The following is a 57671-nucleotide window of genomic DNA, read 5'->3' as shown; positions in this document are numbered from 1 at the left end:
AAACCCAGTGCATGAAATGGTCGATATGATCAGCAATCAACGCCAATTTGAATTACAAGTTAAATTGATGAAAACAGCCGAAGAGCTCGATGAGCGTCAAGATCAGCTGTTACGCATTGTTTAAGATGACTGAGAGGGTAGAGTTATGAATCCTGCATTATGGATCAGTAAAACCGGGCTTGACGCCCAGCAAACCGATATTTCGGTGATCTCAAATAATCTCGCGAATGCCAGCACGGTAGGCTACAAAAAAAGCCGCGCCGTATTTGAAGATTTACTATATCAAAACATTAACCAGCCAGGTGGCCGCTCGTCGCAAGACACTGAAATGCCGTCAGGCTTAATGCTTGGTGCCGGTGCCAAAGTGGTTGCTAACCAAAAGAACTTTTCACAAGGTAATATGCTTACCACTGAAAATTCATTGGACTGGATGATCTCAGGCCCAGGTTTTTTTGAAGTGCAATTACCAGATGGCAATATTGCCTATTCACGTAATGGTCAATTCACGACTGACGAAGATGGTCGCATTGTAACTTCCGGCGCGGGTTTTCCATTACAACCAGAAATGAACGTACCAGACGATGCACAATCAATTACTGTTTCACAAGACGGTGAAGTATCAGTGCGTATTTCAGGTCAAGCAGAGAACGTGGTCATCGGTCAGCTCACCATTAGTGATTTTATTAATCCATCGGGCCTTGAGCCTATGGGGCAAAACTTATACACAGAAACCGCTGTGAGTGGCGCACCTGTGCAAGGTAATCCTGGTATCGATGGTTTAGGCACTGTGGTTCAAGGTTCCCTTGAAACCTCTAACGTGAATGTAACGGAAGAGCTTGTTAACTTGATTGAAACGCAACGAATTTATGAAATGAATTCAAAAGTGATTTCAGCGGTTGATGAAATGCTTAGTTACATCAATCAGCAACTTTAATGGGTAGGAGGCAGCATGCGTAATATTATCTTAGTCACATCAGCAGCATTGATGCTGGGTGGTTGTATGACAACGCAAAATCATCATGTGGTTCAGGATGACCCTTACTATGCGCCTATGTATCCGGAACCAAGTACTGAACAAGTGGTACCAACAGGTTCGTTGTTTGATAGTTATTCGGCAAATGACTTGTACTCAGATAAAAAGGCATTACGCGCCGGCGATATCATCACTGTTAAATTGCAAGAGTCTACCCAAGCAACTAAAGCGGCAAAAACTGAAACCGACAAAGAAACAGATGCTAGTTTAGACCCTGTTATTGGGCTTGGCGGAAACCCGGTTAACATTGGTGGCGACAGCATTCAGTTTGGTATTGGCTCAGGGGCATCGTTTAAAGGCGATTCAAAGTCTAACCAATCAAATAGCTTATTTGGTGATATTTCTGTCAATGTGATGCGTGTTTTACCGAATGGGAACTTGGTTATTCGTGGTGAAAAATGGCTCACTTTGAATACTGGTGAAGAATTTATTCGCCTAGAAGGTTTAGTTCGTCCTGAAGATGTGCAAGCAGATAACACGGTAACTTCCAATCGTATTGCTAATGCGCGAATTCAATACTCAGGTAAAGGGCAAATTCAAGAAACGCAAAGTGCAGGTTGGCTGTCTCGTTTCTTTAGTAGTTCGCTTTTCCCATTTTAGAGGAATAAAGTCATGAATGGGTTTAAATACATCATCGCTCTTTGCTTAATTAGCCTGCAGTTTTCTGCACAGGCTGAGCGAGTCAAAGATGTATCTATGGTTGAGGGCGTACGCTCTAACCAATTAGTGGGTTATGGATTGGTTGTTGGTTTGCCTGGCACAGGCGAACAAAGCCGATTTACTCAACAAAGCTTTAAAGCCATGTTAAATGGTTTTGGTATCACCTTACCAGATAGCTTAAAACCTAAGATTAAAAATGTTGCCGCTGTGGCTGTGCATGCAGAGTTACCGGCATTCAGAAAGCCCGGTCAAACCATTGATATTACGGTTTCGTCTATTGGTAGTGCGGGTAGTTTACGTGGTGGTACCTTATTACAAACCTTTTTAAAAGGGGTTGATGGCAATACCTATGCGATTGCACAAGGTAGCTTAGTTGTAGGTGGTTTAGGTGCGGAAGGGGCTGATGGTAGCCGTGTAATTATTAATACACCCACAGTGGGTCGTATTCCAAACGGTGCTATTGTAGAGCGTGCTATTAAGAGCCCGTTTATGCAAGGTGACTATATTACCTTTAATTTAAATCGCCCAGATTTCACAACAGCAAAGCGCCTAGAGCAAACCATCAATGATTTGGTGGGGCCTGACAGTGCTCAGGCAATTGATGCAGCGTCAGTACGAGTGTTAGCACCGCGAGATGCATCTCAACGTGTTGCGTATTTATCTACCCTTGAAAACTTAGAGTTTAAGCCTGCAGACACAGCAGCAAAAATTATTGTTAACTCCCGCACAGGTACAATTGTGATTGGCAAAAACGTGAAGCTACAGCCTGCGGCAATAACTCATGGTGGTTTAACGGTTACGATTGCTGAGCAGCAAAATGTGTCACAGCCAAACGCTTTAAGTGATGGTGAAACTACCGTTACCAATCAAAGTATTATTGATGTGAACGAAGATGATTCACGTGCTTTTGTATTTAATCCAGGTGTTAATCTTGATGATCTCGTACGCGCAATCAATGAGGTGGGGGCCGCACCGGGTGATTTAATGGCAATCCTTGAAGCTTTAAAAGAAGCGGGGGCGATAAACGGGCAACTGGTTATCATTTAAATTAAAACGCGCTGTCGAGCGCGTTTTTTGTTTTAGTCATTCTTAAATCGTTCAGCATATAAACATCAGTCAAAATCTTGGCCCTGAAGTTATTCCATTCCTGTATCAGTTATTAGCCATTCATTTATAAAGTTTTTTATTGGCGCAATTTTTGCATTTTAATTTTCATTATTAACTATTGTGTCAAAAAGCTGATGGATACTAATCATCTCGACAAGCAAAACTTTTTTGATTTAGGCAACTTAGACTCGTTACGTCAAAGTGCTCTAAAAAGTGATGCCTCTAGCGATGCGTCAAAAGAGGCGCTGAAAAAAGCGGCGGCACAATTTGAATCTATCTTCACTCAAATGCTGCTGAAAAGCATGCGTAAAGCAAATGAAGCGTTTGAAGATAAAGATAGCCCATTTAATTCAAGCGGCGTTAAGTTTTTTGAAGAGATGCATGACCAACAGTTATCGGTTGAGCTTTCATCAAACGGCTCGCTAGGCCTAGCTGACTTAATCGTTCAACAACTCTCGCCAGATGGTAAACAGTTTACTCCAGGTTCTGTGCTTAGAACAACGGCTGAGTTCGATAGTGATAAGCGCGCAACCGGTGCAACGAGCGACAGTCACAAGATTAAAGCTGAGCCAAACGCTGTTGCAGATACCGCTGCGAACGAGCAAACAGAAAACCGCTTTGAAGATGCTGAGTCTTTCATTAGCTCTGTTTGGGAACATGCTAAAAATGCGGCTGAAAAAATTGGTTTAAATCCAGCTGTGATGGTTGCTCAAGCAGCACTTGAAACGGGCTGGGGTAAACACATCATCAGTAAAGCTGATGGCACAAGTAGTAACAACTTATTCAATATTAAATCGGATAGGAGCTGGCAAGGTGATAAAGCAAGCAAAGTCACGCTTGAGTTTGAACAAGGTGTGCCAGTTAAAAAGCAAGCTAGTTTCCGTTCTTATCAATCGATTAAAGACAGTGTTAATGATTTTGTGGATTTCTTAAATGAAAATCCACGTTATCAAGAAGCACTCAATAATACCGCAGAGCCTGCAGCCTTTTTAGATTCGTTACAAAAAGCAGGCTATGCAACTGATCCAAATTATGCCGATAAAATTAAGCAGGTATTGAAGCGCGTTGAGCTTCAAAGCGTCGCTGCTTCATTGGTACGTTAAGGAGTAGACCCTCATGTCATTTAGCTTATATGACATAGCAAATGCCGGTGTAAGAGCTAACTCTGAGCTTTTACAAACCACCAGTAAAAACATCGCCAACGTTAATACCGAGGGCTATGTGCGTGAGCGTACTGAGTTCACAACCATGATCGATAATCAAGTGGGTCGTGGTGAAACGTATCGCTTACTGAATGAATTTGCACAAAAGCAATTAAATAGAGATACCTCTAATAAGGCATTCTTTGATCAGTTTGTAACTGAAGCAAGCCGTGTCGATAGCTTGTTTTCTGAAGAGTCTAACAGCTTATCAACCAGTATCAACTCGTTTTTTAACAACGTACAAGAAAGCTTAAATCAACCGTCGTCAACAGTAGCTCGTTCACTGGTCATGACGGATGCACAAAACTTAATTGATCAAATGGACAGATTGTCGAGCATTGTGGTTGACCAAAAAGCCGTGGTAAATGAGCAGCTAGAAATCTTCTCTGATGAAGCAAATAACTTAATTCAAAGCATCAGCGAACTAAATACCAAGATTGCATCTGTTCATGGCACTGAACGTGAGTCATCGTCGAGTGGTTTGTATAACGAACGTGATAAAGCAATTCGTGACTTATCTGAGCTGATTGATATTGAAACACTCGATGGCAACAACGGCGAAAAACAAGTTTATTTAGGCTCCGGTCAAGCACTTGTCATGCAAAGCGGCACATTTAACCTGTTTTCATTCAGTGGCGACCCTGATCCGAACTTTAAAGAATTAAAACTTGATGTAAACGGTGGCAAAGCCGTGCCGCTTGAAGTTGATGTGAGTAAATTGAAAGGCAAAATTGGTGGCTTACTGGCATTTCGTGACGATATTTTAGTGCCTGCGCAAAACCAACTTGGTCAAATGGGTTTAGCGTTAGCTGATGCCTTTAACCAACAAAATAGCTTAGGTATGGACGCTAATGGTGAAATTGGCGGCGATATTTTTGCTATTCCAACGGTTGATGCGTTCGGTTATCAAGCTAATACGGGCACATCAACGATGACGGCAACGGTTGAGCCGGGACTCGGCAGTGAATTGCCTGCTAGTGACTTTGTTGTAACTTATACGAGTGCTTCAACAGTTGAAATCCAGCCTATTGATAATAAAGGTGAGCCGCTAGGTAGTCCTGCTACAGCAAATATCGTGGGGGGGATCATTGATTCTTCAACAATTACACCTGCAGGAAGTGACTCATTTGGTTTACAGCTTAATGTATCGGGTGCTGCGAATACGGGTGACCAATTTATGGTGAAGCTAAATTCACAAGCTGCTACGACCCTCGAGCTTGCAACTGAACGCCCTGAAGATTTAGCGTTAGCATCACCTATTCGAACTGCTACTGATATTAATAACACCAGTGATGCAAGTATTTCTGCTGGTACAGTTTCAGATATTGATAACTCAACGGGTATTACCGTGGGGCCACCTCCTAGCTTGGCGAATGGCGATATCACACTCGTGAAAACGGCGAATGCTAACGAATATCAAATTACGGACGGGAACGGTACATCGACCTTTACTATTACACCACCTGCTGAGAATATTCTTGCCCAAGCTGGCGCGCCTTACGATACCTACGGCTTTGACTTTAACATTGAAGGATCACCTGCAACAGGTGACACCTTCACAGTAGAGTTTAACACTGGTGGTTTTGATGATAACCGTAATGGTTTGCTATTGGCCGATTTACAAAATGGTGAGCTAGTGCGTCAAAATGTTGAAGCAAGTAGTACTGCTGATAATCATAAAACGTTTAATCAAGCCTATTCAGGCATTGTCACTGATATTGGTGTTGTGACCAGTCAAGCTCAAACCAATGGTGCGGCTTTTACAGCACTAGCTGATCAGTCTGAAGCTTGGTATGAATCACTATCAGGTGTAAACCTTGATGAAGAAGCTGCAAACTTACTGCGCTTTCAGCAATCCTATGCAGCATCGGCACAGGTACTTTCAACAGCACGTACTATTTTTGACACCTTATTAAGTGCGGCGAGGTAATTATGCGTATTTCAAATAACATGATGTATAAGAATAACCTTAATTCTATTCTTAACTCACAGCAAAACGTAAACAAAGCACAAGAGCAGGTTAATACCCAAAAGCGTGTATTAACTGCTGCTGACGATCCTTCCGCAACGGCTCGCGCACTACTTTATACAGATCGCATTCAGGGTAATGAGCAGTTCACAAAAAACATTACTATGCTGAATAGCCGTCTAACAACAGAAGAAAGTGTGCTGCAAAATATTAAAGGTGCGCTTGAGTCTGCTTATACTTTATCTATTCAAGCTGGTAATGGTGCGTATAGTGATATCGACCGTGAAGGTATTGCTGAAGAAGTTAAAGCATTGCAAAGTACGGTACTTGATTTGATGAATGCAAAGACCGAAGACGGTAAATTTATCTTTTCAGGTTACCAAGATAATACTCCGTCTTACACCTTTAATAATACTTCTGGTCGCTATGAATATGGTGGCGATCAGGGGCAACACAAAATCAAAGTAGCTGAAGGTGTAGAAATTAAATCAAGTGACAATGGTTTTGATACGTTCGAAAAAGTAAATGCTCGACTAAATGTGGCCTCAAACGATGGCACTGTGTCAGGCGGTATCACAAGCTCAAAAATTTATGTTACTGAGCAAGCTGATTTCGATAAGTTTCATCAGGCAAATTACAACGCTGATCCTGCCGCAGCCGCAAATGCTAATACACTAAGCTTTATTACTACCACAGGCACACCTAATACATTTGTTGTGCAGCAAGCGGGTGTAACGATTGATAGTGGCAGCTTTGAAGACGGCAAAATTGAATATCAAGGTATGGAAATTTCTGTTTCGCCTGTTGCAAACGGCCAAGTTGATGTTGACCTTGAAGCACCACAAAAAGAGAATGCGTTAAATACTTTGGATGACCTGATAGCAGGACTAACCAATCCTGATTTAACCCAGGAAGAGTTTGATCAAGTTTTAGCAGATGCCATTGTACAACTCGATAATGCTAAAAATCAGGTTTCACTTGTACAGGCAGGTTTGGGTGGTCGCTTAAATACAGCCAAGAAAATTGAACAATCAAACGGTGACTTAGATACTAGCAATAAAGCTGCAAAAGCTGAGCTTGTTGAGCTTGATATGGCTGAAGCGATTACTGAACTCACCAAACAAGAAACATCACTGCAAGCTGCACAGGCAACATTTGGCCGTTTGGCTAACCTTTCTTTATTTGATTACTTATAATTTTTATAGGTTAAGCTCATTTTATGAGCTTAACCTATAAAACCTTCCTTAAGATTCACACTTTAAAAGTGCTTTTAGTGCTTTCTTTTTAGTATTTATATCTTTAGTAAAACATCGTGATAGCGGCTTTCAAGGTAACCAGCAGCCATGTTTAGCTAAAGTTTTAAAATATTTTTCCTTTAAATACAGCGCGTTAAATAAAAAATGAAAAATTGTTTAAAAATTCACTAAAGGATTTTTTTACCGGACCGATAACTTAATTAACCAAGCAACGTAGCAAATAACCGCTACGGCTTAATTAGAGTAAGTTTGAGAGTAAATGATAAGTTTACTTCGGGAGAAATATCATGGCACTTTATGTAAATACAAATGTTAGTTCATTAAACGCTCAAAGACAATTAATGAATTCTGGTAACTCACTTGACACTTCATTCAAGCGTTTATCATCAGGTTTTCGTATCAACAGCGCAGCTGACGATGCGGCTGGTCTACAAATTTCAGACCGTTTAACATCACAAATTAACGGCCTTAACCAAGGTAACCGTAACGCAAATGATGGTATCTCTTTAGCACAAACAGCTGAGGGTGCTCTTGATGAAGTAACATCAATGTTCCAGCGTATTCGTACGCTTGCACAACAAGCTGCAAATGGTTCAAACACTGATGAAGACCGTTTAGCACTACAAGAAGAGATCCGTTCTTTAGCATCAGAAGTAAATCGTGTGGCTGAAGATACTACTTTTGGTGGTCAAAACCTGCTTGATGGTTCTTATTCTGCAAGTTTTCAAGTCGGTGCTGATGCAGTTCAAACAATTAGCTTCAGCATGAAAAATGTTGGTGGTACAGCAAATTCACTAACTGCTAACGGTGGTTTTACAATGTCAGGTATTGCCGGTGTAGCTTCTGGAGTTACAGGAAAAGGTATGTCCACTCTTGCTGCAGGAATTAGTGATGTAGGTACAGGTTTGACTGCTGCAACTGTTGGCTTCTCAGCTTTTGGTGCAACAACAATCAGCGTGTCTTCTCAGGTTAATGCACAACAAATCTTGGCTGGTATGGATGCAATGATTGCGGTAGTTGATAAAAAGCGTGCAGAGCTAGGTGCGGTTCAAAATCGTTTCCAATCAACGATTCGTAACCAAGCTAATATCTCTGAAAACTTAAGTGCAGCTCAGTCTCGTATTAAAGATACCGACTTTGCGACAGAGACAGCTAACTTAACTAAGATGCAAATCTTACAACAAGCTAGCCAAACAATCTTGAGCCAAGCGAATCAACGTCCTCAAGCAGCATTAAGCTTACTAGGTTAATAGTTTGAGTTAAAGTGAAGTCAAAACTTTGACTTAAAAGAAAAGCGCCTTTGTCTAATGGGGTATTAACAAAGGCGCTAGATTAGGATTATAAAGCGGAGGCGCTCAAAATCCTGACAGTAGTGTTCTAACATTTGTAAGAACATAAAATATAAAGCACAAATTATGCCATAATTTGTGTCAATTGAACCCACTCTTAAACTTATCTCTTAAAAAGGCTCCAGATGGAGCCTTTTTCATTATTTTTTCGAATAGTTGGCCTACTAATTGCTCTTATCTTTTCAAGTTAACTAATTAATCCGCAAAGTGGCAGTTTTTTGCCCCAGGCGACTCAGGTTTGCCGCTGTAACAAGTCACTTTGTCAAATTCACTTTTAAAGTGACTTAACTTTGACAGAAAAGAAGAGAGTTTATTATGGCTTTATATGTAAATACTAATGTTAGTGCATTAAACGCACAAAGACAGTTGGATAGAACAGGTACAGATCTTGATACCTCTTTTAAACGTCTTTCATCAGGTCTTCGCATTAACAGTGCGGCTGATGATGCTGCTGGTTTGCAAATCTCTGACCGCTTACAGTCACAAATTCTAGGTTTGAATCAAGGTAACCGTAACGCGAACGATGGTATTTCACTTGCGCAAACTGCTGAAGGGGCATTAGAGGAAATTACTTCAAGCTTTCAGCGAATTAGAACTCTTGCACAACAAGCAGCAAACGGTTCAAATACGGATGAAGATAGGCTTGCTCTTCAAGAAGAAATTCGTCAGTTATCTGCTGAAGTAAATCGTATTGCTGCAGACACTACTTTCGGTGGTCAAAACCTTCTTGATGGTAGTTACTCAGCTAGTTTTCAAGTTGGTGCTGATGCCGTTCAGACTATCGGTTTTAGTATGAAAAATGTTGGAAGTACTGCTAATTCACTAACTGGAAATAGTGGTTTTACTATGTCGGGTATAGCTGGTATTGCCTCAGGCGTTAGCGGAAAAGGAATGTCTACATTAGTTGCAGGTATTAGTGATATAGGCACGGGATTAACTGCAGCTACAGCAGGTTTTAGTAATATTACTGCAAGTGGAATAAGTGTATCTTCTCAAGTAAATGCTCAGCAAGTGCTCGCAGCTATGGATTCTATGATTGCTGTGGTAGATAAAAAACGTGCTGAATTGGGTGCTGTACAAAACCGCTTTCAATCGACTATTCGAAACCAAGCGAATATTTCTGAGAATTTAAGTGCTGCAAAATCACGAATTAAAGATGCTGATTTCGCGGCTGAAACGGCGAATTTGACAAAAAATCAAATTCTTCAACAAGCAAGCCAAACAATTTTAGGCCAAGCAAATCAAAGACCTCAAGCTGCTTTGAGTTTGTTACAAGGTTAAAATTTAAAAAAGAGTTAAAAAATTTACAAATAAAGCTAAAGCTTTCGCTTTATCAGACGATAACTGATTTAGAGAACTATCAATCTAGGACTCTATGTCGGTTAAATAGCAGGGTAGGGGTATCCCGCTGTTTAGCTATTAAAAGATAAAGCGGAGGCTAACATGGCTATCTATGTAAATACTAATGTGAGTTCTTTGAACGCACAGCGTCAGTTGATGAAATCTGGCAACTCCCTAGACACTTCATTCCAACGACTATCATCAGGCTTACGTATTAATAGTGCGAAAGACGATGCAGCGGGTATGCAGATCACTAACCGTTTAACAGGACAAGTTAACGGCCTTAATCAAGGTAACCGAAATGCGAACGATGGTATTTCTCTTGCACAAACTGCTGAGGGGGCACTAGACGAAGTAACATCAATGTTCCAACGTATTCGTACGCTTGCACAACAAGCATCGAATGGTTCGAATACTGATGAAGATCGTCTTGCTCTTCAAGAAGAAATTCGTTCATTAGCTTCAGAAGTTAATCGAGTGGCTGAAGATACTACCTTCGGTGGTCAAAACCTTCTCGATGGAACTTATAATGCCAGCTTCCAAGTCGGTGCTGATGCAGTTCAAACAATTAGCTTTAGCATGAAAAATGTTGGTGGTACAGCAAATTCACTAACTGCTAATGGTGGTTTTACTATGTCGGGCATAGCCCAAGTCGCTTCAGGTGTGACAGGAAAAGGTATGTCGACACTAGCAGCAGGTATTAGTGATGTTGGTACAGGTTTAACAGCAGCAACAGTTGGCTTCTCTGCATTCGGCGCAACAACTATTAGCGTATCTTCACAAGTTAATGCGCAGCAAGTATTAGCAGGTATGGATGCAATGATCGCTGTTGTTGATAAAAAACGCGCTGAATTAGGTGCGGTTCAAAATCGTTTCCAATCAACAATCCGAAATCAATCAAATATAGCTGAAAACTTAACTGCTGCACGTTCACGTATCCAAGATACTGATTTTGCAACAGAAACTGCTAACTTGACTAAGATGCAAATCTTACAACAAGCAAGTAGTTCTATCTTAAGTCAAGCAAATCAGCGCCCACAAGTAGCTCTTTCGTTACTAGGTTAGTCTAAGTTTTAAGTCGCTGTACAGAGGAAATTTTCAGTGCAGTGACTTATAATTTAATAGATAACATCTGGAGATAGAAATGATAGATATTAATTCCGCAGCTAGAGCTTCAGACAATGTTAATACTACAAACAGTGTTTCTGTAAAATCAGTATTAGATGAAGAGAAGCTTAATAAAGGCACAGAAATTGCAGGTAGAGAACCTGTAAATATTGATGAAGTTTCAAGTAAAAAGCGTCAAGAAAAGCAGGATATGATTGCCGAAGTAAAAGAAAATCTTGAGAAGCTTAATAAATATATACCGGTAACTGCAACGAACTTAATTTTTGAGTTTGATGAGCTAGGTGAACCACCGATCATTAAAGTTCTCGATAAAGAAAGTGAAGAGGTGATCCGTGAGATACCCACAGAAGAGTTTAGAGAAGTGGCTAAAGCTTTGGATGAATTTGCCGATAAACTAACTAATAAAGGCATGCTATTTAATCATTCAGCATAACAATGTAATATTTTCAGGAGGTTACAATGCCGTTAATTACTTCAGCTGGAATCGGCTCTGGCTTAGATCTTGAGAGCATTATCTCAGCAACCGTAAGTGCTGAAAACACTCCTAAAATGAACGCATTTGTTGCAAAAGAAGAGTCTTTACAGGTAGAGCTTTCAGCCATAGGTGAAATTAAATCTGCTCTTTCTAAATTGCAAGATACCATCGAGAAGTTAGCTGATCCAGATAACTTTAACAAAAGAATTGCAACTATCAAACAGCCTACTAGTGATGATGGAGATCTGATATCAGTAACACCAACTTCAGATATCTCTCCTGGGGACTTCAATATTGAAGTGGTTGAGCTTGCTCAGGGTAGTAGAGCTACTTCTAATGATGGCCTCTTTGCATCCACTGATGATGTGGTTACCGCATCAGGTGGTACTTTATCTTTTGCTGCTGGTGATAAGAGCTTTGACTTAACACTCGATGCAGGTGCAACTCTTGCTGAATTGCGTGATGCTATAAATGATTCAGATGATAATTTTGGCGTAACTGCCAATATTATTAACACAGGTACAGAGTCTAAGCTTGTCCTAACTTCATCTGTTACAGGTACTGGTAATGACTTAGTAATTACGAACGATACTGCTGAACTTGATAATGTTTCGACACTTGCTAACGATGGTGTTACTGCTGGTGGTATTGCTATTGGGTCAGGTGATGAAGCTAAAGACGCTTCGATAAAAGTTGATGGTATTACTATTACCAATGATACCAACACGTTTAAAGATGCTGTTCAAGACATGACCATTACAGCTAAAAGAGAAAGTGTCGATGGTGAAACTGCAAAGTTATCAGTTCAGGTTGATCGTGAAAGTGTCACCAAGCTTGTAGATGAATTTATAGCGAATTATAACAATGTAATAGGGCAGTTAGGCTTTCAATCAAGGGTGGGTAAGCCACTCAATGGTGATGCAACGATTCGCTCTTTACAGTCCCAGTTGGTCAATAATTTATCTGTCAACTTAACAGATGCGGGCCCATTTGAAAGTATCTTTGATATTGGTTTAGGTGTAAATAAAGACGGTTATTTAGAAAAATCGTCCTTAGTTCGTAGTTTGAACGAAGCTATGGATGAAAATTATGATGATATTGGCAAGGCTTTTGCAGGTGAAAACGGGTTAGCTACACAATTTGAAACTTTGTTAGAAAACTATGTTGACTCTAACGGTATAATTAAACAAAGAGAAACAAACTTAAACGCTCAGTTAGATGATCTAGAGGATGATGTCGCTAATCATGAATACAGAATGACTGAGCTAGAAGCTAGGCTCCGTAAACAGTATTCTGGTCTAGATGTACTATTGGCTCAGATGCAATCAACTCAAACTTATTTGAGCGCTCAGTTATCTAGTTTACCAGGGTTCACTAAATCAAAGTCTTAATGTAGCAACTAACATCTCCAGCAATTATTTTTAGGTGAATTATGTATAATGCGAAAGTAAAAAATTACCAGAAAGAAGCACTAAAAACGCGAGTCGCGGGTGCTGATCGTTATGAAATAATCCAAATGTTAATGGCTGGGGCATTAGAAAAAATGGTATTAGCTAAAGTTGCAATTGAGAAAAAGCATCTTGAAGCTAAAAGTGAGCATTTATCCAAGGCATCTGCGATTCTTGAAGCATTAAGAGGGTGCTTAGATTTTGAAGTTGGCGGTGAGGTTACAGAAAACCTTTATGCATTATACTCATATATGCTAGACCGCCTTCTTGATGCGAGCATTAAGAATGATCCAACCGTTATAGATGAAGTTTCGAGCTTATTAAAAGAAATCAAATCTGCATGGGATTCAATCCCAAATGATATTCGTCAGCAAACACTGAGTGAAAACGGTGTTGATGCTAATGTTGGCTGAGCGCTTAGATCAACTAGATACTTGCATCTGTTCTTTGTTAAAAAATATTGAAAATATGAATATTGACGATGCCGTTGCAAATACTAAACAGATCGAAAAATTACTGGAACAGTGTTTTGCTTCGTCTTATATGTCAAATACAGATGTTAGTCGTCTTGAATCAATTTTAAATGATTTTAATAACTTGGTGACAAAAGTCGCAGCTTTGAAGGTCGAAACAGCAAAATCTTTGGGCACACATCTCAAAACGCAAAAAAAATTAGACATTTATAAAAGTATTAAATGAGAGCCATATGACTAAAGAATCGAGCTTAGAACAGCAAATCGAGTCGCTCGCAGAAAAACTTGATAGTTCTTTGCAGCAACAGATAAATGAAGAGAAGTTTGCTGAGCAGGCTAACATTCGGTTTACTAATAATTTAACTGCTTTTGAAAAGTACTATCCTGAAATTGCTCAAGCGATTAAAAATTATAAAACTCGGGATGATTTTTGTTTACATGTAACCCAAGAACTTAAAGCAAATTTCGTTAAAAAAGGTGAGAAAGTACCTTTATATAGTGATAACCCTTACTCCCAATGCGTTGAACAAGTTGAAAGAAACCTAAATAAACCTGCTATTAGTGCGGTTAAATATGATTTCAGAAAAAAGAAGAAAGACAATCGCATTCATGTCAAATACATGAATAAAATTAGTGAATTACTAGCTAATATAAGAGAACAAAAACCTGATACATTGAAACAACTGCCAGATCGCTTCCCTAGCGCAATGATTTTTGGTATTGGTTTAGGATACCATCTTGAATATATGCTTGATAAGGTTGAGTTTGATTATATCCACATCGTGGAACCTGACTTTGAACTATTTTTTGCAAGTCTTTTTTGTATAGAGTGGGATGTAATTATTCAAAGAATAGATGATTCATTAGGTTGTTTATTTATACATCTAGGAATTAGCTATGAAAACTTCTTTGATTCACTTTACAAAGTTGTACAAGATATTGGAGCTTTTTCAATATCTAAAACCTTTTGCTATCAACACTACCCAAATAAAGAATTAAATTCATTAATTTCAAATTTCTTTAAGCAGTTTTATCAATTTCAGAATGGCTTTGGGTTTTACAATGATGCGGTTACTAGCATAGCTCACACAATTAAACATATGAATAGTAACTTGCCATTTTGGATAAGTGATAATGTTGTAGCTGATGATGTAGCTGAAATACCTGTTTTTGTCGTGGGTAATGGACCATCATTAGATAGTGCGGAAGAATTACTAAGACAAAATAAAGATAATGCAATTATTTTGGCTGCAGGAACCGCCTTAGGTTCACTGCTTAAAATGGGTATAAAGCCAGACTTTCATGTTTTAATCGAGCGTCCTAAACGTAATTATGAAATTTTGCTTGAGACTCAAAAGAAAGAAGATTATTCGGATTTAAATTTATTAACAACTAATGTTATTTACTCACATACTCCTGAGCTTTATAAATGGACAGGCCTTGCAATAAAGGGGAACGAAGCAGGTTCAGACTATTATGCTTTGGCTAGAATAGGGAATGGGTTGTTGCGTAGAGAAATAATTCCCTATTCAAACCCTTTAGTTGCAAATACAGCTTTGTCTTATGCTAGTTCATTTGGGTTCAAAAATATCTATTTAATTGGTGTGGATAATGCGATAACAGGTTCTGGGGAGCATCATTCTAAGTACTCTATTTACAATGATTCATCTTTAAAACGACAGTTTAAGCCTCTCAGCGGTTACGATCATGAAGTCGAAGGGAATCTTGGGAATATAGTTTATGCAAATAATTTCTATATGGTTTCTAAAAATCAAATGGAATTATTAATTAAACATAAACCAAACTCTAATTACTATAATGTTGGCCATGGTGCAAAACTAAAAGGAGCTTATCCACTAACAGAAGAAGAAGTCTTAATTCCTAGCCTTTCTACAGATAAAAATGAGGTTGTTGAATATATAAAAAATACTCAGTTTATCAGTGAGTCAGTAAAGGATGATGATTATCAAATGCTTGACTTAAAAGCTTTCTCTACTATTGCAAAACACATAAAAGATATATCTCAATCAAGCTTTTCGAGTCGTCAAGATTGTTTAGATATTCTTCGACGCCAATCGAGGTATGTGTATTCTTTGAGAGGGGGGCGTTATAGTTACTACTTTCAATTATTCAAAGGCTCTTTGTTATATTATCATTGCCCATTGATAACTCTTTTGTATAGCTATGAGGATGATAACTTGACACTTAATTGGTTTAAAGAGGGTCTAGACATGTGGAATGAGTATTTAGACGAAATGGAAGCTGATTTCCCTGAGAGTTATGATAAGCCATGTGACTGGGGACTGGAGTGAAGAAAGAAGCGTTTTATTCAAAGCGCTTCTATTAATTTATTTTCTGATGCAATCTTTATTAAGTTTATAACTTCATCAGTGCTGATTCCAAGAATGTCAGCCAGGTCTATAACATCATTTTTTCCGTCACAGTAAGCTAAAATATTAAGAAGATTCCTAGCAATATTTGATGAACCTTTTTTGCTAAGAGTTGGATATAAGTTATATTTGCTTAATTTAGGTTCACATAACTTAGTTGTAATATACTTGTGATTTTTTTCAAATAATTGAACACACTTCTTAGCAAAGTCTAGCCCACCTTTTAAACCAGAGGGGGTCATAAAAGTTAAGTCATCTAATGAAGTATGGTACTCAGGATAAACTCCATATTTTGTCCTCATTATAGAAGTAATTGGTAAATCGATATTGGGTGCACAATATTGGCGTTCATCACTTCCTCTTTTTAAAAAAGAGTATATCTTTGCGTCATTTTTATAGTTTTCACTTAATACCTTTTGAACGACTTTGTCACTTAAGTTATCGCCATAACGTGATTGTACAGTTGAATAGTCGCCGTCATCCCCTATGCATGTTAAAACTAAGCCTGCAGTAATATTATTTTTTAAATGTTCTAAATTACGGCTTAAATAGGTGATTGTGCCAATAGTCTCCGTTGTAAAAACAAAGCGATAACTATAAAAGTTATTCTCACTTTTTGCTAACCAGTTGATCAAAGCCAAAGAGACAAGGGGGCCTGAAAGTTCATTATTTGCGAGTGAGGGGTGACAAACATAACTAGATATTAAAATTTCTTTTTTACTTTTACCCGGGATAAGAAGTTCTGCATAGGTTAAGGAACCATCGAAATGATTACTGTTAATGAATACGTGGTAATCATCTTCAGTTAGAGACTTTCTTTGTTTGTCTGTTATGCAAAACCCCCATCGAGGCTCATAATAAGATGTAACATAAGGAATTGCTTCAGGCTGTTCAGGCAATGAATGCAGATGTTTTTGTAGCTCATTAAGCGGGATTATTTTATCGACTTGGGTTGAGTAGCCAAGTACATGTAAATTTGAGTCTTTAAAATTTACTACGGTATTCCCTTTAGAATCTTTTATCCATGCTTCTTCTATACTCCACTCTTTAGGAACAGTCCAATCAAATACTGGGGTACCGGAACGTACCTCATGCCTAACTAATGAGTACCCCTCAATATAATTATCAATAATATCTAAAGTCTTTCTAACACCATTACCGGTAATGCTTCTGCAAATAGGAAATAACTCCTGTGCGATTTGATGTAGTGCTTCTCCGTCTAATTCTTTAAAGTTTGACATAGTAGACTCCAATCTAAAGGGGTTCCTGCATTAATATTTTGTTTTGCTGTACACTTTAATACTTTGTTTTTGTTTTTTGGGGGTAAGCCATGGCCAGGGCGAATACTTCTTATCATGTCACTAGTGATAAGTTGTCCTTTTGGGATATCTTTAACAGCATATAGTGAACGGAAGTTTTTGCGTGGTGACGAGTTACTGTAGTCAACCTTACCAATAGTGGCGAAACCGTTTCGTAATTTATCAGTGAATTCTTTCATTAGGGAAATAGGTAAAGAAAACTCAGAGTCAATTGCTCCGTCTTTTTGACTTACGGTAATATGCTTTTCGATCATCGAAGCGCCGTTGGCAATAGCAATAAGAGAACATATTTCATCCGTACTATGGTCAGAAAGCCCAATAGGGATTTCAAAGCTTTGTTGCATATCAGCGATTGTTGATAAGTTAAATTTGTCATAAGGGGCAGGGTAGTTACTTATACAATGCATTAAACCGATATTTCTATTCCCTACTTTTTTACATGTGTCTAATACCTCTTCTATCCCAACTTTATCTATGATACCGGTTGAAATAATCACAGGTTTTAGCGTTTTAGCAGCCGCCTCAATTAAATCTAGGTCCATTGCTTCAAAAGAAGCAATTTTGTATGCAGGGCAGCCTAATTCTTCTAAAATACAAAGTCCCTGATAAGAAAATACGGAAGAAAATAGAGTGATACCTATCTCTTTCGCATAATCAAATAAATTGGGGAGCCACTCCTTAGGGGTTGCACCTTGTTCATAAAGTTCAAACAAGCTACGATCTTTCCACAAACCACTTTTTACAATGAAGTCACCTTCACTGATATCCAATGTCATATCATTAGCAGTAAAGTATTGAATTTTTACAGCATCAAAACCATTTTCTTTCGCTGCTAATATTAACTTCTTAGCACGATCAATCTCATTGTCATGATTACCTGATATCTCTGCAATTAAATAAGGTTTTGAGTAGTTTTGAATGTTGAAATTATCTATTACAATTGATTTATTAAACATAGTGTTAGTTTGCCTGGTCTTCTATGAATTTTCTGAGGTTAATAGTGTGTTTTATTGCAAAGTTACCCGAAACATCAGCTTTTTCGGGTATATCACTTACAACAGTTGAACCAATTCTAACCTTTGCTTTATCTCCAATTTTAACCCAGTTTGATATCGTACAATTGGCGCCAATCCACACATCACTTCCTATCGTTGATCTACCAGCAATATTTGAGTTACCGCTAATTTCTGTGGATTGTCCGATAACAACATCATGAGCAATGTTTACGCCAATTCCTATGTGGCAATAATCACCGATAAGTGTTTTTCCCGAGTAAAACAATCCTTTAGAAATGTTTGAATTTGCATGTATGTAGCATCCTTTACCAATAATGACTGAACCATAATGAGTAATATGCTTTTTTATGCCATTTATTGACTTCGCAAGCATTCCTTCGGTACTAATAGTGCAGTTTTGGGCTATGTATGCACCATCATTTAACACCGTGTTTTTTCCAATATATGCTCCTGAACAAATGGTTGTATTATGACCAATGTGAACAGGAGGGCAAATAACAGCATTTTCACTAATTGAAGCTGTTGGGCTCACATAGTGGGTTATTAAATCTTTTGTTGAGAAGTAAGTATTATGAATGTAATGAAATAGATCATCGAATCTATTAGTTGTTATCACCGGTTTATCAGTCTGAATGATTACTTCAGGAGCTATTATGCAAATTACATTGCTATTGTTTATAGCTTGTTGGAAGTATTTTTTATTTGCTGCGAGTACAATGCACTTTTCTCCTGTTCCCCAACAAAAATCTGTACATTTTGCTTGAATGTCACTATCAATATTCTGTGTTTTAATATCATCAAATACAGATAAAAGTTCGTTTAAAGGGATTTTGGTCATGTAAGCAATACCTCTGCTATTCTTTTTGCTGCTAACCCATCTATAAGTGGCTTTCGTGGTTTTTTAAGAGAAATGTTATTCAGAAGTTCCTTAAAGGGTTGCCCACTTATTTTGTTTGTTAGACAACCTAAACTATGTGCTAAGCCCGATTGTTGCCAAGAGTTAGCTATTTTTATTTGATTCTCAGCGAAGTAACCACAACTGAATGGTATACCAATATATGCCATTTCATAGCTTAAGGTGCCTGCAGAAACAATAGCATAATGACAGCGTTTTATTATTTCTGAATAATCACTTAAGTCGACATGAGTTGTAATGTTAGCGTTGTTTAGTTTTTCTACTAAAGGAACTGAGCTAGATAAGGATGATGCTACAAGGTGGATCTCACCTTTGTATACCCTACTAACCTGGTTGATTATGCTGGCGGCAACACCATTATCATTACCACCGCCCATGCAAACAAATACACCCTCACCCTCTAAAGGTTTAGTAACCAAATTAGGGTTTATGATGGCAAATTTAGCGCCGCAAAGCAGCTTGATTTCTCTATTTAGTACCGCCTTTTTGTACCAGCCTTTATTCGCACAAGGGTTTATATTTATTACAAACTTACCTAAATAACTTCCTTCGCACTTAAAATCATATTGACCAAACATAATCCCATAGGAAGTTAGAGTTTCCTGGAAGATCACATCACATTGATAATGATCAATTAAAAGTTTGGGAATATTCTTTTCAATACATATTTGCGCAATTTCACCAGCATCTGAAAAGCTACTATTTATTTTTATGACCTCATCAAAGTGTAGATCTATAAATGAGTTATTGAAATTTTTTCCGACAATTGCAATGGTTTTTTGTTTTCTTTTTTTTAGTTCTTTAGCTATTTCATTGCATCGGTTAAGGTGTCCATAACCAACACTTGAGTTAGCATCAAAATTAAATCCAATAGCCATTAATTCTGTTTCATTGCTTTATAATACAATTCAGCTCTAACCCAATCATCTTGAGTATCTATATCATGAACTAAATAGTGAGGTAATATATGTATTAGTGCGTCAGATGAATCTATAACTTTTTTAATTTCCTTATCGTTGATTGTTTTATACCAATAAAACTGTCCAGCGTCATGGTAAGCTTTCTGTAAATCTTGCGATCTGTTGCTGACGTGTTGAGGAAATAAAAGCTCAAGTCCGTTTTCTGTCTGGGTAAATCCCCTATATGGGCTGTAATGGAATTCAGTAGCACTGAAACAAGCATTTTTCTTGTTTGACTGATTGAGCATATCAAATGAATTTATCAACTGTTCTGGATTTATAAATGGAGTAGTTGGGTAAATACAGCAAATGTAATCAATGTTTTGTGTTTGCTCAAAAAAGTTTAAGGCATCTTGAACTACTTCTCTGGTAGGAGCGAAATCATCAGCTAGTGCAGGGTCACGCATGAAGGGAACCTCAGCGCCAAATTGCTTTGCTATTTCAGCTATTTCAAAACAGTCAGTAGATACAACCACCTTGTCAAATAAACCACTGCTAATAGCTGTTGTTATTGCGTACCCGATAATAGGTTTACCGCAGAACAGCTTAATATTTTTTTGGGGTATTCTCTTACTCCCACCACGGGCAGGAATGATCGCTATTTTCATTTATTGTCCAGTCTTTATTCGTGTAAGCCACACTCACGCTTTAATCCAAAAAAGCGTGTTTGTTCTATGCTTTCTACTTCATATATTGATTTAGTAGTGTGAGTATCACCGATTGAAATATATCCCTTATGCCACAGGGGGTTGTACTCTAGAGAGTTATCTTTTATGTAGCTATCAATATCTTCGGAGGTCCAATCTAGAATAGGAGACACTTTGTATCGATTATTTGATAATTCAACAAACATTTTTTGTTCACGTGTGGGTGACTGTTCCTTCCTTATTCCGGAGAACCATGTTGCCGCATGTAAATCATTTAATGCGCGTTGCATAGGCTCAACTTTCCGGTTTTGATTGTAAAGTTCCAAGCCCTCTAAACCATTTTCCCAAACTTTTCCAAATTTTTTTTCGTACTTTTCTTTATCGAGCAATGGCTTAAATGTTTTCAAATTTAAGTTAAGTGTAGATGTTAGGTGTTTTGAAAATTCAATTGTCTCATCAAATAGGTAACCCGTATCAATAAAAACAACTAAAATATCAGGCTTATGGAATGTCATTAAATGGAGCATAACAGCAGCTTGGGCACCGAAACTAGTACTAACGATATGTTGTTTAGGTAAGTTTTTTAGAGCCCAGCTTATACGTTGGCTAGCAGTCCAGCTAACCATGCGTTTATTGATTAAGTCGATATCTATATTTGTGTCCAACATCATAACTCCATCACTTCAGAATTAAATTACTTTTAATTATATCGGCCGAAGTTTAGAAAAATTTATTTGAGATGAATTGAGCACAAAGTATCAGAGCGCAACCCTAGTCTAAGTGTCTCTAGAGAGATAACATCTTCATATGCAATATTTCCCATATTTACATCTCGGCCATATTGCTTAATCATGAAAACTTGGTGGGCTTTTTTGGGGGCTTCAAAGATTAATTTGTCGATTTCAACACCTGATTCCATTACCTCCTCGACTAATCCCATTCTTATTTCGCCATCACCTCGATATAAGCCAGCTGTTCCACTTTCTCTTCCTTCTAAAATAATACTTTTTGCTCCAGCATTAATTTCACTTTTTATTTGCTCTACCCACTTTGATGGAGAAACAACCACCTTATCATCTTTACTGCCCACTTCAGAAAGCACAGTAAAGTCTTTGGCAAATCGGCTAATTAGTTCGTTTTTTTCTTTTTGTGGGATTGAAATTGTACCGTCAGATATTTCAATTAAAGATAATTTATGTTGTTTAAGAAAATCGATGTATTCATCCACTTTATTAGTCAAGTAACAATATTCGAACAAGGTACCACCAAGGCAAGGTTCTATACCATGAGATTTAATTAAATCTAATTTTGCTTCTAAATTGGGAGTAATTAATGATGTTCCCCAGCCAAGTTTGATAACATCTATGAATTCACCGCAGGCTTCTAATTGCATTTTGAGTTGCTCTAAACCCAATCCCTTATCAAGCACATTAGTTTTACCTGTTTGGCGCGGTTTAGTTGGTCTTTGGTCGATGAGTTTCATATCTAATCCTTTTTTAAAATATATGATAGCTTAAGCATTATCTATGCCTGAATTACTGTATCTGTTTGTTTTATTTTACTTCATAATAGATTAGGTTTTAGCAAAAATACTTATTTTTTAACTGATTTGATATCTAGGAGCTTAGTTGAGTAAATTAACATCACTTAATGCTGAAGTTTTAGTTATCGGTGCAGGCATCGCTGGTTGTTGTGCTGCGTTAGAGGCAGCTTATGCAGGTAAGAAAGTAATTTTAATATCAAAGATTCCGCCTCTACACTCTCATTCAGTCAGTGCCAGAGGAGGGATCAATGTTGCCATAAATGAACCCGATGCTTTTGCTCATATAAATGACTGTCTTAATGCGGGTAGAGGAGTTGCTAGTAAAGACTGTATTGAGTATATGTGCGAGTCTGCTCCTGAAAATCTTCATTGGTTAGAAAAATTAGGTGTGCAGTTTAGTAAAGATGAGTCAGGGCACTACAAAAACAAAGCCTTCGGGGGTTCTAATATTCCCAGAGCTTGCTTTAGTAAAGATAGGACCGGGCTTGCGATTATGGTCGCTTTAATCAAGCAAATAAAAAAGAATGAACTAATCACCTTACTAGATCAGATGATGGCTGTAGAGTTAATCCAAGAAACTTGTCAAGTTATTGGCGCTCAAGTTTTACACTTGCGGAATACTCAGCTATTCAAAGTTTTTGCTAATTCAGTGGTATTGTCTACTGGGGGAGGTTTGAATAGCTATAAATATAATACAAATGCTGTTTCTACAACTGGTGATGGCCTGTCCCTCGCATTCAATGCTGGTGCTGCATTAAGGCATATGGAATTTGTTCAGTTTCACCCTTTGGGTTTACGAAATAGTGGTATACAAATACCTGAACCTGTCCTAGGTGCTGGTGGTAAAATAGTCTCAATTTCAAATGACAATGTTATGTCACGTTACTATCCAGAGAAAAAGGAGTTGGCTGGTAGAGATAAAGTGTCTATAGCAATTGCAAAAGAATTAAGTAATCACCCAGGCTCTGAACTCTATCTTGACTTAACAAACATTCCAGAGGAAAAAAAGTTTGCTTTGAAAGAAGCCTCTTTGATAGCGGCTACTTACCTAAATGCCGATGTAACTAAGGATAAAATTTCTATAATACCTTCAGCTCATTATTTAATGGGGGGGGTTAGTTGTAATATTAATGGTCAAGTTCTTAACTGCATGGGCGATATAATAAATGGTTTATTTGTTGCGGGTGAAGCTGCTTGTAATGGTGTGCATGGTGCAAACCGAATCGGTGGGAATTCGTTGCTTGAAGTGGTTGTCTTTGGTCGTCTAGCTGGACAAAATGCTGCAAAGCTCCAAAAAAAGGCTAATTACCAAAATGCCTCTTTCAAGGAGTTTACTTTTCCGTTTGGAGATAGCAAAGAGAAAATGGGAGAAATTCTGAGCACTTTGAAAGCGACAATGTCTCAAAACGCCGGAGTAATAAGAAATGAAAATGGGTTGAAAGAGCAATTGAAAATATTAGCCGACTTGAATCGAAGGTATTTAGATATAAAAATTAGCGACCGCACTCACTTTTATAATCAGCAAATAAAACAATATGTTGAACTTAAAAATATGCTTTTAATCTCAGAGGCTATATGTCGAGCGGCTCTTTGTAGGCCTGAATCAAGAGGAGCCCATTATCGTGATGACTTCCCATCAGAAGGCAATTTTTTTGAAATGGCTACACTAACCTATAAACACGAGTTAGGTGGAATGGCATGTGAGTTAATTAGGAATTCATAATTAATGAACACAATAACATTAAACATTTATCGTTTTAACAAAGAAACAGTGAGTCCATCAATCTTACAACCTTTCACTCTTAGCTATAGCAATGAAGAGACTCTTCTCGATTTGCTTATGAGAGTCCTGTATGAATTTGATAGCACTCTGGCTTTCGATAAAAACTGCCGAATAGGGTTGTGTGGTAGTTGTCGTTTAAAAGTTAATGGCAAAGTGATGTTAGCTTGCAGTGAAAATGTAGCAAAGTTAGTTTCCGAATTTGGCAATGAGCTTGAAATAACCCCTTACAATTGCACGAAAGTTGTTCGTGACCTGATCGTAGAACCGCAGTTTGAAAACTGTTCAGAAATAGAGGTGAAATAATGAGTAATAGTTTTTTAGGTGCGGGTTCTCGCTTTAAAGAAGGTCCAGATCAACGCTTATATAACAGTGCATTTCAATATGAACTTGAATGTAGCCCATATATTATGAGCAACTTAAGTATAGCGGATATGAGTCATGTCATGACTTTAATTCAAGGGGGAGTAATTTCTTCATCAAAAGGAAGAAAGTTGCTATCAGGTCTTCTTGAAGTCCACCTACAAGGAACTGAAAACATTCCTTTAGATCCTGCTGTTGGAGATAGTTACAATAACAGAGATAAATATTTGCAACAGCAAATTGGCCCTGATAGTGGTTATGTTCACATCGGACGTGCTCGAAGGGAAGCTAGTACAATAGCTTGGCAAATGGTTTGCCGCGAAAAATTATTTTGCCTTCATGAAAAGTTAATTCAGTTATGTGAGGTATTTAATCACGTTGTTTCACAACATTTAAATACTTTTATGGCAGACTTTACCTATTTACAACATGCACAGCCCACTACTTTAGCCCATTATTTACAAGGGTTTCAAAGACCGCTATTAAGAGACATTGGTCGCATAGAAACAGCTATAAAAATGGTGAATTTATCTCCTGCATGTTCAGGGAGTGTTAATGGCTCTCAAATTGAGATGAATCGAGAGTTTATTGCCGAGTTGCTGGAATTTGATGGCATATTAACTCACACTCGGGATGCGATGTGGGCACCAGATATGTGTATTGATGTGATGACGAGTCTTTGTTCGATAATGACAAGCTTAAATCGAATCAGTGAAGAGTTTATTATTTGGAATAGCGCAGAATTCTCTTACCTTGAGTTAGCTGATGGCTTTACCCGCACAAGTGTCATAATGCCACAAAAGAAAAATCCATATGGGTTAGCATTCATTCGTGGTCAAGCTAGAACCTTTAATGGCATGATGACAAATATTTTATCAACAAATCAGACTATTAGTGGGCAGCCTGATAACCGACTCTATGCTTATGGAGAACTACCAAAGGCTTTAGATTATGCTATTCAGTGTGTCGACCTTTTTGCCGGGATTTTATCTACATCTAAATTTAACAAGGATAAGCTTGCAGAAGCTGCGGCTGACAAATTTATTGTTGCAACAGACTTATGCGATATGCTGGTCAAATTTTCGGACTTAGATAATCGTAGTGCTCATAAAATCATCGGTAGGGCAGTAAGGAATGCTTGTGATGAAGAGCAAGATGGTTTTACTCTTGATAGTATAAAGTTAGCAGCACAGCAGTTGAATATTGATTTGCCAAACATTCCGGATCAGGTATTTAATTCTAACATTGACATACCTTCTCTTATTTCTTTAAGGAAAGGACTTGGTAGTGCAAACCCCGAGCAAGTCCAATTAATGGTTCAGGACAGTCAAAACAGTATAGCTAAGGCGCATTCGTTTCAAGGAAATTATAGAATGTCATCTTTCAATGAGCGCTTTGTGAAAAAAGTGAATCTCTTTTTGAATGAGCTAAAGGACAAATAATGTTAACAAGTATTTATACAGAAGTAGCAAACAAAAAAGGTACGAAAATAGCGGTTTCATTTGGCGATAAAGAATACAGCTATGATGAGTTTCATATAGAAATAGACAAATTCGCTACTTTTTTAAAATCAAAAAATATAAAGCCTAGTCAAAGAGTCGCAGTATCAAATTTTTCACCTGTTGAGCTCCTTTTTTCTTATTATGCTGGTGCAAAATGTGGGGTTAGCATAGTACCTATTCCCTTTATTGATCCACAGAGACTTCAGGGGGCATTGGAAACTAGTGATGCTGCATTGTTTATTGAATCTTACCCTCAATTAGAGCCAAAGAATATTGATGTTTCATTTGATCAAGAAGCTATGGTTATTTTTACTTCTGGAACGACTTCCAGCAAATTGAAAGGGGTAAGATTATCTCAGTGTGGCATCAACGATATTTGTGCATTCATGAATAGTAAGATGGAGGTTGATGAGGGAATTGCAGAATTAGTTTTTGCTTCAATAGATCATGCATTTGGTTTTGGGCGATGCCATAGTGTCCTGATGGCCGGCGGAAGAATTGTATTACCAACTCAGCTTAGTAATCCTTTATCAATTTCATCATTGTTTAGTAAGTATGATTGTAATGCATTATCAACGGCACCTTCTTTGTTAGCAGCTTTACTACAAGTAGGCAAAAGTGAGTTGGCGGCAGTTGCAGACAACCTAAAATGGCTACAAACTGGCGCAATGAGATTTGATCACTTTTTCCGAATTGAATTATGTAATTCACTGCCTAAAACAAGAATATTTCTCCATTATGGGTTAAGTGAAGCTATGCGAGTAACATTCTTTGAGCTAAACCGTAATTTAGATAAGGTCAAGACCGAAGGACCTGCTTCAGAATGCTCTGAGTTAAAAATTATTGATGATCAAGGCTGTGCTTTACCCCCTTTCGAAAGTGGACGAATAGCAATTAGAGGAAGTAATTTATGCTTAGGGTATCTCGATGATGAGCTATGGAATAGTCAGCTTCAAGATGGTTGGTTTATAACTTCTGATGTTGGGTACTTAGATGAGCAAGGTTATCTAGTGTTTTCAGGAAGAAGTGATGATGTAATAAATTATAATGGTGTTTTAGTGCACCCTGATGAAATAGAATCTAAACTGGTGACGTTATTTAAGAGCAATGCTTTTACAGTACTTGGTATGGAAGATCCCAGTAAAGTTAAAGATAGTATTATTGTTTTATGTGTAGAAGGAGAAACTAAAGTAACTCTCAAGGATGTAGCAAAACATTTGAAAGATACTGATTCAAATTTTAGACCGAATAAGCTATTTACATTAAGTGAGCTACCACGAACACGTTCTGGTAAAGTAAGTAGAGCATTAATTAAAAAGCATTTATGTGAGCAATATGAAAAATAAACAAATCATAAAAGAGTTAATTTTAATTCAAAACCCAAGTGTGGATCTTAGTAACGAAGCGGATTTTTCATCAAGCTTTGCTGAACTTGGACTGGATTCTATAGATGTTATGACTATAGTCTTAAAAATTAAGAGAGAGCTAGGTATAGACATCAACGATGAACAGTTGTCTAAGTTAGGTACTGTTTCTGAGTTAATAGAGTTTTTAGATAATAAATAAATGCATTAAGCTTGGTAGGGGCGACTATTCGGTGGCTCCGCAAGCCAACTGTAAATATCATCTCTCATCAGCTCAGTCGTTGCTTTATAAAACTCTCTCATATTGAAGCCCCAGACGCTGCCATGGCACATTTTAGAGTGATTCAATTTAAATTGTTTTTCGAAATTTTCAAATATTTTGACATTTTTATCTCTTTTTATATCGCAGTTTAGATACGTTACTAGATGATAAAAAGCTTTCATTTCTGTGTGCTGCCCAGTTTCAATTGGATGTATGAACTCTTTTGTATACCTGTAAGGTACGTTCATGTCAGACTCACATTGGTGAACAAGGCTGACAATTTGTTTTGGGTGAATACCTACGGAAATAAAAATACTGTTAAGCTCCAGCATCCTAGAAAATGGAGTGTGCATACCATAACTATGGGGGGCTGTGTTTTCACAAATGTAAGATGCTTCTTTTCCTATTGCGGTGCGAGACGAGAAAGGGTGAAGCTGTCTAATGCTTCCTGTTTGATTTCTGATAAATTCGCTAAAAGCACCGGTTTCAGAAGGTGTATTTTTTAGTGAAAATGGAATGTTAGTATTACAAAGTGAAAAGCTATGAGTTGGCACTACAATTGTACCTTCTGGGCCTATCAAATCCATAATCACCTTAAGATGTAAATTTAACAGCTCGAACTTACTCAAAGAAAGAGAAATACCAACTTTTGTGATATCTCCAGTAACATAAACAACTTTTCCTTCTGTGATACCAACAGAAGAGTATGCCTGTTTTAAACTTTCGTAAGATATGTCTGCTAACATGAAAGCTCTAATTCCTTGTTTAATTCACTAGGTTAAAGAATGCCGTAATTACAGCTTTTTGCTCATCTGCTGTCATAGTTGGGTGCAGAGGAATAGTAACAGCCTGTTTGTAGTAGCTTTCTGCATTAGGGAAATCACCGTCAGAAAAGCCTAAAGCTTGATAATAAGGCTGTAAATGGATAGGTATATAATGCAAGTGAGCAATAATTCCTTGCTCGCGCATGCCTGTAATGACTGACTTGTGTTTTTCTATATCACACTGTGTTAAACGAACAATATATAAATGGTAGCTAGAGTAACACTCATTCGATTGTGTTAAATGAGCTACCGTTGAGTTTGCAAATGCATAGTTATATGTTGTTGCAATGTCGTTTCGCACTGATACAAAGTTGTCTAGCTGCTTTAACTGACTCAGTCCTAAAGCGGCTTGCATATCAGTCATTCTATAATTAAAACCAAGCTCTAACTGTTGATAATACCAAGGACCGTGACTTGACTCGGTCATTTCTTCAGGAATATTAGTAATACCATGACTTCGCAAGCGGCTCATTTTTTTGTTGAGCCCAGCGCAGTTGGTAACCGCCATACCCCCTTCAGCAGATGTAATTATCTTGACTGGATGAAAGCTAAACACAGTAATATCTGAATAAACACAGCTGCCAACAGGCTTATCTTTGTACTTGGCGCCAATAGCATGCGAGGCATCTTCAATAACCTTAAAACCATACTCTTTGGCAAGTGCATTGATTGCTGCCATATCGCATGACTGACCAGCTAGATGAACAGGGATCACGACTTTAGGGAGTTGCTGGCTTTGTTTGGCTAATGTCAGTTTTTCTTTAAGCGCTGCAACAGACATATTGCCAGTTTCAAGGTCGATATCAACAAAGTCGACCTCTGCGCCACAATACAGCGCGCAGTTACTCGATGCGACAAAGGAGATTGGCGACGTCCATACAATGTCGCCTTTACCTACGTCTAAGGCAAGGCAAGCAATATGTAACGCTGAAGTCGCACTGTTAGTAGCACAGGCATAGTGAGCACCACAATATTCTGCAATGGCACTTTCAAATGCTGGAACAGCAGGTCCTTGCGTTAGCCAGTCAGACTTTAAGACATCAATTACGGCGTTGATGTCATCTTGAGAAATACTTTGTTTGCCGTAAGGAATTACCTTATTCGCCATAATGAAATATTACAGTAACGCTTTGACATTGAAGTTTTTAATTTCTTCAATGCTCATATAATCAGGGTTATCTAGTGAGTTATACTCGAAACCTTGGGCAACTTGCTCGCCTTTTTCACCCAGTGCATTTTCAGTAAAATCATTGCTACGACTACTGAATTTAATACCCGGAGCGATAACAAAGTGATCGCTATATTCGTACGTTTCAAAGCATAAGTCGGCAGGACACATAACTTCGTGTAACTTTTCACCTGGGCGAATACCGATTATTTTAATTGGTAAGTCAGGTGCCATGGCTTTGGCAAGATCAGTAATACGAATTGAAGGGATCTTTGGAACGAAAATTTCACCACCTAACATACGCTCAAAGTTAGTTAATACAAAATCAACACCTTGTTGCAGGCTAATCCAGAAGCGAGTCATTTCTTCATGAGTAATTGGTATATGGTCGCGGCCTTGGTCGATAAACTTTTGGAAAATAGGCACAACAGAGCCACGCGAACACACTACATTACCGTATCTTACTACAGCAAAGGTTGTTTTATGGCCGCCAGCAATATTGTTAGCAGCAACAAATAACTTGTCTGATGCAAGTTTAGTCGCACCATATAAATTGATTGGGTTCGCGGCTTTATCAGTTGACAGTGCAATGACTTTTTCTACGTTATTATCAAGGGCGGCATCAATAACGTTTTCAGCCCCATTTATATTAGTTTTGATACACTCCATTGGGTTGTATTCAGCTGCGGGTACTTGTTTTAATGCTGCAGCGTGAATCACATAGTTTACGCCACGCATAGCACGACGAAGCCTTTCTTTATCGCGTACATCACCAATGAAGTATCGCATACAGGGTTGGTCAAACTCTTGCTGCATTTCAAACTGCTTTAGTTCGTCCCGTGAGAAGATAATGATCTTCTTAGGTTTATAGCGTTCTAGTAGCGTTTTGACGTATTTTTTGCCGAATGAACCAGTACCACCGGTAATTAAAATCGTTTTATTGTCGAACATAGCGTTACCTAAGTTATTTATCATTGGCGTAGTTATTTATAAAAGTGAAATACGCAAAGTGAGAATTTTGACACAATTCTCAGTAATTTAACTATTAAATAATACTCTAGCAAGTCAGATGCCAAGTTAATTTATCTAAACCATGGTACAAAGTGCAAATTTTGGCAAATTAAGCTATAATTTAAGCAATCGGTTTGTCGGAGGCCGCCATGAAAATTCAATCACCCAATACCGGGTTTTTAAACCAAACTCAGCAAACGGGTAATAAGCTTGCTGAGCAATTAGCGTCAGGTAAAAAAGTAAACTCAGCAGCAGATGATGCCGCTGCATTGCAAATTATTGATAGACTAACATCGCAACAAGATGGCTACAGTCAAGCAATTAACAATGCGTACGATGGCATTTCTTACTCGCAAGTAACAGAGTCAAATCTATCTGGTGTAAATGATGCCGTTTCTCGCATTCGAGAGCTGTCTATTCAAGCGGGTAATGGTGCGCTCACAGATAGTGATAGGGCTGCACTCCAAGAAGAAGTGTCGCAATTACAAACGCAAATATCAGAAACATTTGAAAATGCCACATTCGGTGGTAAACCTTTATTTGATGGTGAGCAAGTGTCGTTTCAGGTTGGCCCAGATGCCAATACTACACAATCAGTGACGCCATCTGATGGCAGTATTGCAACAGTTATTGCGGGAATCGATATTTCAACCCAAGCAGGTGCGCAAGCTGCGATTGATATTAGCGACCAAGTAGCTGAAGAAATTAACACGCAAAGAGCTGAGCTAGGCGCTTTTCAAAACACCTTGGCGAGTACGATAAAAGGTTTAGGCAACCAGCGAGAGAGCATTGCTGCGAGCCAAAGCCGAATAGAAGATACTGACTATGCAAAAGCTGTGTCTGATCAAGTAGCTAATGATATTTTATCGCAAGCATCGGTTGCCTTACGTGGTCAGGCTAATCGTTCAGCCGAATCTATATTAGGCTTACTTTAATTCTTTAGTATTAAATTTTAGTGCTAAGTGACTATTTTTTGGCGTTGATGTCAATAAATTGCCGCTTAGCGCTTGCATCCCTCTTAAACTCGCTTACAATTTAGAAATTAACTAACCTCGTGGTAACTGTGGTTCGCCAATAATGATCTTAATTTTAGACAATAATAATAATCGTGCGATAGGTTTACATGCAGCACTTACCTTCATTGGTGAAACTGCACAATTAGTTGGTGAGACTTCATTACAGTCTTTTTGTGAAAAACATCAACAGCAAGAATGCATGGTCATTCTTGGTGCTTTACAGCAGCTAAATCACGAGGCTGTGATCAAACAGTTTCCTGCCATTCCGTTTTTATTAATTGGTGAAACACTCAAACCGCTGCTAAGCATTGCTAATGTAGTTGGTTTAATTTGTGAACCATTTAACCATGACGTAACTACTCAGCTATTGCATGATTGTCAGCAATATCAGCGCATGCTACCAGGTGACCATAAACAAGCTAAATCTAACAAATCATTTGATGGTTTAGTCGGTGAAACCGAAGCTGTAAAAGATGTGCGCTTTTTAATTGAGCAAGTAGCAAAAACCGATGCCAATGTGCTGATCTTAGGTGAGTCAGGCACAGGTAAAGAAGTTGTTGCACGTAACGTTCATTTACTCTCTAAACGCAATACCGGGCCATTTGTGCCGGTAAACTGTGGTGCTATTCCTGGTGAACTACTTGAAAGTGAGCTATTTGGCCATGAAAAGGGCGCGTTTACGGGCGCTATTTCTGCGCGAAAGGGGCGTTTTGAATTAGCGCAAGGCGGCACGTTGTTTCTAGATGAAATTGGTGATATGCCTTTGCAAATGCAGGTTAAACTACTGCGTGTGTTGCAAGAACGTAGCTATGAGCGAGTAGGGGGTACAAAGCCTATTCAAGCTGATGTACGCATTATTGCTGCGACTCACCGCAATCTTGAAGAGATGATTGAAAAGGGCGACTTCCGTGAAGACCTTTTTTATCGTTTAAACGTGTTTCCAATTGAAAACCCTTCGCTAAGTGAGCGTGCCGACGACATTCCTCTACTTCTAAAAGAGCTAATGCGTCGTGTGAACGAGCAAAGTGGCACAACGGCCAAATTCACTGAGCGTGCGATTCAAAGCTTAAAAGAGCATGCGTGGCCGGGGAATATTCGTGAGCTTGCTAACTTAGTTGAGCGCATGGTGATCATGTTCCCAGACAAAGTGGTTGATGTACCAGACCTACCAGCTAAATATCGTTATATTGAAGTTGAGGCTTATGAGCCTGAGTACCCTGAAGAGTTGATGGAGCGAGATGCTTTCAACGATATTTTCAGTACCGGCTTTAGTGATTATGATGAGGAAGAGCTTGATACCCCAGCAACAACGGCTGACTCAGGTTTATTACCAGATGAAGGAATTGAGCTCAAAGAATACCTAGCTGAGCTAGAAATCAGCTTAATCAGCCAAGCATTAGAGCGCTACGATTATGTTGTTGCACGTGCAGCAGAAATTTTAGGTGTTAGGCGCACCACACTGGTCGAAAAAATGAAAAAATATAACCTAACGCGCGACTAATAGTTAAGAGCAGGTTTTAGGCAAAAATTAACTAAGTACTATGGTTATTACGCCTATAGAATGGGCTGTGTCTTTATTTATAGGCGCTAAACTTACGGGCGCGCTCACCGTCTTTCATTCGGGGTCTGCTGTGGTAATAAATCACTAAAAGCTTTTTGCACAAAGAGAAAATAATGAGGAACAAATGAGAAACCAAGCCCTTTCTTTTAATATTTAAAGCGCAATATTCCTTTAACCTATTTGTGAATCAGGCTCTTAATACTTTTACCACCAAGGTAATCGAGGTGCTGCGCGCTACACCTAGTAGCCTAGAGCCTAAAATTTAACATCTTTATTTTTACCTCATAAGCGCAGCGTCTCTTAGCCTCTTTGTGAATAAGTTACTTAATTAGCTTTTTACCGCCGGAGGCTGCTTGCAGCACCGAGAAGATAGAAGCCAAGCTTAGCCCATATCACCTAATAACTATCAATAATCTCTTGTTTTCTAAAACAATCATTACTGTGGTCGTTAACCATGCCACAGGCTTGCATATGCGCATACACAGTGGTTGGCCCTAAAAACTTAAAGCCGCGCTTTTTTAAATCTTTGGCGAATGCTGTAGAGGCTTCAGTAATAGCCGGGTAATCCTCTAATTTATCAAGATTGTTTACCAATGGTTTGCCACCAACAAACTGCCATTGGTAATTTGAGAAACTGCCAAACTCTTTTTGAATCTCAATAAAACGTTGCGCGTTATTGATAGTGGCGGCGATTTTAGCGCGATTACGAATAATACCTTCAAACTGCATTAATCGTTCGACGTCGTCTTCGGTCATTTTGGCAACCTCTTCGACAACAAAGTTTTTGAAGGCACTGCGATAGCCATCACGCTTTTTAAGTATGGTATACCAACTCAGTCCCGCTTGTGCTGACTCTAAGGTTATAAATTCAAATAAGCGGTGATCATCATATAGTGGCACCCCCCATTCTTGGTCATGATAGGCCACATAATCTTCTTTGCTGGTATCGAGCCATGGGCAACGACAATGGTGTTCTTTTTGCATTATTCCCTCGCGATTGTCATTTTTTTGTCAGTGTTGTTTTGTCTTTAATTTATTGAAATAAAACAAAAATAAATTTGGTACGGATTGTGCATTTGACTAGGTAGACACGATTTTTTGAGTATCGATTATGGCCTTAGCAAATGTCCTAAAACCACAATTTATCACAGCCAAACAATATAACCCATGCTTACAACAAGAAGAGTATGTGGGTGAGTTGAGTGAGCTGCGCCAACAAGCCAGTTGGTTAGGTCATTTGGTTGATACCATGCCTGCGGGTGTGGTGGTTTTGGATGGCCGAGGTATGATCGCAAAAGCCAATCAAATTGCCATTGATATGCTAGGTGAACCCCTTGAAGGTGAAAAGTGGTTTAGCGTAATTCAACGCTCATTTCGACCACAGCAAGACGATGGACATGAAGTATCACTTAAGGATGGCCGTTTAATAAAGCTTGATATTACTGCGCTTGCTCCAGAGCCAGGGCAGTTAATTTTAATGACAGATTTAACTGAAACCAGGCGCTTACAAAAGCGAGTAGCACATATGCAGCGCTTAAGTGCGCTTGGCAAAATGGTCGCTTCGCTTGCTCATCAAGTCAGAACACCGTTATCAGCGGCCATGCTGTATGCCGCAAATTTAGGCTCAAAGCGATTGCCAGAAAGCTCGCGTGGCAACTTTCATACGAAGCTAATGTCGCGTTTAAAAGATTTAGAAACCCAAGTGAACGATATGCTGTTATTTGCCAAAAGTGGTGAGCAACAAGTGGTCGAAAGCGTTTCAATGCAACAGTTACTTAATGAAGTAAAAGCCGGTGCTGATGCTATGGTTGCACAAAATAACAGTGAACTTAGCGTGAACTTGCCTGAGCCAGATATTGAAATTATGGGTAATAAAACTGCTCTGGCGAGTGCTATTCAAAACCTGATCCACAATAGTATTCAAATTATTGGCTCTGAGGCTGTGGTAACCCTGAGTGCCGAACGTGACGAAACTAGCGAAAACTGTGTTCGTATCAGTGTCAGTGATAATGGCCCAGGCGTTGATTTACGTCATGCCAACAAATTATTCGAACCTTTTTACACTACCAAAAGCCAAGGCACGGGGCTTGGACTTGCAGTTGTAAGTTCAGTCGCCAATGCGCACCAAGGACGGGTTGAAGTAACTAATAATGCTCATGGGGGAGCATGTTTTAGTTTGATCTTGCCAATTAGTGCAGAACCAATCTCAGCGGAGGCAAAATGAATACTAACTCTATTTTAGTCGTTGAAGACGACGCAGGCTTACGAGAAGCACTGATCGATACCCTTGAAATGTCGGGTATTGATTGCGTTGCTGCAGATAGCGCTGAACAAGCGATGATCTTGCTTAAGCAAAATAGCTATTCATTGGTTGTTAGTGATGTGCAAATGGGCGCCATGAGTGGCCTTGACCTATTACGTAGCATTAAACTTAATTATCCTGAGCTGCCAGTATTAATGATGACAGCCTATGCCACCATTGATGATGCTGTAGAGGCAATGCGTTTAGGCGCGATTGATTACATGGCAAAACCGTTTGCCCCAGAAGTGCTTCTTAACATGGTGAGTCGTTATTTGCCTGAAAAGGAAAAAGAAACCGATGGCCCAATTGTTGCCGATCCATCGAGCATTAAGTTATTAGAACTTGCCAGTAAAGTAGCGCGCTCAGATGCCAGTGTCATGGTACTCGGCCCAAGTGGCTCGGGTAAAGAAGTGTTGGCTCGTTTTATCCACGATAAATCAAATCGTAGCGATGCTCCCTTTGTGGCTATTAACTGTGCTGCTATTCCTGAAAACATGCTTGAAGCAACCTTATTCGGTTACGAAAAAGGGGCGTTTACTGGCGCTATTCAAGCTTGCCCGGGTAAATTTGAGCAAGCTCAAGGTGGTACCATCTTACTAGATGAAATCACTGAGATGGATTTAGGCTTGCAAGCTAAATTACTGCGTGTACTTCAAGAGCGCGAAGTAGAGCGCTTAGGCGGTCGTAAAACCATAGAGCTTGATGTTCGCGTACTTGCTACAAGTAACCGAGATTTAAAAGAAGCAGTGAGCGAAAATCTATTTAGAGAAGATTTATATTATCGCTTAAATGTATTCCCGTTAATGTGGAAACCATTAGCCGAGCGTCCTGGCGACATTCTTGTATTGGCAGAGCATTTAATAGAGCGTCATTGCCTGAAAAGTAAAGAGCCTATAGCTCAACTAAGTGAGGGTGCGAAACAAAAGCTGCTATCGCATGCTTGGCCAGGTAACGTACGAGAGCTCGATAACGTTATTCAACGGGCGTTGATATTATGCGATGGTAATAGTATTCATCAAGATGATGTCTTTATTGAAGAGTTGCTTACGGCGGATATCAAGCCAGTCGCTACGCCACCACACAACGCTCCGGTATATCAAGAACAGCCTGTTGAAGTTAATCTAGATACCGTACCGCAAGTGAGTGAGCAGGGTAATTATAAAGACGAGCTGAAAGACAAAGAGCATCGTATTATTTTAGAAACCTTAGCGCGTTGTAACGGTAAGCGTAAAGAGGTTGCAGAAACCTTAGGTATTAGTCCGCGCACGTTACGTTATAAACTGGCGCAAATGCGAGACTTGGGTATCGCCTTACCTGCATAAACTCCTTCCAAAAAGTTAGTCAAACAAGCTCACATTTTTGTGAGCTTGTTTGCTGTCAAAACTCTGACAAGTAAATTATCTATGTTAAGTTATTGAAAACTCTCGTTTTATTTTGTGGCACGGTTTGTGCTTTATCAGTGCATAAGTAAACTGCATTGTCAGAGAGTATTATGAAAGTTCAAAACAGCGCATTATTTCAAGAAATGCAATCTATGGCTTCAGAAGTTGGTCGTGGTAACTCAATTAATAATTTACCAACACAAACTCAGCCAACTTCATCGGCACAGTTTGGTGATTTACTTACCAATGCACTTGATACAGTGAATGGCTTACAACAAGAAGCAAAACAAAAAGTAACCGCGCTTGAAATGGGCGATCGCAGTGTTTCACTTGCGGACGTAATGATTGCTTCGCAAAAGTCATCAGTTGCCTTTGAAGCGACGGTACAGGTTCGCAATAAACTTGTTGAAGCTTATAAAGAAATCATGAACATGCCTGTGTAACTAGGTAGTGGAGAATTATTGTGGCGCAATCTAATCAATCAACTGATCTAGCCTTAGCAGGCGGCGGTATCGATGCAACCGATACTGACGATCAACAAGAGCAAAAGTCAGGCTACCTAAGTGCCTTAAATGGTGTAGACGTTTTACGCCAGGCTACTTTAGTGATTGCTTTAGCAATCTGTTTGGCTATCGCAATTTTTATTATTATTTGGGCTCGTCAGCCAGATATGCGTCCGCTTGGCAAAATGCCAACGGAAGAGCTTATTCAAACGCTGGACTTCTTAGACGCTCAAAAGATTGATTACGAACTTGATGGTAACGTCATCTCTGTTGAAGAAGGTGAATACCAAAACATCAAATTATTGATGGCTCGTGAAGGCCTAGAGCAAGCGCCAAGCTCAGGTACTGACATCATCATGCAAGACATGGGGTTTGGTGTAAGCCAACGCCTTGAACGTGAACGTTTAAAGCATGGTCGTGAGCAACAGCTTGCACGTACCATCGAAGAGCTAAAAAATGTTACTCGCGCCAAAGTACTTTTAGCTATTCCAAAAGAAAACGTATTTGCTCGTCGTGAAAAACAACCTTCAGCGACGGTAGTACTAACCTTAAAACGCGGCCGTACGCTTGATGGTGAAGAAGTTGACTCAGTAGTTGATATTGTTGCCTCAGCAGTCCAAGGTTTATCGCCAGAGCGTGTTACTGTTACCGATCAAAATGGTCGTTTACTGAATTCAGGTTCACAAAACTCACTTGCTGCTCGCTCTCGTAAAGAGTATGAAATTGAGCGTAAGCGTGAAGAAGAATACTTAAATAAAATCGATAGCATCCTTATTCCAGTTGTAGGTTTAGGTAACTACACAGCGCAAGTCGACTTAAATATGGATTTTAGTGCAGTCGAAGAAACACAAAAACGTTATAACCCAGACTTACCCGCTGTGCGCAGTGAAACCACGTTCGAAGAAAACAACATTGGTGGTCTTGCTGTCGGCATTCCAGGTGCGCTAACGAATCAGCCGCCAGTTAACTCTAATATTCCTGAGGTCGCTGGCCAAGGTAGTGCGGGTTCAGCAACGAACCCAAGTCGTTCGCATAAAGAAGCAACACGTAACTACGAACTTGATACCACAATTTCGCATAAGCGCCAGCAAACCGGTGTTATCCGCCGCATCAGTGTGTCAGTTGCCGTTGATTATGTACCGCAAGTAGGTGAAAACGGTGAAACAACTATGGTTCCTCGCTCTGTCGAAGCATTGTCAAATATTCGTCGCTTACTACAAGGTGGTGTTGGGTTTGATATGCAACGCGGTGATGCACTTGAAGTCGTCACAGTGCCATTTGTAAGACAAGATACAGGTGAAGCGATTGAAGTTCCACTTTGGGAGCAAGATTGGTTCATGAAGATGCTACGCTTAGCATTAGGTGCACTGGTTATCATCGTACTTATTGTCTTTGTTGTAAGACCTATGCTGAAACGTCTAATTTACCCAGACGATACACTAGAAGAATATGATGAAGATGCATTAAGTGCAGGTGTAGATATTGGTGATAGCACGCTAGATATGCTAAATAAAGACTTTGACTCTGCTGCTGTAGGATTCTCAAGTGATGGTACACTACAGCTGCCAGACTTACATGGCGATGAAGATTTACTCAAAGCAGTTCGTGCATTGGTTGCAAATGAACCAGAACTGTCTTCTCAAGTAGTGAAAGCGTGGTTAACAGAAGATGACTGATCAAGAACAAAAACAATTACCACCGGCGTTTGATGTTGATAAATTAGACGGTGTTGATAAGGCGGCAATCTTATTGCTGAGCTTATCAGAAGAAGATGCTGCGCAAATCCTTAAGCACTTAGAGCCAAAGCAAGTGCAAAAAGTGGGTATGGCAATGGCCGCACTAGATGATTTATCGCAAGCGAAAATTAGCGCAGTCCATAATTTGTTTATTGAGCAAATTCAAAGCTTCAGTACCATTGGCTTCCAGTCTGAAGACTTTATTAAAAAAGCCCTTACAGCAGCGCTTGGTGAAGACAAGGCTGCCAGCCTTATTGACCAAATTGTTATGGGCTCAGGGGCGAAAGGTCTTGATTCATTGAAGTGGATGGACTCAAAGCAAGTGGCGAATATCATTCGCAACGAGCACCCGCAAATTCAAACCATTGTTTTATCTTATTTAGAGCCAGAGCAATCAGCGGAAATCTTGTCGCAATTCCCAGAAAAAGTGCGTTTAGATTTAACCATGCGTATTGCAAACCTTGAAGAAGTTCAACCAGCAGCATTGCAAGAGTTGAATGAAATCATGGAGAAACAGTTCGCAGGTCAAGCTGGTGCGCAAGCTGCGAAAATGGGTGGCTTGAAAGCGGCCGCTGATATCATGAACTACCTAGATACCAATGTTGAAGGTCAGTTAATGGATTCAATCCGTGAACACGATGAAGAGATGTCACAGCAAATCCAAGACCTTATGTTTGTCTTTGAGAACTTAATGGATGTTGAAGACCGTGGTATTCAAGCGATCCTTCGTGAAGTACAGCAAGATGTATTAATGAAAGCAATTAAAGGTACTGACGAAGCATTAAAAGAGAAGATTTTGGGCAATATGTCAAAACGTGCCGCTGAATTACTCGCAGATGATCTTGAGGCAATGGGCCCTGTTCGTATTAGCGAAGTAGAAGCGGCACAGAAAGAAATTCTTTCTACGGCACGACGTTTAGCTGACTCAGGCGAAATCATGCTTGGTGGCGGTGGTGGTGAGGAGTTCCTGTAAGCCATGAGTAAGTCTTCATTTCATACAGGACGCCCAGTACATGCCAGTGAAGCTGCCGATGAATTATTGGAAAACTGGCCAATTCCTGAAGTGACGCAAGATACAACAAAACTCGCTGGACGCTCAACGGCGTATGGCACACCTTTAGCTGACTTATATCGTAAAGAGCAGCAAAAGCAGCAGGCCGAAGAGCAGCCAGAAGAGCCTGAAATTCCGTCATTGACCATGGCTGAACTTGAAAAAATCCGTCAAGATGCCTATGAAGAAGGGCTAAAGCAAGGTCATGAACAAGGCTATATAGATGGTTTTGAAAAAGGCGCGCATGAGGGGAAAGAAGCTGGTTTTAAAGAAGGTGTTGAGCTTGGTAAGGAGCAAGGCCAAGAAGAAATTAAGCCTATTTTAGAAGAGCAGCTCACTAACTTAAGAAGCTTACTTGATAGCCTTTCTCAACCATTATCTAAAGTCGATGAAAGTGCCGAAAAGCAGTTAGTGCAATTAGCTGTTATGTTAACTGAAGTCTTAGTTTACCAAGAAATCAAAACCTCACCAGAAGTCATTTTACATGCTTTGAAGCAAGCCATTGATGCGTTAGGTGAAGAGCAAGTGAAAGTACGTATTCACTTACATCCTGATGATATTGCTTTAATTACCGAAAGTTATGGCGAACAAACTATTGCAGATAACCATTGGCAGTTAGTGGCAGAGCCGACTTTAGAGCGCGGTGGCTGCGAAATTAAAACCCCGCAATCATCCCTCGATATGACGATAAAAACTCGCGTCAAAGAAACGTTGGAAAACTTTTTGCATAGCAGTGGTATCTAACACTTTTTAGGCTCATTATGAGTGCTCAATCAATGACTCTTAGCGAACGCTTACAGCGCTATGAAAAACATATCAAGGCTCCAAAACCGGCTGTTGCCGGTATTCTGACGCGTGTTGTTGGTTTAACGCTAGAAGCAAAAGGGCTTAGAGCACCTGTTGGTAGTCAATGTAAAATTGAAACCATTAACGGCTTTGTTGATGCTGAAGTTGTTGGCTTTAATGACCAAACACTGTACTTAATGCCAAATGATCACATCTCTGGCGTACTACCAGGTGCGCGAGTTATCCCAAAAGTAAACGAAACAGGATTGCCTGTAGGCATGAGTTTACTTGGCCGCGTAGTGGATGGCCTTGGTCGGCCACTTGATGGCTTAGGTGCAATTAATGCTGAGCATCACTTAAAGTTTGCGCAAAACGCAATTAACCCGCTGGCAAGACGACCAATCAGTCAACCTATGGATGTAGGTGTACGAGCCATCAACTCCGTTATTACCGTGGGTCAAGGCCAGCGTATGGGTCTGTTTGCAGGCTCTGGTGTTGGTAAATCAGTGCTACTAGGTATGATGACTCGTGGTTCTGAAGCAGATGTAATCGTGGTTGGCCTTGTGGGTGAACGTGGTCGTGAGGTAAAAGAATTCATTGAAGAAATTTTAGGAGTCGAAGGACGTAAGCGCTCAGTGGTAGTTGCAGCCCCTGCGGATGCGTCACCATTAATGCGTTTAAAAGGCTGTGAAAGTGCAGTGACCATTGCGGAATACTTTCGCGATCAAGGTCTTAACGTGTTGTTATTACTTGACTCTGTTACCCGTTATGCCATGGCACAACGTGAAATTGCCTTAGCGGTTGGTGAGCCTCCGGCTACGAAAGGTTATCCGCCTTCAGTATTTGCTAAATTACCTGCGCTGGTGGAGCGTGCCGGTAATGGTGGTGAAGGGCAAGGTGCCATTACAGCGTTTTTTACTGTACTTAGTGAGGGCGATGATATGCAAGATCCAATTGCTGACTCTGCCCGCGCTATTTTAGATGGCCACATTGTTTTATCTCGAGATTTAGCCGACAGTGGTCACTATCCGGCTATTGATATTGAAAAGTCGATTTCTCGTGTAATGCCGCAGGTTGTATCTGAAGCGCATATGCAACAAGCGCGTGTGCTCAAGCAAGTGTATTCAATGTATCAACAAAACAAAGATATGATCACCTTAGGGGCGTACCAAAAAGGCACCGATCCTATGCTCGACCAAGCAATTAATATGATGCCGCGAGTCAATCAATTCCTTCAACAAGGTATGAAAGATGTGATCAGTTATGATGAAGGTCTGCAAGGTCTCGCGCAGTTATTAGGGCAAGGTTAATGGCTAAAAGTAAACTTGATTTATTGTTAAAGCTTGAGAGCGATAAAGAAGAGTCTTTACGCATGGATTATTTAAAAGCACAGCAGCACTTACAAAGTAATCAACAAAAACTGCAAGGGCTTAATAACTTTCGTTTAGAGTATTCTCAGCAGTTACATTTGAAAGGACGCTCTGGTTTGTCTAGTGCTGGCTTCAGCCAATATCATGCTTTTATTGCAAAAATTGAAGAAGCGATACGTCAGCAAGCAAGTACAGTGAATACCGCAAAACAAGTTGTGACACAGCGAAAAGCACTGTGGTTAAAGCAACAAGTGAAAGCAAAAGCAGTAGCGAAGTTAATCGAAAAGCAAGCTGAAAAACAAGCGATGCAAGTGGCAAAAGCAGAACAAAAAATGCTGGATGAATTTGCTGCAAATCAGTTTTATCAGCGTCAACTTAAAAACGCACTTCTTTAAAATACTTCTTTTTTAGGCATGTTAATTGCATTTACCTAACCAGTAGCATTAATTTTGGCACTTGCGGCGGCAAATTGCCTCATTACTTTAGATGACTAGGTTTAGGTGAATTATGGCGATCAGTGATATCAATTTGCAGGTTAAAACTGAGCAAGGTACTGGTTTTTCAGGCAAAGACTCAGAGTCTAACAACAAAGCATCGGGCTTAAGTTTTTTAACTTCACTGACAGAAGCAAGTGAAGCGGCAAACGCGCAAGCAAAAAGTGATGCAGATGCTGACTCAATTGATGAACCTAAAGCTATCAGTACTTCTGAAGAACTTAAATCAGATGCAAAACCAGGTGATGAGAATACAGCGACTGATGCTAAAGCTGCAACTACTCCCACAACTACAGATCAGCAGCCTAAAATAAATCCAGATGTTCGTAATGAAGCTGTAACTAAAGAGCAAAGCGATGAGCTTGCACTTGTAGAAGGTGAAGATAACTCACTGCTTTCGCAAATTAATGCGGCTCAAGCTATGAGTACACGTGTTAATAAATTGATTGAAAATAATGACTTTAGCCCGGTAGTTGTTGATAAAAAACCAACCCCAATCGATACCATTACACCTGTAATACCTTCACCTATGACAGACGTTGCGCAAACCGGTGATTCAAAAGTCGCAGCAGAAGATGACAACTCAATCGCAAGTTTATTACATAAGTCTAAAGTTGCGACAGCAGTAGATAGTCAACTAAAAGCGATTGGTGATTTACCGCCAAAAGATAGCGTGACCCCTATTGTTGATGGCCCATTAACAGACAAAGAAAAGCAAGGTGTTTCAGCTGTTAATACACCGGATACAAAACCTCAGGTAGCTAACTTTGCCAGTGCAATACAAGCAACTGACAGTAAAGAAACCACTGTTGATTTAGACGCTGTAAAAACAGCTGATGGAAATGAACTCAGCGCGAATGATAAAAGCAAAGCTGTTTTAAGCAAGATGCTTAGCGATGCAAATAATAGCGTTCAAACTGATGCAAAAGCGGCTGAAGTGACGACAAAGCAAGCGCATGGCAACGTTGATAAGCCAGCAGTAAACCTAGCTACTGAGCAGGTAGCTCCGAAGAGCGTTGAAGCAAGCGCGGCAAAAGCATCAGATAAACCAGTAACTGATAAGTCAATCGTTAATCTGCTTGCCAAACTACAAAGTGGCGACGGGCAGGCTGTAAGTGAGTTCGCTAAAGGTTTGTCGCTCAGCACTGATCAACGAAAGCAATTTGAGCAACAAATCAATCAACTAAAAGTTGACAATAAGCTTGGCGCTGATGAGCTGGCAACAATCAAGTCGCTATTGACTGATGTGAACAGTAGTAAGCCTACAACACAAACTGCACAGAGCCCTGTATCACAATTTGCTGTAGAGCAAGGCATTGCTGATGAAAGCCTGACAAAACAAGATGCTAAATTAGCTGATAATAAAGTGCTTGATACTAAACTGCCGACTAGCATCGAAAAGCAAATCACTGCACTGACGAAAGATGAGCAGCAAGCACTGTTAAATAAAGTGAATACTCAACTGCAAACGTTAACGCCGGGTACTGCTCAGTACGAAAAACTTTCAGCGGCACAAACTGTGCTCAAAGAGGCTATTAATGCTCCTGCAATAGTCAACACAGCGATGCCGATAACCGCCGCCACAGTCAATGCTGAAAATAATAATACAAAACAAAACAATACTGCGCAGGTTACAGCCGATGTTACAAAGGCTGCAACTAGTGAAGAAGTAACTTTAGAGCTTGATACAAAAATTAATACCGAACGTACACAAGAAGCTGTGTCTTCGCGTGTAGCTCAGTTATTTACTCAGTTAACGACTCAAGCCAATGCAGCAACACAACCGGGTGCCTATGAGGTGGCTCATCAGCAATATGAGCAAGCAATTGATGCACAAACAATGCAGACTCAAGCAACGACACAAACTCAGGCTCACTCTAAATCGGTGAGCATTGACCCTGGTGTAATGCAAGCGATCAATATTATAAAGAGTGACGCCGCAAAGATGCTTCAAGAGCGAGTTAGTGCGTTACTCAATATAAATAACAAAGAAGCGGAAATTCGCTTAGATCCACCAGAAATGGGCAGTATGCAAATTCGTATACGTAGCGATGCTGAACAAGCGCAAATTAATTTTGTTGTTCAAAATCAGCAGGCTAAAGAAGCTTTAGAGCAATCAATGCCACGCTTACGAGAAATGCTTGCGCAGCAAGGTATTGAACTTGGTGAAAGTAGTATTCAGCAAGGTAACCCTGAGCAACAACAAGAGCAGTCTGGGCAAGGGCAGCTTGCAGGAAATCAACAAGCTGAGGAGCAACAACCAGAAGTAACAGCGCAAAGCGCAGAAACTTCTCGACAACAATCTTCATCATCAATAGATTACTATGCATAAGTCCTGCTATTATAAGAAATAAAATAGTTACAGTGTGATAAACAACTTGCTGTAACTTTGAGGGAAGTAACAATGGCCGAAGAAGCAAATTTAGAAATAGAAGATACGGGTAAAGGCAAAAAGAAGCTGATTATCATTATTGCAGCTGTAGTGTTGATTGTTGGCGCCGCCGCAGGTTACTTTTTATTTATGGGTGATGATGCCCCTGAAGAGAGCCTAGCAGATGAAACCACAGTGACTGAGGCTGCCGCACCATCAAGCTCCGCACAGATTGGTTCGGCTCTCTATGTCGCAATGCCACGCCCATTTGTATTTAATGTACCCGGTGCGAGTCGCGACCGTATTGTACAAATAAAAGTTCAGCTACTTGTTCGCGGTGAAGTGAACGAAGAAACTGCCAAAAAGCATATTCCACTTATCGAAAGTACCTTACTTGGCGTTCTTTCAACAACGACCGCAGATGAATTAGGTACCAGTGAAGGTAAAGAGTCAGTGCGTGTTGCTGCACTTGAAAAAGTACAATCAGCATTAAGTGATGTTGAAGGTAGCAAAGTGATAGAGCGGGTATTATTCACCGGCTTTGTGATGCAATAAGGGGTCAGCGTGAGCGATTTATTATCTCAAGACGAAATTGATGCGCTTTTACACGGCGTTGATGAAGTCGAAGAGGAAGATATTCACGAAGGTGATGACTTAGACAGTAATACCTTACAGTATGACTTCTCATCACAAGATCGTATTGTCCGTGGTCGTATGCCGACCTTGGAGATCGTGAATGAACGTTTTGCCCGTCATATGCGAATTAGCCTATTTAACATGATGCGCCGCACCGCTGAGGTGTCAATCAACGGCGTGCAAATGATTAAATTTGGCGAATATATCCATACCTTATTCGTGCCAACCAGTTTGAACATGGTACGTTTTCGTCCGTTGAAGGGCACTGGCTTAATTACCATGGAAGCCCGATTAGTATTCATTTTAGTGGATAACTTTTTTGGTGGTGATGGCCGCTATCATGCAAAAATTGAAGGCCGTGAATTTACGCCAACAGAACGCCGTATTGTTCAAATGCTCCTTAAAATTATCTTCGAAGATTATAAAGAAGCATGGGCGCCGGTAATGGATGTATCTTTTGAGTACCTTGACTCAGAAGTTAACCCAGCAATGGCGAACATCGTAAGTCCAACTGAAGTGGTTGTTATTAGCTCCTTCCATATTGAGCTAGATGGTGGTGGTGGTGATTTCCATATCGCATTACCGTATTCAATGCTTGAGCCTATTCGCGAATTGCTCGATGCCGGTGTGCAATCAGACACCGAAGACACCGACTTACGTTGGAGTAAAGCATTACGTGATGAGATCATGGATGTAGAAGTCGACCTATCGACTCAATTGCTTGAGGTTGATTTAACGCTACAACAGATTATGGAGCTTAAAGCTGGCGATATTATCCCAGTTGAAATGCCAGAGCATATCACCGTATTTGTAGAAGAACTGCCGACCTTTAGAGCGAAAATGGGCCGCTCACGTGACAATGTTGCACTACAAATTAGCGAAAAAATTAAACGCCCTGAATCAGTTAAGTCAGAACTACATGTGTTCACAAAAGGTGGCAAAAAACTGGATTCAGATGCAGAATTAGCAGAACTAGAAGAAGATCTACATCTATCTGAAGGTGTAGATTTAGACTGGTAGTCGATTTATAAGGTTAAACATAATGAGTGATGATCAAGATACAATGGACGAATGGGCCGCGGCACTAGCCGAAGCTGAAGAGGCTGAGGGTGGCTCAGGCGATGCTGCTGTGGCAGAGCTTGATGAATTAAAAGATGAAAGACATGAGCTATCGGGCGACGAAAAACGAAAACTTGATACCATCTTGGACATTCCGGTTACTATTTCTATGGAAGTGGGCCGTTCAAAAATCAACATTCGTAACTTATTACAACTTAACCAAGGTTCGGTGGTAGAACTAGACCGAGTCGCTGGTGAGCCGCTTGATGTATTGGTTAACGGCACGCTGATTGCCCATGGTGAGGTGGTCGTTGTAAACGATAAGTTCGGTATTCGTTTAACTGACGTTATTAGCCAAGTTGAGCGTATTAAAAAGTTACGATGAATGCTTTAGTTGCTTTAACAAGTGCGTCGAGCACTGCATTTCCTACGGCATCACCGACGGCAGATTTACTGTCTATGGTGATGTCTTTGCTTTTAGTGCTGGTGGTTATCATTGCTTTGGCTTTTTTGGTTAAAAAACTAAATCCAAATCTTGCTAATAGTGATGAATTTAAAGTAGTGCGCAGTTTGCCTTTGGGCTCTCGTGAGCGCTTGATGGTCATTGAAATCGATAACGCTCAGCACTTAATTGGTGTGACCCCGCACAGTATTAACTATCTGCATAAACTAGAAACACCATTACAAGAAAAAGAACTGCCAGAACTTGCCAAGAAATTTGGAAAGTTACTGAACCCACAATCACCTTCAAATAAAAAGAATTAACGCTATGATCAAGTGGATACTTATTTTAGCAAGTGTGTTGTTTTTGCCGTCGGTTAACGCTGAAGGCATAGAAGCACTGACCATTACCACCAACCCTGATGGCTCTCAAGATTACTCAGTGACGCTACAAGTATTAGCGATCATGACGGCACTGAGTTTTATTCCAGCAGCGGTCATTATGATGACTTCATTTACACGGATTATTGTGGTTCTGGCGATATTACGCCAAGCAATAGGCTTACAACAAACGCCTTCGAATCAAATTTTGTTAGGCATGTCGCTATTTTTAAGTATTTTTATTATGGCGCCAATTTATCAGCAGGTGAATGAGCGTGCCATTGAGCCGTACTTGAATGAGCAAGTTACTTCAGTGCAAGCATTAGAACTTGCCAAAGAGCCAATGAAAGCGTTTATGCTCTCACAAGTTCGTATAAAAGATTTAGAGACCTTTGCGAAAATAGCTGGTTATGAGCAATTAGATTCGCCAGAAGACACGCCGTTGATTGTATTGATCCCAGCGTTTGTTACCAGCGAATTGCAAACGGCCTTTATCATTGGTTTTATGTTCTTTATCCCATTTTTGATAGTTGATTTAGTGGTGGCCTCCGTATTAATGGCCATGGGTATGATGATGCTTTCGCCGATGATTGTATCTTTGCCGTTTAAGATCATGCTGTTTGTGTTGGTGGATGGCTGGAGCCTTGTGATGGGCACGCTGGCGAAGAGCTTTGGGCTCGGGGTGTAACAATGCAATTCAAGGCACATAATTAGGTAGGAGAGACAAAATGGAACCCGAAATTTTTGTCGATATACTCAGTGACGCGCTATTTTTAGTTATAAAGTTAGTGTCTGCAATCGTAGTACCTGGCTTATTAGTCGGTCTAGTCGTGGCAGTTTTCCAAGCGGCAACATCAATCAATGAGCAAACCTTAAGCTTTTTACCTCGTTTGCTAATTACCATAAGCGCACTTATTATAGGTGGTCACTGGTTCACGCAAGAGCTTATGGACTATTTTACCCGTTTAGTGATGTCTATACCGGAGATTGCAGGCTAAATGGAATTTCCATTTGCGGTCATTATTCAATGGCTCAGCGACTTTTTGCTGCCATTAGTGCGTATTAGCTCAATGATTATGATCATGGCAGGCCTTGGTGCGAAGAATGTACCAAGCCGAATTAAGCTTGGTTTAGCTGTAGTTGTAACCTTTGTTGCTGTGCCTATGCTGCCCCCTGCGACTTTCAACAATCTTTTTTCGTTTGAGATGATTCTTGTGGTCATTCAGCAAATGCTTATTGGTGTCGCGATTGGGTTTGCATCTGTTTTATTGCTAAATACTTTTGTTCTTGCTGGGCAAATACTCGCGATGCAAACAGGTCTTGGTTTTGCGTCCGTAGTTGATCCATCGAATGGTCTGAGTGTACCCGCTGTGGGACAATTTTATCTAATCTTGGCGACCTTGCTTTTCTTTGTGTTCAATGGCCACTTAATGATGATTCAAATGGTCATTCATAGCTTTGAAGTGCTACCAATTGATGGCAATTGGTGGGCGGTTGATCATTACTGGGATATCGTTACTTGGGGTGGTTGGATGTTCACCACAGCCTTGGTGCTTGCTTTAGCTCCACTGACAGCCATGCTTGTTATTAACATGTCGTTTGGTGTAATGACCCGAGCGGCACCGCAGTTAAATATTTTCTCAATTGGCTTTCCGTTTACCTTAGTAGCTGGTCTTGTGATTATTTGGGCAACATTAGGCAACTTTATGACTCAATTTGAGTTTCAGTGGTTAAAAATGGTTGAGTTAATGTGCAGCCTTGTTGGTTGTACACCTTAGGAGCGCGCCATGGCTGAAGATTCTGGTCAAGAAAAAACCGAAGAACCCACGCAGAAAAAAATTGATGATGCCAAGAAGAAAGGTCAGGTTGCCCGCTCAAAAGAGCTAGGTACCATGTTTGTGCTTATTTTTTCTGCAGTTTCACTCTTATTGTATGGCCCTGAAATTGGTAAAGGTCTTTATAATATAATGGGACGTTTATTAAGCCTTAACCGTAATGAAACCTACGACACCACTAAGATGTTTTCAGTGTGGGGAATTGTTGCGGATGCATTGTTATTCCCTATGGCAATGTTTGTGTTGATCATCGTCATAGCCGCTTTTGTTGGGAATACTTTACTGGGGGGTTATAACTTTAGTTGGCAAGCGGCAGCCCCAAAAGCAAGTAAGATGTCGCCAGCTAAAGGTATTAAGCGTATGCTTGGCCCTCAAGCAGGAGTAGAGCTAGTTAAGTCTATTTTAAAATTTGTAGTGGTTGCAGGCTTTGCTGTGTTCTTAATTAATACTTTCTTTGATGAAATACTGCACCTAAGCATTGAAAGCGCGCCCGGAAATTTTATCCATGCACTCGAAATACTATCTTGGATGTTCTTGGGATTAACTTGTACGTTAATCATTATTGCTGCAATAGATTCTCCTTATCAAAGTCACAAACACCATAAACAGTTAAAAATGACCTTACAAGAGGTAAAAGACGAATTTAAAAACTCTGAGGGTGATCCGCAAATAAAAGCGCGTATTCGCCGTACTCAGCGTGAAATGTCGCAAAGGCGTATGATGCAAGACGTGCCTGATGCAGATGTGATCGTAACTAACCCGACCCATTATTCTGTAGCACTAAAATACGATACAGCTAAAGCCGGTGCGCCTATTGTTCTTGCCAAAGGCGTGGACGAGCTTGCTATGCAAATTCGTAAAGTGGGCAAGGGGAATGACGTGCCAATTGTTGAATCACCCATGCTTACTCGTGCGCTGTATCACACCACCGATGTTGGTCATCAAATACCTGATCAGCTATTCACTGCCGTTGCACAAGTGTTAGCTTATGTCTTCCAGTTAAAACGCTTCCAAAAAGGGCGCGGTAAACGTCCTGTACCACTCAATAAAAAGCTCCCAATCCCCGATGCCTACAAATACTAAACAGTAAATTTATAACTTGGAATAGTTATTGCAAATTCCGTGTAGTGTCAATTTTTTGAAATTGTTGGATTATGGAATTTAAAGCGGTATTACAACAACTTAACAGAGATAAAAAAGAATATGCGAAGGGTATCGGCACGCCGTTAATGGTACTTGCTGCGCTGGGTATGGTGATTTTACCCCTGCCGCCATTTCTTTTAGATATTCTATTTTCGTTTAATATCGCGTTAGCACTGGTGGTGTTACTGGTTACAGTTTACACCATGAAACCCCTTGAATTTGGTATGTTCCCTGCGGTTCTACTGATTGCAACCATCATGCGCTTAGCGCTGAATGTCGCCAGTACCCGTGTAGTATTACTCGAAGGTCATAACGGCGGTGATGCAGCCGGTAAAGTTATCGAGGCCTTTGGTTCGGTGGTTATCGGCGGTAACTATGCAGTTGGTTTAGTGGTCTTCCTGATTTTAATCATTATTAACTTTGTGGTTATCACCAAAGGTGCAGGTCGTATTTCTGAAGTATCAGCTCGCTTTACTCTTGATGCAATGCCGGGTAAACAAATGGCGATTGATGCTGATTTAAACGCTGGTTTTATCAGTGCAGAGCAAGCCCGTGAACGCCGTGAAGAGGTTACCCGCGAAGCCGATTTCTATGGTTCAATGGATGGTGCGAGTAAGTTCGTAAAAGGCGATGCAATAGCGGGTATCGTTATTCTAGTGATTAACATCGTTGGTGGTTTATTTGTTGGTATGATCCAACATGATTTATCGTTCAGCCGTGCGATGGAAGTGTACACCTTACTAACCATTGGTGATGGTCTAGTTGCACAACTGCCTTCACTGTTACTGTCTATCGGTACTGCAATCGTTGTTACCCGTCAAAATGAATCGCACAATATGGGCGACCAAGTTAAGACACAGCTAGGTAACGAAAAGTCTTTGTATATCGCATCTGGTATTTTGATCATCATGGGTCTTGTGCCAGGTATGCCGCATATTGCATTTTTAAGCCTAGGTGGATTACTGGGTTACCTTGCTTACTTCACCCAACAACAAAAAGCCAAAGCAGAAGCTGAAAAAGCAGAGCAAGAAGCAAATGGTGGTGCGCCAGGAACAGGTGTTGCTAATAAACAAGAGCAAAAAGAACTGGGTTGGGATGATGTTCAACAGGTTGACGTTATTGGTTTAGAAGTGGGATATCGCTTAATTCCACTGGTAGATCAATCTCAAGGTGGTGAACTATTAAATCGTATCAAAGGTGTGCGTAAGAAATTGTCTCAGGAACTTGGTTTCTTGGTACCTCCTGTGCATATCCGCGATAACTTAGAGCTTGACCCAAATGCTTATAGAATCACTATGATGGGGGTTTCAAGCGGTGAAGGTGAGCTTAAGCATGGTGATGAGTTAGCGATTAATCCAGGCCAAGTATTTGGTCCAATCAAAGGGGTTGCCACAAAAGATCCTGCATTTGGGTTGGATGCGGTTTGGATCAAACCAGATCAAAAAGATGAAGCGCAGTCACTTGGCTACACAGTCGTTGATTCAGCAACTGTGGTTGCAACTCATATCAGCCAGTTACTTACTAACAGTGCTGCTTTACTGCTTGGTCATGAAGAAGTACAAAACTTACTAGATATGTTAGCGAAGAGTCATCCACGCCTTGTTGAGGGACTGGTTCCTGACGTATTACCACTCACTACTATCGTAAAAGTGCTACAAAACTTACTCAATGAAGGGGTGGCAATTCGCGATATGCGCTCGATTGTTCAAACCCTTGTTGAGTATGGCCCACGTAGCCAAGACCCTGATGTACTAACGGCTGCAGTGCGAATTTCACTGCGCAGATTGATCGTTCAAGATGCTGTTGGTATGTCTTCTGAGATCCCTGTCATAACCTTGGCGCCTGAGTTGGAACAGATGTTGCATCAGTCACTTCAGAATGCAGGTGACGAAGGTGCCGGAATAGAGCCAAGCCTTGCAGAGCGACTTCAACAATCATTGAATGAAGCGCATCAAAACCAAGAAATGGCCGGTGAACCTTCGATACTGTTAACGTCAGGAATGTTAAGAACTGTGTTATCTCGCTTTGTTAAGTACACCATCCCAGGTTTAAGGGTGATGTCTTACCAAGAGGTACCAGACGAAAGACAGATTAAGATTGTCAGCTCAGTAGGCCAACAATAGGATAGTAAAGGGGTTGAACCATGAAAATTAAACGTTTTTTTGCTAAAGATATGCGCACAGCACTGAAAGAAGTGAAAGATGAACTAGGTGTTGATGCGGTTATTATGTCGAACAAAAAGCTTGCTAACGGCGTTGAAATCGTTGCAGCTGTTGATTACGACAAAGCAGCCCCGAAAGCCGAAGCTAAACCAGCAGTGGCACAATCAGCACCTACTCCACAGCATAACTTTGTTAAACCTGAGCCAATGCGTGCTAAACCTGAGCCGCAAGCGAAAGTTGCTGATAGCCTACAAGCGTTACTTGAGCGTCAAGCCCCACGCCCTCGTTCGCCAGAGCTTGCGTCAATGTTTAGTCAATCTGGTATTGATACGAGTGAACACTATCAAGCAAAAGAGCCAAGCTTTGAGCAGCAACAGCCTGAATATAAGCAAGCTCCTCGTTATCAACCGCAGGCAGCACCTCGTGTACAAACTCAAGCTCATAGCCTTGGTTTTGATGACGATTTAGATTCAGGTTTTGATGATTTAGATTCACCCGCTGAGCATAAAAACTCAGCACCTGCGAATCAATCAGAAATGACGACTATGCGGGAAGAAATGAATGCGATTCGTCAATTACTTGAACACCAAGTATCTGGCTTAATGCAACAAGATATGGCTCGCCGCGATCCGACTCGTGCATGTATGATTGACCGCTTAGCGGGTATGGGCATTGAACGTGATGTTGCTGAACAAATGGCCTGTTTCATTCCTGATGATGTATCACGTCAACAAGCGTGGCAAGCATTACTGCAAATGGTTGAAAACCAAATGCATACAACGAATAACGAAATCCTACGTCAAGGTGGTGTATTCGCATTAGTGGGCCCAACGGGTGTTGGTAAAACAACGACTGTTGCGAAATTAGCTGCACTGGGCGCACAAAAATATGGTGCTGATAAAGTGGCGTTGATCACCACTGATACATATAGAATTGGTGCCTACGAACAATTGGCTACTTATGGTCGTATTATTGGCTGTGGTGTTAAGCAGGTAAAAGATGCGAATGAATTAGCTGAAGTGCTATACCATTTACGTAATAAGCGTCTAGTATTAATAGATACAGCGGGTATGAGCCAACGTGATTTACGTTTAACTGAGCAATTAAACACCTTAATGCGTAATCAGCGTGTTGATATTCGTAGTTATTTAGTATTGAGTGCGACAGCACAGATAAATGTGTTGCAAGAAACCGTAAGACACTTTAAAAAGGTTCATCTAAGTGGCTGTATCTTCACTAAATTGGATGAATCTTTAAGTTTAGGTGAGATTATTAGTATAGCGATTCAAAATCGCCTGCCAATAGGGTATCTTACTAACGGTCAGCGTGTTCCTGAAGATATTCGCGTAGCGAATGCTGAAAAACTAGTGAAAAAAGCTGAACAATTGTATTTAAAACGAGCAAAAGCACAACATTCACGACGTCAAGCAGTAGCGTCGAACACAGTAGGGATGTATGATTAACACAGTATTAGATCAAGCAAGCGGCCTGCGCAAAATGAATCAAAATAATAATAGTGGCGTTAAAGTTATCGCTGTGACTGGCGGTAAAGGTGGAGTGGGTAAAACCAATGTTTCACTCAACACCGCAATCGCATTAGGGCAGCAAGGAAATCGTGTATTAGTACTAGATGCCGATTTAGGTTTGGCAAACTGTGACGTGATGCTTGGCCTTCGTGTTGAACGTAACTTATCTCATGTTTTGTCAGGCGAGTGTGAGCTTGACGAAATTCTCGTTGAAGGTCCTGCAGGTATAAAAATTGTACCAGCGACGTCTGGTTCGCAAAGCATGGTGGAATTAACACCATCTGAGCATGCAGGCCTTATCCGCGCTTTTAGTGAGTTAAACACCGAGTTTGATATTTTAATTGTCGATACCGCTGCAGGTATTTCTGACATGGTATTAAGCTTTTCTCGTGCAGCCCAAGATGTTGTTGTGGTTGTATGCGATGAACCTACCTCAATTACCGATGCTTATGCGCTTATAAAAGTGCTTAGCCGTGAGCATGGCGTATATAAATTTAAAATTGTTGCCAATATGGTGCGCAGTTTGCGTGAAGGGCAAGAATTATTTGCTAAACTTTCAAAAGTAACGGATCGCTTTTTAGACGTTTCAATGGAGTTGGTAGCTACCATTCCTTATGACGAGAACATGCGTAAATCTACGCGACGTCAAAAGGTGATTGTTGAATTATTTCCAAACTCACCAGCTGCGGTGGCGTTTAAAACATTAGCAACAAAAGCAGTTAAGTGGCCGATCCCTAATCAACCTTCTGGCCATTTAGAATTTTTCATTGAAAAACTAGTAAACGGCTAACTATGACAACATCGGTGAATAAAGCGATGGGATATCAATCAGCACAAAACTTAAATGCGATTGTTGAAAAACATGCCTCTTTAGTTAAAAAAGTGGCGTGCCATCTAATTGCTCGTTTACCTGCCAGTGTCCAACTCGATGATTTAATTCAATCAGGCATGATAGGCCTAATTGAAGCATCAAAAAACTTTGATGCTAGCAAAGGGGCTAGTTTCGAAACTTTCGCTGGAATTCGTATTCGTGGTGCGATGTTAGACGAAATTCGTAGAGGTGACTGGGCACCACGCTCAGTTCACCGAAATGCTCGCCTTGTGGCTGAAACCATTTCCGAATTAGAAAGCACGCTAAATCGTGAACCTAAAGATACAGAAGTCGCTGAAAAACTTGATATAACGCTCGATGAGTACCATCATATTCTACATGATGTAAATTCTAGTAAAGTATTAGGTATAGAGGACTTAGGCGTTGATGAAGACGTCATTACACCTGTAGGTCAGGATTTAGGACTAGACAAACCGTTTAATAACGTTAAAAATGAGCGGTTTAACCAGTCTCTATTAACGGCTATCCAATCGTTACCAGAAAGAGATGCACTTGTTTTGTCTTTGTACTACAACGACGAAATGAACTTAAAAGAAATAGGACACATACTCGATGTTAGTGAATCGCGTGTGAGTCAGATACATGGTCAGGCGATGATTAAGCTCAAAGCAAAAATCAATGACTGGATTAATTAGTAGTAAGTAAATATAGGTTCAAACCTCACCGGAGGATGTTTTGGATAAAAACATGAAAATTCTTGTTGTTGATGATTTTTCTACAATGAGACGTATCATTAAAAATCTATTAAGGGATTTAGGTTTTACCAATGTGCAGGAAGCTGACGATGGGTCAACAGCATTGCCAATGCTACAAAATCAAGAATTTGATTTTGTTGTAACAGATTGGAACATGCCAGGTATGCAAGGCATTGATTTGTTAAGAGCAATTCGTGCTGATGATAGCCTTAAGCATATTCCTGTATTAATGGTGACAGCTGAAGCGAAAAAAGAACAAATTGTTGCTGCTGCTCAAGCGGGTGTTAATGGCTATATCGTTAAACCATTCACTGCTGCGACACTTAAAACCAAATTGGAAAAAGTGTTTGAACGTTTAGGTTAATCTAAGGGGAGAGGCTTATGTCAGCACTAGCTGCGCCTCAAATAAGTTTAGAGCAAGCTCGTCAACTTGTTGAGTTTCTTGAAAATGGTGAACAAGAAAAAGCTGATCAGCTGATACTTGAAACAGCATCAAAAGAACAATCAGAGCTGTTTGCTGAAATCGGTAAACTGACGCGACAATTACATGAAGCGCTAAAAAACTTTGATCTAGATACTCGTCTTTCAGATTTAACTACCGATGCGATCCCAGACGCTAAGCAGCGCTTAAATTATGTTATGGAAATGACAGAAAGCGCCGCTAACAAAACCATGGATGCAGTTGAAGCTAGTTTACCTATAGCGCAACAACTTGCAGATGAAATAGCGACGATTAAACCAACGTGGGATCGTTTAATGAGCCGAGAAATAGAGCTCGGTGAGTTTAAAAAGCTATGTCATAGCTTAGATAATTTTATGAATAACTCGCATACTAAAACCGATGAGCTACAGGGCTTGATGACCAATGTGCTGATGGCACAGGACTATCAAGATTTGACGGGGCAAGTAATCCGTCGCGTCATTGAGTTAGTGCGAGAAGTAGAAGACAGTTTAATTAATCTCTTAACTGTGTTTGGCAGTCAAGAAGATGGTCATCAACAACAAGAAAAACAGGCCATAGAAAAAGCACCTGCGACAAGTGATACACTAGCAGGTCCTGAAGGGCCGATTATTGATAAAGACTCTCGTGATGATGTTGTCTCAGGACAAGATGAAGTCGATGATCTATTATCAAGTCTGGGCTTCTAAGAGGAGAGTAGCTGCATGAGCTTTGAAGTCGATGAAGATATTTTACAGGATTTCCTTGTTGAGGCAGGAGAAATCTTAGAGCTTTTGTCAGAGCAATTAGTTGAGCTTGAGAACAATCCCGAAGACAAAGATCTCTTAAACGCCATTTTTAGAGGCTTCCACACTGTCAAAGGCGGTGCAGGCTTTTTAAGCATGACTGAACTTGTTGATGCGTGTCACGGTGCAGAGAATGTTTTCGATTTATTACGCCAAGGTGTTCGCAGTGTCACTCCTGAGCTTATGGATGTTATTTTACAAGCTCTGGATACCATCAACGAAATGTTCGCAACGATTCAAAATCGTGAGCAACCAGAGCCTGCAGATCCTGCGCTTCTAGACGTTCTTCATAAATTAAGCCAACCACCTACAGCGGAAGAGCTTGCAGGTGAAGATGTATCAGTAGCAGACGATGTAGCAGTTGCACCTGAAGAACCTGCTGTTGAAGAGGCTGTTGTTGATGCACCTGAAGTAACAGCTAACACGGCAGCAGACAATATTGATGAAGATGATCCATTTGCGTTTGATATGTTGTTTGATGGCGGCGGTCTTGCTGATAGTAAGGCAGAACCACAGAATATTGATGAAATTACTGAAGATGAGTTTGAAAGCCTCCTCGATGAATTACATGGTAAAGGT

Annotated in this window: 57 protein-coding genes (1 of these 57 running past the window's edge); 46 read left to right on the top strand and 11 right to left on the bottom strand. The window is 40.1% G+C overall.

Translation table 11 applies throughout. From position 1 onward, the window contains the following. The 15 genes from CWC02_RS15370 to CWC02_RS15300 all read left to right on the top strand — a co-directional run. A protein-coding gene (locus CWC02_RS15370; protein ID WP_054553307.1) for a flagellar basal body rod protein FlgF crosses the window boundary here: on the top strand, positions 1–124 show its end. 641 nt of this gene lie to the left of the window's left edge; only the last 124 of its 765 coding nucleotides appear in the window; its start codon lies beyond the left edge, outside the window; the stop codon is at positions 122–124. A 21-nt stretch (positions 125–145) separates the two neighbouring features. After that, positions 146–934 carry a flagellar basal-body rod protein FlgG gene (gene flgG, locus CWC02_RS15365; RefSeq protein WP_054553306.1) on the top strand — a complete coding sequence of 263 codons (789 nt, stop codon included), beginning with the start codon at positions 146–148 and terminating at the stop codon, positions 932–934. A gap of 15 nt (positions 935–949) precedes the next feature. Beyond that, positions 950–1633 carry a flagellar basal body L-ring protein FlgH gene (gene flgH / locus CWC02_RS15360; protein WP_054553305.1) on the top strand — a complete coding sequence of 228 codons (684 nt, stop codon included), beginning with the start codon at positions 950–952 and terminating at the stop codon, positions 1631–1633. A gap of 12 nt (positions 1634–1645) precedes the next feature. Next, a complete protein-coding gene (locus tag CWC02_RS15355; protein WP_054553304.1) occupies positions 1646–2740 on the top strand; it encodes a flagellar basal body P-ring protein FlgI in 1095 nt (364 codons plus the stop codon). A 194-nt stretch (positions 2741–2934) separates the two neighbouring features. Next, complete coding sequence (gene flgJ, locus CWC02_RS15350) at positions 2935–3903, top strand: flagellar assembly peptidoglycan hydrolase FlgJ (RefSeq protein ID WP_054553303.1); 969 nt, start codon at positions 2935–2937, stop codon at positions 3901–3903. Between the two features lie 13 nt (positions 3904–3916). Further along, the gene (gene flgK, locus CWC02_RS15345; RefSeq protein WP_138619205.1) at positions 3917–5932 is read left to right on the top strand and encodes a flagellar hook-associated protein FlgK; all 2016 of its coding nucleotides are present in this window, start codon (positions 3917–3919) and stop codon (positions 5930–5932) included. A 2-nt stretch (positions 5933–5934) separates the two neighbouring features. Next, positions 5935–7167, top strand: coding sequence for a flagellar hook-associated protein FlgL (gene flgL, locus CWC02_RS15340; protein WP_138619203.1), 1233 nt, complete (start codon positions 5935–5937; stop codon positions 7165–7167). 347 nt (positions 7168–7514) lie between these two features. After that, positions 7515–8477, top strand: coding sequence for a flagellin N-terminal helical domain-containing protein (locus tag CWC02_RS15335; protein ID WP_138619201.1), 963 nt, complete (start codon positions 7515–7517; stop codon positions 8475–8477). A gap of 414 nt (positions 8478–8891) precedes the next feature. Further along, positions 8892–9857, top strand: a complete 966-nt coding sequence (locus CWC02_RS15330; protein ID WP_138619199.1) for a flagellin N-terminal helical domain-containing protein — start codon at positions 8892–8894, stop codon at positions 9855–9857. A 162-nt stretch (positions 9858–10019) separates the two neighbouring features. Next, entirely contained in the window at positions 10020–10982 is a 963-nt protein-coding gene (locus tag CWC02_RS15325; protein WP_138619197.1) for a flagellin N-terminal helical domain-containing protein, read from the top strand. A 79-nt stretch (positions 10983–11061) separates the two neighbouring features. Next, positions 11062–11478, top strand: a complete 417-nt coding sequence (locus CWC02_RS15320) for a flagellar protein FlaG (RefSeq protein ID WP_138619195.1) — start codon at positions 11062–11064, stop codon at positions 11476–11478. A gap of 26 nt (positions 11479–11504) precedes the next feature. Continuing rightward, positions 11505–12911 (top strand): flagellar filament capping protein FliD, encoded by a 1407-nt coding sequence (gene fliD, locus CWC02_RS15315; protein ID WP_138619193.1) that lies wholly within the window; start codon positions 11505–11507, stop codon positions 12909–12911. A gap of 41 nt (positions 12912–12952) precedes the next feature. Continuing rightward, positions 12953–13381 (top strand): flagellar export chaperone FliS, encoded by a 429-nt coding sequence (gene fliS, locus CWC02_RS15310; protein WP_138619191.1) that lies wholly within the window; start codon positions 12953–12955, stop codon positions 13379–13381. After that, a complete protein-coding gene (locus CWC02_RS15305) occupies positions 13371–13667 on the top strand; it encodes a hypothetical protein (protein ID WP_171043852.1) in 297 nt (98 codons plus the stop codon). Before fliS ends, CWC02_RS15305 begins: the two co-directional genes overlap by 11 nt. 7 nt (positions 13668–13674) lie before the next feature. Then, positions 13675–15753, top strand: coding sequence for a motility associated factor glycosyltransferase family protein (locus CWC02_RS15300; RefSeq protein ID WP_138619187.1), 2079 nt, complete (start codon positions 13675–13677; stop codon positions 15751–15753). A gap of 17 nt (positions 15754–15770) precedes the next feature. Here the strand turns inward: CWC02_RS15300 and CWC02_RS15295 are convergent, their stop codons facing one another. The 7 genes from CWC02_RS15295 to CWC02_RS15265 form a co-directional block, all read right to left on the bottom strand. Next, positions 15771–17072 (bottom strand): DUF4910 domain-containing protein, encoded by a 1302-nt coding sequence (locus CWC02_RS15295; RefSeq protein ID WP_138619185.1) that lies wholly within the window; start codon positions 17070–17072, stop codon positions 15771–15773. Further along, positions 17051–18106: a pseudaminic acid synthase gene (gene pseI, locus CWC02_RS15290; RefSeq protein ID WP_138619183.1), complete on the bottom strand. Its 1056-nt coding sequence runs from the start codon at positions 18104–18106 to the stop codon at positions 17051–17053. Before pseI ends, CWC02_RS15295 begins: the two co-directional genes overlap by 22 nt. A gap of 4 nt (positions 18107–18110) precedes the next feature. Then, complete coding sequence (locus tag CWC02_RS15285) at positions 18111–19004, bottom strand: DapH/DapD/GlmU-related protein (protein WP_138619181.1); 894 nt, start codon at positions 19002–19004, stop codon at positions 18111–18113. Further along, positions 19001–19960 carry a hypothetical protein gene (locus CWC02_RS15280; RefSeq protein ID WP_138619179.1) on the bottom strand — a complete coding sequence of 320 codons (960 nt, stop codon included), beginning with the start codon at positions 19958–19960 and terminating at the stop codon, positions 19001–19003. The genes CWC02_RS15285 and CWC02_RS15280 overlap by 4 nt, the downstream gene beginning before the upstream one ends. Beyond that, positions 19960–20649 (bottom strand): pseudaminic acid cytidylyltransferase, encoded by a 690-nt coding sequence (gene pseF, locus CWC02_RS15275; RefSeq protein ID WP_138619177.1) that lies wholly within the window; start codon positions 20647–20649, stop codon positions 19960–19962. The genes CWC02_RS15280 and pseF overlap by 1 nt, the downstream gene beginning before the upstream one ends. A 14-nt stretch (positions 20650–20663) precedes the next feature. Further along, positions 20664–21356 carry a phosphoadenylyl-sulfate reductase gene (locus tag CWC02_RS15270; RefSeq protein ID WP_249364119.1) on the bottom strand — a complete coding sequence of 231 codons (693 nt, stop codon included), beginning with the start codon at positions 21354–21356 and terminating at the stop codon, positions 20664–20666. A gap of 62 nt (positions 21357–21418) precedes the next feature. Further along, a complete protein-coding gene (locus tag CWC02_RS15265) occupies positions 21419–22171 on the bottom strand; it encodes a phosphosulfolactate synthase (RefSeq protein WP_138619173.1) in 753 nt (250 codons plus the stop codon). A gap of 145 nt (positions 22172–22316) precedes the next feature. Here CWC02_RS15265 and CWC02_RS15260 point away from each other — a divergent pair, with 145 nt between their 5' ends. The 5 genes from CWC02_RS15260 to CWC02_RS15240 are packed head-to-tail and all read left to right on the top strand — an operon-like array spanning position 22317 to position 27442. Further along, a complete protein-coding gene (locus CWC02_RS15260) occupies positions 22317–23954 on the top strand; it encodes an L-aspartate oxidase (protein WP_138619171.1) in 1638 nt (545 codons plus the stop codon). A 3-nt stretch (positions 23955–23957) separates the two neighbouring features. Next, the gene (locus tag CWC02_RS15255) at positions 23958–24317 is read left to right on the top strand and encodes a 2Fe-2S iron-sulfur cluster-binding protein (RefSeq protein ID WP_138619169.1); all 360 of its coding nucleotides are present in this window, start codon (positions 23958–23960) and stop codon (positions 24315–24317) included. Further along, positions 24317–25816: an argininosuccinate lyase gene (locus CWC02_RS15250; protein WP_138619167.1), complete on the top strand. Its 1500-nt coding sequence runs from the start codon at positions 24317–24319 to the stop codon at positions 25814–25816. Before CWC02_RS15255 ends, CWC02_RS15250 begins: the two co-directional genes overlap by 1 nt. Further along, the gene (locus CWC02_RS15245) at positions 25816–27222 is read left to right on the top strand and encodes a class I adenylate-forming enzyme family protein (protein ID WP_138619165.1); all 1407 of its coding nucleotides are present in this window, start codon (positions 25816–25818) and stop codon (positions 27220–27222) included. The genes CWC02_RS15250 and CWC02_RS15245 overlap by 1 nt, the downstream gene beginning before the upstream one ends. Further along, positions 27212–27442, top strand: coding sequence for an acyl carrier protein (locus tag CWC02_RS15240; RefSeq protein ID WP_054562192.1), 231 nt, complete (start codon positions 27212–27214; stop codon positions 27440–27442). Before CWC02_RS15245 ends, CWC02_RS15240 begins: the two co-directional genes overlap by 11 nt. Before the next feature lie 5 nt (positions 27443–27447). Here CWC02_RS15240 and CWC02_RS15235 read toward each other — a convergent pair whose 3' ends face one another. Genes CWC02_RS15235 through pseB form a run of 3 tightly spaced genes read right to left on the bottom strand, consistent with a single transcriptional unit; the run spans position 27448 to position 30445 of the window. After that, on the bottom strand, positions 27448–28248 hold the full coding sequence (locus CWC02_RS15235; protein ID WP_138619163.1) for an AAC(3) family N-acetyltransferase: 801 nt from the start codon (positions 28246–28248) through the stop codon (positions 27448–27450). A 19-nt stretch (positions 28249–28267) separates the two neighbouring features. Further along, positions 28268–29434: a UDP-4-amino-4,6-dideoxy-N-acetyl-beta-L-altrosamine transaminase gene (gene pseC / locus CWC02_RS15230; protein WP_138619161.1), complete on the bottom strand. Its 1167-nt coding sequence runs from the start codon at positions 29432–29434 to the stop codon at positions 28268–28270. 9 nt (positions 29435–29443) lie between these two features. Continuing rightward, positions 29444–30445 carry a UDP-N-acetylglucosamine 4,6-dehydratase (inverting) gene (pseB, locus tag CWC02_RS15225; protein ID WP_138619159.1) on the bottom strand — a complete coding sequence of 334 codons (1002 nt, stop codon included), beginning with the start codon at positions 30443–30445 and terminating at the stop codon, positions 29444–29446. A 209-nt stretch (positions 30446–30654) separates the two neighbouring features. Between pseB and CWC02_RS15220 the strand changes: the two genes are divergently transcribed. Further along, entirely contained in the window at positions 30655–31440 is a 786-nt protein-coding gene (locus tag CWC02_RS15220; RefSeq protein WP_138619157.1) for a flagellin N-terminal helical domain-containing protein, read from the top strand. A 142-nt stretch (positions 31441–31582) separates the two neighbouring features. Continuing rightward, the gene (locus CWC02_RS15215) at positions 31583–33022 is read left to right on the top strand and encodes a sigma-54 dependent transcriptional regulator (RefSeq protein ID WP_138619155.1); all 1440 of its coding nucleotides are present in this window, start codon (positions 31583–31585) and stop codon (positions 33020–33022) included. Between the two features lie 456 nt (positions 33023–33478). Here CWC02_RS15215 and CWC02_RS15210 read toward each other — a convergent pair whose 3' ends face one another. After that, positions 33479–34066 carry a DNA-3-methyladenine glycosylase I gene (locus CWC02_RS15210; protein WP_138619153.1) on the bottom strand — a complete coding sequence of 196 codons (588 nt, stop codon included), beginning with the start codon at positions 34064–34066 and terminating at the stop codon, positions 33479–33481. Between the two features lie 127 nt (positions 34067–34193). On the opposite strand from CWC02_RS15210, the gene CWC02_RS15205 reads away from it, so the two are divergent. The 24 genes from CWC02_RS15205 to CWC02_RS15090 form a co-directional block, all read left to right on the top strand. Beyond that, a complete protein-coding gene (locus CWC02_RS15205) occupies positions 34194–35306 on the top strand; it encodes a sensor histidine kinase (RefSeq protein WP_054553278.1) in 1113 nt (370 codons plus the stop codon). Continuing rightward, complete coding sequence (locus tag CWC02_RS15200) at positions 35303–36706, top strand: sigma-54-dependent transcriptional regulator (protein ID WP_138619151.1); 1404 nt, start codon at positions 35303–35305, stop codon at positions 36704–36706. Before CWC02_RS15205 ends, CWC02_RS15200 begins: the two co-directional genes overlap by 4 nt. Positions 36707–36876: 170 nt before the next feature. Beyond that, positions 36877–37209, top strand: coding sequence for a flagellar hook-basal body complex protein FliE (gene fliE / locus CWC02_RS15195; protein WP_138599040.1), 333 nt, complete (start codon positions 36877–36879; stop codon positions 37207–37209). Between the two features lie 20 nt (positions 37210–37229). Then, positions 37230–38945: a flagellar basal-body MS-ring/collar protein FliF gene (fliF, locus tag CWC02_RS15190; RefSeq protein WP_054553275.1), complete on the top strand. Its 1716-nt coding sequence runs from the start codon at positions 37230–37232 to the stop codon at positions 38943–38945. Beyond that, positions 38938–39978, top strand: a complete 1041-nt coding sequence (gene fliG / locus CWC02_RS15185) for a flagellar motor switch protein FliG (RefSeq protein ID WP_054553274.1) — start codon at positions 38938–38940, stop codon at positions 39976–39978. Before fliF ends, fliG begins: the two co-directional genes overlap by 8 nt. A gap of 3 nt (positions 39979–39981) precedes the next feature. Beyond that, positions 39982–40800 carry a flagellar assembly protein FliH gene (gene fliH / locus CWC02_RS15180; RefSeq protein WP_054553273.1) on the top strand — a complete coding sequence of 273 codons (819 nt, stop codon included), beginning with the start codon at positions 39982–39984 and terminating at the stop codon, positions 40798–40800. A 17-nt stretch (positions 40801–40817) separates the two neighbouring features. After that, the gene (fliI, locus tag CWC02_RS15175) at positions 40818–42152 is read left to right on the top strand and encodes a flagellar protein export ATPase FliI (protein ID WP_054553272.1); all 1335 of its coding nucleotides are present in this window, start codon (positions 40818–40820) and stop codon (positions 42150–42152) included. Beyond that, positions 42152–42607: a flagellar export protein FliJ gene (gene fliJ, locus CWC02_RS15170; protein ID WP_054553271.1), complete on the top strand. Its 456-nt coding sequence runs from the start codon at positions 42152–42154 to the stop codon at positions 42605–42607. The genes fliI and fliJ overlap by 1 nt, the downstream gene beginning before the upstream one ends. A 112-nt stretch (positions 42608–42719) precedes the next feature. Beyond that, positions 42720–45038, top strand: coding sequence for a flagellar hook-length control protein FliK (locus CWC02_RS15165; protein WP_138619149.1), 2319 nt, complete (start codon positions 42720–42722; stop codon positions 45036–45038). Between the two features lie 72 nt (positions 45039–45110). After that, positions 45111–45632: a flagellar basal body-associated protein FliL gene (gene fliL / locus CWC02_RS15160; RefSeq protein WP_054553269.1), complete on the top strand. Its 522-nt coding sequence runs from the start codon at positions 45111–45113 to the stop codon at positions 45630–45632. A gap of 9 nt (positions 45633–45641) precedes the next feature. After that, the gene (gene fliM, locus CWC02_RS15155) at positions 45642–46733 is read left to right on the top strand and encodes a flagellar motor switch protein FliM (protein ID WP_054553268.1); all 1092 of its coding nucleotides are present in this window, start codon (positions 45642–45644) and stop codon (positions 46731–46733) included. A gap of 22 nt (positions 46734–46755) precedes the next feature. Further along, positions 46756–47157, top strand: coding sequence for a flagellar motor switch protein FliN (fliN, locus tag CWC02_RS15150; protein ID WP_054553267.1), 402 nt, complete (start codon positions 46756–46758; stop codon positions 47155–47157). Further along, positions 47154–47537, top strand: coding sequence for a flagellar biosynthetic protein FliO (fliO, locus tag CWC02_RS15145; protein WP_054553266.1), 384 nt, complete (start codon positions 47154–47156; stop codon positions 47535–47537). The genes fliN and fliO overlap by 4 nt, the downstream gene beginning before the upstream one ends. Positions 47538–47541: 4 nt before the next feature. Next, on the top strand, positions 47542–48282 hold the full coding sequence (gene fliP, locus CWC02_RS15140; RefSeq protein ID WP_054553265.1) for a flagellar type III secretion system pore protein FliP: 741 nt from the start codon (positions 47542–47544) through the stop codon (positions 48280–48282). Positions 48283–48322: 40 nt separating this feature from the next. Then, positions 48323–48592, top strand: coding sequence for a flagellar biosynthesis protein FliQ (gene fliQ / locus CWC02_RS15135; RefSeq protein WP_054553264.1), 270 nt, complete (start codon positions 48323–48325; stop codon positions 48590–48592). Then, complete coding sequence (fliR, locus tag CWC02_RS15130; protein ID WP_054553263.1) at positions 48593–49372, top strand: flagellar biosynthetic protein FliR; 780 nt, start codon at positions 48593–48595, stop codon at positions 49370–49372. Positions 49373–49381: 9 nt separating this feature from the next. Next, complete coding sequence (gene flhB / locus CWC02_RS15125; protein ID WP_054553262.1) at positions 49382–50512, top strand: flagellar biosynthesis protein FlhB; 1131 nt, start codon at positions 49382–49384, stop codon at positions 50510–50512. Positions 50513–50583: 71 nt separating this feature from the next. Beyond that, positions 50584–52695: a flagellar biosynthesis protein FlhA gene (gene flhA, locus CWC02_RS15120; protein WP_054553261.1), complete on the top strand. Its 2112-nt coding sequence runs from the start codon at positions 50584–50586 to the stop codon at positions 52693–52695. Positions 52696–52715: 20 nt separating this feature from the next. Beyond that, complete coding sequence (gene flhF / locus CWC02_RS15115; protein WP_138619147.1) at positions 52716–54197, top strand: flagellar biosynthesis GTPase FlhF; 1482 nt, start codon at positions 52716–52718, stop codon at positions 54195–54197. Further along, on the top strand, positions 54190–55050 hold the full coding sequence (locus tag CWC02_RS15110) for a MinD/ParA family ATP-binding protein (RefSeq protein WP_054553259.1): 861 nt from the start codon (positions 54190–54192) through the stop codon (positions 55048–55050). Before flhF ends, CWC02_RS15110 begins: the two co-directional genes overlap by 8 nt. Before the next feature lie 26 nt (positions 55051–55076). Then, positions 55077–55787 carry an RNA polymerase sigma factor FliA gene (locus tag CWC02_RS15105; protein WP_054562345.1) on the top strand — a complete coding sequence of 237 codons (711 nt, stop codon included), beginning with the start codon at positions 55077–55079 and terminating at the stop codon, positions 55785–55787. 40 nt (positions 55788–55827) lie between these two features. Further along, entirely contained in the window at positions 55828–56211 is a 384-nt protein-coding gene (gene cheY, locus CWC02_RS15100) for a chemotaxis response regulator CheY (protein ID WP_016708035.1), read from the top strand. Between the two features lie 17 nt (positions 56212–56228). Beyond that, the gene (locus CWC02_RS15095; RefSeq protein WP_138599034.1) at positions 56229–56996 is read left to right on the top strand and encodes a protein phosphatase CheZ; all 768 of its coding nucleotides are present in this window, start codon (positions 56229–56231) and stop codon (positions 56994–56996) included. Positions 56997–57011: 15 nt separating this feature from the next. After that, on the top strand, positions 57012–57671 hold a 660-nt coding region (locus CWC02_RS15090; protein ID WP_171043851.1), incomplete at its 3' end, for an Hpt domain-containing protein.

Source organism: Pseudoalteromonas sp. S2721 (assembly GCF_005887425.1).
GTDB lineage: Bacteria > Pseudomonadota > Gammaproteobacteria > Enterobacterales > Alteromonadaceae > Pseudoalteromonas > Pseudoalteromonas simplex.
Note: the sequence above shows the minus strand (reverse complement) of the source record. Positions and strands in the feature narration are given on the sequence as shown.

Coding starts and splice junctions, on each gene's coding strand:
- flgG (WP_054553306.1), top strand. CDS start 146: ATGAATCCTGCATTATGGATCAGTAAAACCGGGCTTGACGCCCAGCAA.
- flgH (WP_054553305.1), top strand. CDS start 950: ATGCGTAATATTATCTTAGTCACATCAGCAGCATTGATGCTGGGTGGT.
- CWC02_RS15355 (WP_054553304.1), top strand. CDS start 1,646: ATGAATGGGTTTAAATACATCATCGCTCTTTGCTTAATTAGCCTGCAG.
- flgJ (WP_054553303.1), top strand. CDS start 2,935: ATGGATACTAATCATCTCGACAAGCAAAACTTTTTTGATTTAGGCAAC.
- flgK (WP_138619205.1), top strand. CDS start 3,917: ATGTCATTTAGCTTATATGACATAGCAAATGCCGGTGTAAGAGCTAAC.
- flgL (WP_138619203.1), top strand. CDS start 5,935: ATGCGTATTTCAAATAACATGATGTATAAGAATAACCTTAATTCTATT.
- CWC02_RS15335 (WP_138619201.1), top strand. CDS start 7,515: ATGGCACTTTATGTAAATACAAATGTTAGTTCATTAAACGCTCAAAGA.
- CWC02_RS15330 (WP_138619199.1), top strand. CDS start 8,892: ATGGCTTTATATGTAAATACTAATGTTAGTGCATTAAACGCACAAAGA.
- CWC02_RS15325 (WP_138619197.1), top strand. CDS start 10,020: ATGGCTATCTATGTAAATACTAATGTGAGTTCTTTGAACGCACAGCGT.
- CWC02_RS15320 (WP_138619195.1), top strand. CDS start 11,062: ATGATAGATATTAATTCCGCAGCTAGAGCTTCAGACAATGTTAATACT.
- fliD (WP_138619193.1), top strand. CDS start 11,505: ATGCCGTTAATTACTTCAGCTGGAATCGGCTCTGGCTTAGATCTTGAG.
- fliS (WP_138619191.1), top strand. CDS start 12,953: ATGTATAATGCGAAAGTAAAAAATTACCAGAAAGAAGCACTAAAAACG.
- CWC02_RS15305 (WP_171043852.1), top strand. CDS start 13,371: ATGTTGGCTGAGCGCTTAGATCAACTAGATACTTGCATCTGTTCTTTG.
- CWC02_RS15300 (WP_138619187.1), top strand. CDS start 13,675: ATGACTAAAGAATCGAGCTTAGAACAGCAAATCGAGTCGCTCGCAGAA.
- CWC02_RS15295 (WP_138619185.1), bottom strand. CDS start 17,072: ATGTCAAACTTTAAAGAATTAGACGGAGAAGCACTACATCAAATCGCA.
- pseI (WP_138619183.1), bottom strand. CDS start 18,106: ATGTTTAATAAATCAATTGTAATAGATAATTTCAACATTCAAAACTAC.
- CWC02_RS15285 (WP_138619181.1), bottom strand. CDS start 19,004: ATGACCAAAATCCCTTTAAACGAACTTTTATCTGTATTTGATGATATT.
- CWC02_RS15280 (WP_138619179.1), bottom strand. CDS start 19,960: ATGGCTATTGGATTTAATTTTGATGCTAACTCAAGTGTTGGTTATGGA.
- pseF (WP_138619177.1), bottom strand. CDS start 20,649: ATGAAAATAGCGATCATTCCTGCCCGTGGTGGGAGTAAGAGAATACCC.
- CWC02_RS15270 (WP_249364119.1), bottom strand. CDS start 21,356: ATGTTGGACACAAATATAGATATCGACTTAATCAATAAACGCATGGTT.
- CWC02_RS15265 (WP_138619173.1), bottom strand. CDS start 22,171: ATGAAACTCATCGACCAAAGACCAACTAAACCGCGCCAAACAGGTAAA.
- CWC02_RS15255 (WP_138619169.1), top strand. CDS start 23,958: ATGAACACAATAACATTAAACATTTATCGTTTTAACAAAGAAACAGTG.
- CWC02_RS15250 (WP_138619167.1), top strand. CDS start 24,317: ATGAGTAATAGTTTTTTAGGTGCGGGTTCTCGCTTTAAAGAAGGTCCA.
- CWC02_RS15245 (WP_138619165.1), top strand. CDS start 25,816: ATGTTAACAAGTATTTATACAGAAGTAGCAAACAAAAAAGGTACGAAA.
- CWC02_RS15240 (WP_054562192.1), top strand. CDS start 27,212: ATGAAAAATAAACAAATCATAAAAGAGTTAATTTTAATTCAAAACCCA.
- CWC02_RS15235 (WP_138619163.1), bottom strand. CDS start 28,248: ATGTTAGCAGACATATCTTACGAAAGTTTAAAACAGGCATACTCTTCT.
- pseC (WP_138619161.1), bottom strand. CDS start 29,434: ATGGCGAATAAGGTAATTCCTTACGGCAAACAAAGTATTTCTCAAGAT.
- pseB (WP_138619159.1), bottom strand. CDS start 30,445: ATGTTCGACAATAAAACGATTTTAATTACCGGTGGTACTGGTTCATTC.
- CWC02_RS15220 (WP_138619157.1), top strand. CDS start 30,655: ATGAAAATTCAATCACCCAATACCGGGTTTTTAAACCAAACTCAGCAA.
- CWC02_RS15215 (WP_138619155.1), top strand. CDS start 31,583: ATGATCTTAATTTTAGACAATAATAATAATCGTGCGATAGGTTTACAT.
- CWC02_RS15210 (WP_138619153.1), bottom strand. CDS start 34,066: ATGCAAAAAGAACACCATTGTCGTTGCCCATGGCTCGATACCAGCAAA.
- CWC02_RS15205 (WP_054553278.1), top strand. CDS start 34,194: ATGGCCTTAGCAAATGTCCTAAAACCACAATTTATCACAGCCAAACAA.
- CWC02_RS15200 (WP_138619151.1), top strand. CDS start 35,303: ATGAATACTAACTCTATTTTAGTCGTTGAAGACGACGCAGGCTTACGA.
- fliE (WP_138599040.1), top strand. CDS start 36,877: ATGAAAGTTCAAAACAGCGCATTATTTCAAGAAATGCAATCTATGGCT.
- fliG (WP_054553274.1), top strand. CDS start 38,938: ATGACTGATCAAGAACAAAAACAATTACCACCGGCGTTTGATGTTGAT.
- fliH (WP_054553273.1), top strand. CDS start 39,982: ATGAGTAAGTCTTCATTTCATACAGGACGCCCAGTACATGCCAGTGAA.
- fliI (WP_054553272.1), top strand. CDS start 40,818: ATGAGTGCTCAATCAATGACTCTTAGCGAACGCTTACAGCGCTATGAA.
- fliJ (WP_054553271.1), top strand. CDS start 42,152: ATGGCTAAAAGTAAACTTGATTTATTGTTAAAGCTTGAGAGCGATAAA.
- CWC02_RS15165 (WP_138619149.1), top strand. CDS start 42,720: ATGGCGATCAGTGATATCAATTTGCAGGTTAAAACTGAGCAAGGTACT.
- fliL (WP_054553269.1), top strand. CDS start 45,111: ATGGCCGAAGAAGCAAATTTAGAAATAGAAGATACGGGTAAAGGCAAA.
- fliN (WP_054553267.1), top strand. CDS start 46,756: ATGAGTGATGATCAAGATACAATGGACGAATGGGCCGCGGCACTAGCC.
- fliO (WP_054553266.1), top strand. CDS start 47,154: ATGAATGCTTTAGTTGCTTTAACAAGTGCGTCGAGCACTGCATTTCCT.
- fliP (WP_054553265.1), top strand. CDS start 47,542: ATGATCAAGTGGATACTTATTTTAGCAAGTGTGTTGTTTTTGCCGTCG.
- fliQ (WP_054553264.1), top strand. CDS start 48,323: ATGGAACCCGAAATTTTTGTCGATATACTCAGTGACGCGCTATTTTTA.
- fliR (WP_054553263.1), top strand. CDS start 48,593: ATGGAATTTCCATTTGCGGTCATTATTCAATGGCTCAGCGACTTTTTG.
- flhB (WP_054553262.1), top strand. CDS start 49,382: ATGGCTGAAGATTCTGGTCAAGAAAAAACCGAAGAACCCACGCAGAAA.
- flhA (WP_054553261.1), top strand. CDS start 50,584: ATGGAATTTAAAGCGGTATTACAACAACTTAACAGAGATAAAAAAGAA.
- flhF (WP_138619147.1), top strand. CDS start 52,716: ATGAAAATTAAACGTTTTTTTGCTAAAGATATGCGCACAGCACTGAAA.
- CWC02_RS15110 (WP_054553259.1), top strand. CDS start 54,190: ATGATTAACACAGTATTAGATCAAGCAAGCGGCCTGCGCAAAATGAAT.
- CWC02_RS15105 (WP_054562345.1), top strand. CDS start 55,077: ATGGGATATCAATCAGCACAAAACTTAAATGCGATTGTTGAAAAACAT.
- CWC02_RS15095 (WP_138599034.1), top strand. CDS start 56,229: ATGTCAGCACTAGCTGCGCCTCAAATAAGTTTAGAGCAAGCTCGTCAA.